Annotated in this window: 53 protein-coding genes (1 of these 53 running past the window's edge); 31 read left to right on the forward strand and 22 right to left on the reverse strand. The window is 64.2% G+C overall.

Going from position 1 to position 57,671, the window contains the following annotated elements:
• The 14 genes from G4223_RS05945 to G4223_RS06010 form a co-directional block, all read right to left on the reverse strand.
• The coding region (locus tag G4223_RS05945) for an NAD(P)/FAD-dependent oxidoreductase (RefSeq protein WP_163676444.1) at window positions 1-194 on the reverse strand (194 nt) is incomplete at its 3' end.
• 83 nt (window positions 195-277) lie between these two features.
• Entirely contained in the window at window positions 278-1,219 is a 942-nt protein-coding gene (locus tag G4223_RS05950) for an electron transfer flavoprotein subunit alpha/FixB family protein (RefSeq protein WP_163676446.1), read from the reverse strand.
• A 2-nt stretch (window positions 1,220-1,221) separates the two neighbouring features.
• Window positions 1,222-1,971, reverse strand: coding sequence for an electron transfer flavoprotein subunit beta/FixA family protein (locus G4223_RS05955; RefSeq protein ID WP_163676449.1), 750 nt, complete (start codon window positions 1,969-1,971; stop codon window positions 1,222-1,224).
• 49 nt (window positions 1,972-2,020) lie between these two features.
• The gene (locus G4223_RS05960) at window positions 2,021-3,646 is read right to left on the reverse strand and encodes a long-chain-fatty-acid--CoA ligase (RefSeq protein ID WP_163676452.1); all 1,626 of its coding nucleotides are present in this window, start codon (window positions 3,644-3,646) and stop codon (window positions 2,021-2,023) included.
• Between the two features lie 20 nt (window positions 3,647-3,666).
• Window positions 3,667-4,488 (reverse strand): SDR family oxidoreductase, encoded by an 822-nt coding sequence (locus G4223_RS05965; protein WP_163676456.1) that lies wholly within the window; start codon window positions 4,486-4,488, stop codon window positions 3,667-3,669.
• A 43-nt stretch (window positions 4,489-4,531) separates the two neighbouring features.
• Complete coding sequence (locus G4223_RS05970) at window positions 4,532-5,077, reverse strand: thioesterase family protein (protein WP_163676459.1); 546 nt, start codon at window positions 5,075-5,077, stop codon at window positions 4,532-4,534.
• Between the two features lie 60 nt (window positions 5,078-5,137).
• Entirely contained in the window at window positions 5,138-6,928 is a 1,791-nt protein-coding gene (locus tag G4223_RS05975; RefSeq protein ID WP_163676462.1) for an acyl-CoA dehydrogenase C-terminal domain-containing protein, read from the reverse strand.
• 23 nt (window positions 6,929-6,951) lie between these two features.
• The gene (locus G4223_RS05980) at window positions 6,952-9,303 is read right to left on the reverse strand and encodes a 3-hydroxyacyl-CoA dehydrogenase/enoyl-CoA hydratase family protein (RefSeq protein WP_163676465.1); all 2,352 of its coding nucleotides are present in this window, start codon (window positions 9,301-9,303) and stop codon (window positions 6,952-6,954) included.
• Window positions 9,303-10,439, reverse strand: coding sequence for a thiolase family protein (locus G4223_RS05985; protein WP_163676468.1), 1,137 nt, complete (start codon window positions 10,437-10,439; stop codon window positions 9,303-9,305). The genes G4223_RS05980 and G4223_RS05985 overlap by 1 nt, the downstream gene beginning before the upstream one ends.
• A 73-nt stretch (window positions 10,440-10,512) precedes the next feature.
• The gene (locus tag G4223_RS05990) at window positions 10,513-10,908 is read right to left on the reverse strand and encodes a MerR family transcriptional regulator (RefSeq protein ID WP_163676471.1); all 396 of its coding nucleotides are present in this window, start codon (window positions 10,906-10,908) and stop codon (window positions 10,513-10,515) included.
• 120 nt (window positions 10,909-11,028) lie between these two features.
• Window positions 11,029-12,711, reverse strand: a complete 1,683-nt coding sequence (locus G4223_RS05995; RefSeq protein ID WP_163676474.1) for an AMP-binding protein — start codon at window positions 12,709-12,711, stop codon at window positions 11,029-11,031.
• A gap of 26 nt (window positions 12,712-12,737) precedes the next feature.
• Complete coding sequence (locus tag G4223_RS06000; protein WP_163676477.1) at window positions 12,738-14,024, reverse strand: OmpP1/FadL family transporter; 1,287 nt, start codon at window positions 14,022-14,024, stop codon at window positions 12,738-12,740.
• Window positions 14,025-14,161: 137 nt separating this feature from the next.
• Window positions 14,162-14,800, reverse strand: coding sequence for a DUF6134 family protein (locus tag G4223_RS06005; RefSeq protein ID WP_163676480.1), 639 nt, complete (start codon window positions 14,798-14,800; stop codon window positions 14,162-14,164).
• 11 nt (window positions 14,801-14,811) lie between these two features.
• Window positions 14,812-15,114, reverse strand: coding sequence for an SCP2 sterol-binding domain-containing protein (locus G4223_RS06010; protein WP_163676483.1), 303 nt, complete (start codon window positions 15,112-15,114; stop codon window positions 14,812-14,814).
• A 413-nt stretch (window positions 15,115-15,527) separates the two neighbouring features.
• Here G4223_RS06010 and G4223_RS20185 point away from each other — a divergent pair, with 413 nt between their 5' ends.
• The 17 genes from G4223_RS20185 (at window position 15,528) to G4223_RS06090 (ending at window position 28,060) form a co-directional block, all read left to right on the forward strand.
• Window positions 15,528-15,653: a hypothetical protein gene (locus G4223_RS20185; protein ID WP_277395019.1), complete on the forward strand. Its 126-nt coding sequence runs from the start codon at window positions 15,528-15,530 to the stop codon at window positions 15,651-15,653.
• 66 nt (window positions 15,654-15,719) lie between these two features.
• Entirely contained in the window at window positions 15,720-16,049 is a 330-nt protein-coding gene (locus G4223_RS06015) for an ATPase inhibitor subunit zeta (protein ID WP_163676660.1), read from the forward strand.
• A 24-nt stretch (window positions 16,050-16,073) separates the two neighbouring features.
• Window positions 16,074-16,316 (forward strand): hypothetical protein, encoded by a 243-nt coding sequence (locus tag G4223_RS06020; RefSeq protein WP_163676486.1) that lies wholly within the window; start codon window positions 16,074-16,076, stop codon window positions 16,314-16,316.
• Between the two features lie 77 nt (window positions 16,317-16,393).
• Window positions 16,394-16,981, forward strand: a complete 588-nt coding sequence (locus tag G4223_RS06025) for an RNA polymerase sigma factor (protein WP_277395020.1) — start codon at window positions 16,394-16,396, stop codon at window positions 16,979-16,981.
• Complete coding sequence (locus tag G4223_RS06030; protein ID WP_163676492.1) at window positions 16,978-17,442, forward strand: hypothetical protein; 465 nt, start codon at window positions 16,978-16,980, stop codon at window positions 17,440-17,442. The genes G4223_RS06025 and G4223_RS06030 overlap by 4 nt, the downstream gene beginning before the upstream one ends.
• Window positions 17,439-17,894, forward strand: a complete 456-nt coding sequence (locus G4223_RS06035) for a periplasmic heavy metal sensor (protein WP_163676494.1) — start codon at window positions 17,439-17,441, stop codon at window positions 17,892-17,894. Before G4223_RS06030 ends, G4223_RS06035 begins: the two co-directional genes overlap by 4 nt.
• 185 nt (window positions 17,895-18,079) lie before the next feature.
• A complete protein-coding gene (locus G4223_RS06040) occupies window positions 18,080-18,748 on the forward strand; it encodes an RNA polymerase sigma factor (protein WP_241003984.1) in 669 nt (222 codons plus the stop codon).
• Window positions 18,749-18,855: 107 nt separating this feature from the next.
• Complete coding sequence (locus G4223_RS06045) at window positions 18,856-19,683, forward strand: flagellin (RefSeq protein WP_163676497.1); 828 nt, start codon at window positions 18,856-18,858, stop codon at window positions 19,681-19,683.
• Window positions 19,684-19,776: 93 nt separating this feature from the next.
• Entirely contained in the window at window positions 19,777-21,483 is a 1,707-nt protein-coding gene (gene fliD / locus G4223_RS06050) for a flagellar filament capping protein FliD (RefSeq protein WP_163676500.1), read from the forward strand.
• Between the two features lie 11 nt (window positions 21,484-21,494).
• On the forward strand, window positions 21,495-21,929 hold the full coding sequence (locus tag G4223_RS06055) for a flagellar export chaperone FliS (protein WP_163676505.1): 435 nt from the start codon (window positions 21,495-21,497) through the stop codon (window positions 21,927-21,929).
• 87 nt (window positions 21,930-22,016) lie between these two features.
• Window positions 22,017-22,271: a DUF3379 domain-containing protein gene (locus G4223_RS06060; RefSeq protein WP_163676508.1), complete on the forward strand. Its 255-nt coding sequence runs from the start codon at window positions 22,017-22,019 to the stop codon at window positions 22,269-22,271.
• Window positions 22,272-22,635: 364 nt separating this feature from the next.
• Entirely contained in the window at window positions 22,636-23,304 is a 669-nt protein-coding gene (locus G4223_RS06065) for a flagellar hook assembly protein FlgD (RefSeq protein ID WP_163676511.1), read from the forward strand.
• Between the two features lie 14 nt (window positions 23,305-23,318).
• Complete coding sequence (flgE, locus tag G4223_RS06070) at window positions 23,319-24,566, forward strand: flagellar hook protein FlgE (protein WP_163676514.1); 1,248 nt, start codon at window positions 23,319-23,321, stop codon at window positions 24,564-24,566.
• A 20-nt stretch (window positions 24,567-24,586) separates the two neighbouring features.
• On the forward strand, window positions 24,587-24,952 hold the full coding sequence (locus tag G4223_RS06075; protein WP_163676517.1) for a hypothetical protein: 366 nt from the start codon (window positions 24,587-24,589) through the stop codon (window positions 24,950-24,952).
• Window positions 24,953-24,962: 10 nt separating this feature from the next.
• Window positions 24,963-25,442, forward strand: a complete 480-nt coding sequence (locus G4223_RS06080; RefSeq protein WP_163676520.1) for a flagellar protein FlgN — start codon at window positions 24,963-24,965, stop codon at window positions 25,440-25,442.
• Window positions 25,443-25,474: 32 nt separating this feature from the next.
• Window positions 25,475-27,160 (forward strand): flagellar hook-associated protein FlgK, encoded by a 1,686-nt coding sequence (gene flgK, locus G4223_RS06085; protein ID WP_163676523.1) that lies wholly within the window; start codon window positions 25,475-25,477, stop codon window positions 27,158-27,160.
• A gap of 3 nt (window positions 27,161-27,163) precedes the next feature.
• On the forward strand, window positions 27,164-28,060 hold the full coding sequence (locus G4223_RS06090) for a flagellin (protein WP_163676526.1): 897 nt from the start codon (window positions 27,164-27,166) through the stop codon (window positions 28,058-28,060).
• A gap of 200 nt (window positions 28,061-28,260) precedes the next feature.
• On the opposite strand, the gene G4223_RS06095 is transcribed toward G4223_RS06090, so the two are convergent.
• Window positions 28,261-28,869 carry an acetate uptake transporter gene (locus G4223_RS06095; RefSeq protein WP_163676529.1) on the reverse strand — a complete coding sequence of 203 codons (609 nt, stop codon included), beginning with the start codon at window positions 28,867-28,869 and terminating at the stop codon, window positions 28,261-28,263.
• Between the two features lie 243 nt (window positions 28,870-29,112).
• Between G4223_RS06095 and G4223_RS20350 the strand changes: the two genes are divergently transcribed.
• Window positions 29,113-31,488 carry an adenylate/guanylate cyclase domain-containing protein gene (locus G4223_RS20350; protein WP_338086826.1) on the forward strand — a complete coding sequence of 792 codons (2,376 nt, stop codon included), beginning with the start codon at window positions 29,113-29,115 and terminating at the stop codon, window positions 31,486-31,488.
• Window positions 31,489-31,507: 19 nt separating this feature from the next.
• Here G4223_RS20350 and G4223_RS06105 read toward each other — a convergent pair whose 3' ends face one another.
• Window positions 31,508-32,359 (reverse strand): alpha/beta fold hydrolase, encoded by an 852-nt coding sequence (locus G4223_RS06105; RefSeq protein ID WP_163676533.1) that lies wholly within the window; start codon window positions 32,357-32,359, stop codon window positions 31,508-31,510.
• A gap of 77 nt (window positions 32,360-32,436) precedes the next feature.
• On the opposite strand from G4223_RS06105, the gene G4223_RS06110 reads away from it, so the two are divergent.
• The 7 genes from G4223_RS06110 to G4223_RS06140 all read left to right on the forward strand — a co-directional run bounded on the left by G4223_RS06110 (window position 32,437) and on the right by G4223_RS06140 (window position 40,088).
• Complete coding sequence (locus G4223_RS06110; RefSeq protein WP_163676538.1) at window positions 32,437-33,897, forward strand: succinate-semialdehyde dehydrogenase; 1,461 nt, start codon at window positions 32,437-32,439, stop codon at window positions 33,895-33,897.
• A 112-nt stretch (window positions 33,898-34,009) separates the two neighbouring features.
• Window positions 34,010-34,723 (forward strand): autoinducer binding domain-containing protein, encoded by a 714-nt coding sequence (locus G4223_RS06115; RefSeq protein WP_163676542.1) that lies wholly within the window; start codon window positions 34,010-34,012, stop codon window positions 34,721-34,723.
• Between the two features lie 81 nt (window positions 34,724-34,804).
• Complete coding sequence (locus G4223_RS06120) at window positions 34,805-36,130, forward strand: phenylacetate--CoA ligase (RefSeq protein ID WP_163676546.1); 1,326 nt, start codon at window positions 34,805-34,807, stop codon at window positions 36,128-36,130.
• A 213-nt stretch (window positions 36,131-36,343) separates the two neighbouring features.
• On the forward strand, window positions 36,344-36,814 hold the full coding sequence (locus tag G4223_RS06125; protein WP_163676549.1) for a GAF domain-containing protein: 471 nt from the start codon (window positions 36,344-36,346) through the stop codon (window positions 36,812-36,814).
• A 148-nt stretch (window positions 36,815-36,962) separates the two neighbouring features.
• Window positions 36,963-38,816, forward strand: a complete 1,854-nt coding sequence (locus tag G4223_RS06130) for a thiamine pyrophosphate-dependent enzyme (protein WP_163676552.1) — start codon at window positions 36,963-36,965, stop codon at window positions 38,814-38,816.
• 7 nt (window positions 38,817-38,823) lie between these two features.
• The gene (locus tag G4223_RS06135; RefSeq protein WP_163676556.1) at window positions 38,824-39,456 is read left to right on the forward strand and encodes an indolepyruvate oxidoreductase subunit beta; all 633 of its coding nucleotides are present in this window, start codon (window positions 38,824-38,826) and stop codon (window positions 39,454-39,456) included.
• Window positions 39,457-39,692: 236 nt separating this feature from the next.
• Window positions 39,693-40,088 (forward strand): response regulator, encoded by a 396-nt coding sequence (locus G4223_RS06140; RefSeq protein WP_163676559.1) that lies wholly within the window; start codon window positions 39,693-39,695, stop codon window positions 40,086-40,088.
• 25 nt (window positions 40,089-40,113) lie between these two features.
• Here the strand turns inward: G4223_RS06140 and G4223_RS06145 are convergent, their stop codons facing one another.
• Complete coding sequence (locus G4223_RS06145) at window positions 40,114-43,719, reverse strand: ATP-binding protein (RefSeq protein ID WP_241003985.1); 3,606 nt, start codon at window positions 43,717-43,719, stop codon at window positions 40,114-40,116.
• 145 nt (window positions 43,720-43,864) lie between these two features.
• Between G4223_RS06145 and G4223_RS06150 the strand changes: the two genes are divergently transcribed.
• Window positions 43,865-45,190: a radical SAM protein gene (locus tag G4223_RS06150; RefSeq protein ID WP_163676562.1), complete on the forward strand. Its 1,326-nt coding sequence runs from the start codon at window positions 43,865-43,867 to the stop codon at window positions 45,188-45,190.
• Window positions 45,191-45,196: 6 nt separating this feature from the next.
• Here the strand turns inward: G4223_RS06150 and G4223_RS06155 are convergent, their stop codons facing one another.
• Window positions 45,197-46,108, reverse strand: a complete 912-nt coding sequence (locus tag G4223_RS06155) for a dihydrodipicolinate synthase family protein (protein WP_163676566.1) — start codon at window positions 46,106-46,108, stop codon at window positions 45,197-45,199.
• 173 nt (window positions 46,109-46,281) lie between these two features.
• Here G4223_RS06155 and G4223_RS06160 point away from each other — a divergent pair, with 173 nt between their 5' ends.
• Entirely contained in the window at window positions 46,282-47,499 is a 1,218-nt protein-coding gene (locus tag G4223_RS06160) for a TIGR03862 family flavoprotein (RefSeq protein WP_163676568.1), read from the forward strand.
• Here the strand turns inward: G4223_RS06160 and G4223_RS06165 are convergent.
• Entirely contained in the window at window positions 47,482-49,986 is a 2,505-nt protein-coding gene (locus G4223_RS06165) for a bacteriohemerythrin (protein WP_241003986.1), read from the reverse strand. The two genes, G4223_RS06160 and G4223_RS06165, sit on opposite strands and share 18 nt — an antisense overlap.
• 453 nt (window positions 49,987-50,439) lie before the next feature.
• Between G4223_RS06165 and G4223_RS06170 the strand changes: the two genes are divergently transcribed.
• Both G4223_RS06170 and G4223_RS06175 read left to right on the forward strand, forming a co-directional pair.
• Window positions 50,440-50,628, forward strand: a complete 189-nt coding sequence (locus tag G4223_RS06170; protein ID WP_163676575.1) for a hypothetical protein — start codon at window positions 50,440-50,442, stop codon at window positions 50,626-50,628.
• A 188-nt stretch (window positions 50,629-50,816) separates the two neighbouring features.
• Window positions 50,817-52,004: an FTR1 family iron permease gene (locus G4223_RS06175; RefSeq protein ID WP_163676580.1), complete on the forward strand. Its 1,188-nt coding sequence runs from the start codon at window positions 50,817-50,819 to the stop codon at window positions 52,002-52,004.
• Between the two features lie 52 nt (window positions 52,005-52,056).
• Here G4223_RS06175 and glk read toward each other — a convergent pair whose 3' ends face one another.
• Window positions 52,057-53,007: a glucokinase gene (gene glk, locus G4223_RS06180; protein WP_205762409.1), complete on the reverse strand. Its 951-nt coding sequence runs from the start codon at window positions 53,005-53,007 to the stop codon at window positions 52,057-52,059.
• 11 nt (window positions 53,008-53,018) lie between these two features.
• Complete coding sequence (gene glgA, locus G4223_RS06185; RefSeq protein WP_163676583.1) at window positions 53,019-54,485, reverse strand: glycogen synthase GlgA; 1,467 nt, start codon at window positions 54,483-54,485, stop codon at window positions 53,019-53,021.
• A 215-nt stretch (window positions 54,486-54,700) separates the two neighbouring features.
• On the opposite strand from glgA, the gene glgC reads away from it, so the two are divergent.
• Window positions 54,701-55,987 (forward strand): glucose-1-phosphate adenylyltransferase, encoded by a 1,287-nt coding sequence (glgC, locus tag G4223_RS06190; protein WP_420844435.1) that lies wholly within the window; start codon window positions 54,701-54,703, stop codon window positions 55,985-55,987.
• Between the two features lie 55 nt (window positions 55,988-56,042).
• Here the strand turns inward: glgC and G4223_RS06195 are convergent, their stop codons facing one another.
• On the reverse strand, window positions 56,043-56,942 hold the full coding sequence (locus G4223_RS06195; protein ID WP_163676586.1) for a LysR family transcriptional regulator: 900 nt from the start codon (window positions 56,940-56,942) through the stop codon (window positions 56,043-56,045).
• A gap of 111 nt (window positions 56,943-57,053) precedes the next feature.
• On the opposite strand from G4223_RS06195, the gene G4223_RS06200 reads away from it, so the two are divergent.
• Window positions 57,054-57,671, forward strand: the 5' portion of a protein-coding gene (locus G4223_RS06200) for an SDR family NAD(P)-dependent oxidoreductase (protein ID WP_163676589.1). It continues 141 nt past the right edge of the window; 618 of the gene's 759 nt are visible here — the first part of the coding sequence; its start codon is at window positions 57,054-57,056; the stop codon falls past the right edge of the window.

A 57,671-nucleotide genomic window follows, 5' to 3' on the forward strand; every position in this document is an offset into this window, starting at 1 on the left:
AAAAGTTCGGCAAGCGCGTGCGGCTCGAAAATCGCCCCCGACAGAATGTGCGCCCCGATCTCGGACCCCTTTTCCAGGACGCAAACCGAAAGATCCGGGCAAAGCTGTTTCAGACGGATCGCCGACGACAGACCCGAAGGACCCCCGCCAACAACAACTACGTCGAATTCCATGCTTTCGCGATCATCTCTCATCACGGCACCTCTGAACGGAAAAAGAGAGGGGGCGGGCGGTGGTTGCCATCGGGATTGCCCGCCCCCTCCAAGGTGCGGCCTCGTCAGGGAGAAGGGAGGGCCGCGGAAAGTTTGGGCAACTCGACGAACAGGTCGCCCACCAGGCCATAATCGGCCACCTGGAAGATGGGGGCCTCTTCGTCCTTGTTGATGGCGACGATGACCTTGCTGTCCTTCATGCCGGCCAGATGCTGGATGGCGCCCGAGATGCCGACGGCGATGTACAGTTCCGGGGCGACGATCTTGCCGGTCTGGCCGACCTGAAGGTCGTTGGAGACGAAACCGGCGTCCACGGCGGCACGCGAGGCGCCGACGGCGGCCCCCAGCTTGTCCGCCACCTTTTCCAGCAGGTGGAAATTGTCGCCCGACTGCATGCCGCGCCCACCCGAGATGACGATGCGGGCGGCGGTCAGGTCGGGACGTTCCGACACGGCCAGTTCCTGGCCGACGAAAGCGGAAACGGCGGATGGCGCCGCTGCCGCCGACACCGTGACGATTTCCGCCGCGCCGCCGGTGGCCGGCGCCGCGTCGAAGGCGGTGGTGCGCACGGTGATGACCTTGAGCGCGTCCTTGGACTGCACCGTCGCCAGGGCGTTGCCGGCATAGATGGGGCGGACGAAGGTATCGGCCGACAAGACGGCGGTGATTTCCGAAATCTGTTGCACGTCCAAAACAGCGGCGACGCGCGGCAGCACGTTCTTGCCGGTGGTGGTGGCGGGCGCCAGGATGGCGGCGTGACCATCGGCCAGGGACACCACCAGCGGAGCCAGAACCTCGGCCAGCGGATGGGCGTAGGCCGCGTCGTCGGCCACCAGAACCTTGGCGACACCGGCGATCTGGGCCGCCGCCTCGGCCACGGCGCCGACGCCTTGGCCGACCACCAAAAGGTTGACCGGACCGCCCAGGCGGACGGCGGCGGTGGCGGTGTTGAGCGTAGCCGGCTTGAGCGCGCGGCCGTCGTGTTCGGCGAGAACGAGAACGGACATGATCAGATCACCTTGGCTTCATTCTTGAGCTTGTCCACCAAAGCGGCGACGTCGGCCACCTTGACGCCGGCGCTACGCTTGGCCGGTTCCTCGACCTTCAGCGTCGTCAGGCGCGGCGCCACGTCCACCCCGGTCTCGGCCACCGGCACCACCGTCAGCGGCTTCTTCTTGGCCTTCATGATGTTGGGCAGCGAGGCATAGCGCGGCTCGTTCAGGCGCAAGTCTGTGGTGACCACCGCCGGCAGGGTCAGGGCCACGGTTTCCAAACCGCCGTCGATCTCGCGCGTTACCAGGACCTTGCCGCCTTCGACCACCACTTTCGAGGCGAAGGTGCCCTGGGCCCAGCCCAGAAGCGCCGCCAGCATCTGGCCGGTCTGGTTGGAATCGTCGTCGATGGCCTGTTTACCCAAAATCACCAGATCGGGCGTTTCCGCCTCGGCCAGATGCTTGAGGATCTTGGCCACCGCCAGCGGCTGGACCTCGTCGTCGGTCTGGACCAGGATGGCGCGGTCGGCACCGATGGCCAAGGCTGTGCGCAGGGTTTCCTGGGCCGCCGCCGGGCCGACGGACACCGCCACCACTTCGGACACCACGCCGGCTTCCTTGAGGCGCACCGCCTCTTCCACCGCGATTTCATCGAAGGGATTGGCGGAGTACTTGACGTTGGCGGTCTCGACGCCGCTTTGGTCGGCCTTGACGCGGATCTTGACGTTGTAGTCGACCACCCGCTTGATCGCCACCAGGGCTTTCATGCTTGTTTCCTCCTCGTGCACTGATTTCGTGGGCCGATTCACCGGACCACTAGGCGTCGACCGGCACTTGCGCGTAAAGGGCGCGCAACGCGGTTTTCAAAAGTTTGCCGGTGGCGGTGTGCGGCAGTTCATCGACGATCAGGACATCGTCGGGAACGCACCACTTGCTCACCCGGCCTTCAAAGAATTCCCGCAATTCGGCGGGCGTCGCCTGGGCGCCGTCACGCAACGCCACCACCAGACGCGGCCGTTCCCCCCAACGGTCGTCGGGCCGGGCGATGGCCGCCGCCTCGCGCACCATGGGATGGGACATCATGACGTTTTCCAGTTGGATCGAACTGATCCATTCGCCCCCCGACTTGATCATGTCCTTGGTGCGGTCGACGATCTCGACGAAGCCGTCGTCGGTCATGGTGGCGACGTCGCCGGTATCGAACCAGCCGGGCTCGGCATGGGCATCGACCGGATCGAGACGGAAGTAACCGTCGCAGATCCAATGGCCGGAAATCTTGAGCGCGCCGGGGCTGTGACCGTCCTGCGGCAGGGGATTGCCATGGCTGTCGGCGACCTTGAGGTCGACGCCGAAAATGGGCCGCCCCTGCTTCAGGGCGATCTTGCGCTGCGCCTCGGCCGGCAGGGCCGCGCTCTTGCGGCTGGGGGTATTGGCCAGTCCCAGCGGGCTGGTCTCGGTCATACCCCAGGCATGGATGACCCGCACGCCCAACGCTTCGAACCCTTCCATCAGCGACGCCGAACAGGCGGCACCGCCGACCACCACCCGTTCCAGCCCGGCCAGATCGGTACCGGTGTCGCGGCAATGGGCCAACAGGTTCATCCATACCGTCGGCACGCCGGCGGTGATGGTGACGTCTTCGTCGGCGATCAGCAAACGTAGCGAGGTGCCGTCCAGATGCGGTCCGGGAAACACCAGCTTGGCCCCGACCATGGCCGCCGAATAGGGAATGCCCCAGGCGTTGACATGGAACATGGGCACCACCGGCAATACCGCGTCACGCGCCGACAAAGCGAAGCCGTCGGCCAGGTTCGAGGCCATGGCGTGCAGAACGCTGGACCGATGACTGTAAAGCACGCCGCGCGGATTACCCGTCGTGCCCGAGGTGTAGCACAGGCCCGAGGCCTCGTGCTCGTCGATCCGGGGCCAGTCGATGTCGTCGCTTTCGGCCTCGACCAGTTCCTCATAGCACAGCAGGTTGGGAATCGGGCTGTTGGCCGGCATGTGCGCGCGGTCGGTCATCAGCACGAAGGCCCGCACCTTGGGCAACCGCCCTGCCAACGTCTCGACCAACGGCAGGAAGGTCAGGTCGAAGAACAGCACCTCGTCTCCTGCATCGTCGAGGATGAACGAAATCTGGTCGGCGAACAGCCGGGGATTGGTGGTGTGGCACACCGCGCCCAAGCCGGCGATGGCGTAATACAGCTCGAAATGGCGATAGCCGTTCCAGGCGATGGTGCCGACCACGTCCCCCCGCTTGACGCCCAGACGCCTGAGCGCGTTGCCCAACCGGGCCACGCGCAGCGCGGCCTCGGCATAGGTGGTGCGGTGCACCGGGCCTTCGACGGTGCGCGACACGATCTCGGTGTCGCCGTGGAACTTGGCGGCAAACCGCAGGATCGACCCGATATCGAGCGGAAGTTGCATCATTTGGCCACGCATGGCGATCCCCCTCTTCGATCTCAATCGATGAACAGGTCGGGCAGCAACGTGCCGCCCGGCACCACCGCATAGGACGACAGGTCGCTGACGCCCTCGGCCGCCAACACTTCGTCGTCGATGAAGAAGTTGCCGGTGCAGTCCCGCGACGGCCGGGTCAGGATGGCCTGCGCGGCGTCGGCGACGATGTCAGGGGTGCGGCAATGGCTGGGTTTGATGGCGCCACCCAGCATGGCCAGGGCGGCGGTGTCGATCACCGTGCGCGGCCACAGCGCGTTGGCGGCGATGCCCACGTTCTTGAATTCCTCGGCCCAGCCCAGCACGCACAGGCTCATGCCCATCTTGCTGATGGTGTAGGCGACGTGGCCGCCAAACCACTTGGGGTCCAGGGACGGCGGCGGCGACAGGGTCAGGATGTGCGGATTGGCCGACTTCTTCAGATACGGCAGACAGGCCTGGGTGGTGGCGAAAGTGCCGCGCACGTTGACCGACATCATCAGGTCATAGCGCTTCATGGCCGTTTCCGGCGTTGCCGTCAGGTTGATGGCGCTGGCGTTGTTGACCACGATGTCGATGCCGCCGAAGGCTTCGGCCGCCTGGGCGGCGGCATCGGCCAGATTGGCCTCGTCACGCACGTCCACCACCAAAGGCAGCGCCTTGCCGCCCACCGCCTCGATCTCTTCGGCGGCGGTGTAGATGGTGCCCGGCAGCTTGGGATGGCTTTCCACCGTCTTGGCGGCAATGACGACGTTGGCGCCGTCGCGTGCCGCCCTGAGCGCGATGGCCTTGCCGATACCGCGGCTGGCGCCGGTGATGAACAGAGTCTTGCCGTTCAGCGAACGCATGTCAGGTCCTCCCCCGCCGTCTTGACGCGGCGAATGTCGTTGGTCATTGGGCGGCGCGAAGCGGCGCCGCGTCGTCGAAAGCACTCTCGTCCAGCGCCCGCCATTGTCCGGCCCAGGCCGGCGCCGGCGGCGCCTCGCCCGCGAAGCCCACCTCGGCCGCCACTTGATCCGGCGGCACGATGGCGCCCTTTTCCAGGAAGGCGGCACGGACCATGGTCACGCACGCCACCCCGCCCTCGGTCTCCACCCGGTGTTCGATGTAGATCCAGCGGTCGTCCCAGCCCAGCATGCGGCTGGCCAGGGTGAATGGCTGGAACGTCTTGAGCGGCCGGCGATACCGCACCAGCGCGCCGCCGATCACCGGTTGCCAGTGCTTGCGCAGCACCGGCCGCCACAGTCCGGCCCGCGCGATCAGGTCGAAGCGGCCCAAATCCATCAGCGCCAGATAGCGGGCGTTGTTCATGTGGACGTTGATGTCGATGTCGTTGGGCCACACCCGGAACCGCAGCCGCGACACTTCGGTCATGGCCAGGCGGGGACGAAACAGCCCGAAAATCAGTACCTTGAGCAGACGAAACCAGAGGTTCATGGTTTTCATGCTCCCACCCTGCCCTCTCCCGGCGGTGCCGGGAGAGGGAGAGGAGTTTCGTCAGAACGCGGCCTCGTCGAAGGCCATGATCGACTTGCCGCCGGCCATGATCTGGGCGAACAGGCCGTTGGTCTGGGGCAACACGCGTTCCATGTAGAAACGCGCGGTGTTGACCTTGGCGGTGTAGAAGCCGTCCGAATCGTCGGCACCGCCAACCTTGGGCAGGCTGACCTCGACCATCCGCGCCCACAGATAGGCCAGCGCCGTCAGGCCGAACAGACGCAGGTAGTCGGTGGCCGCCGCCCCCGCCTCGTCCGGGTTGGCCATGCCGGCGCGGGCCACCTGGGCGGTGGCCTGTTGCAGACGGACGAAAGCCTTGGCCAGCGGCTGCACGAACTCGCCCATGGTGTCGTCTTCCACATGGGTTTCGATGTACTCGGCCACCGGGTGGAAGAAACGCCGCAGGTTGCGCCCGGCCTTGGCCGGCAGCTTACGCCCCACCAGATCCAGCGCCTGCACGCCGTTGGTGCCTTCGTAGATCTGGGCGATACGGCAGTCGCGGACGTATTGCTCCATGCCGTGTTCACGGATGAAGCCGTGACCGCCGAACACCTGGACGCCCAGATTGGTGGCCTCGAAACCCAAATCGGTCATCAACGCCTTGATGACCGGGGTGATGAGGGCAACGAATTCCTCGTTCTCCTCTTGCACCGCCGGGTCGGTGTGATGCTTTTGCAGGTCGAGCGCACGGGCCGCCCAGGCGCCCAACGCACGGCATCCCTCGACATAGGCACGCTGGGTCAACAGCATGCGGCGCACGTCGGGATGGACGATGATCGGGTCCGCCGCTTTGTCGGGATGCTTGACCCCGGTCAGCGAGCGGCCCTGGATGCGTTCGCGGGCATAGGTGACCGCGCCCTGGTAGGACGCTTCCGCCAAACCCAGCCCCTGGATGCCCACCGACAGACGTTCGGTGTTCATCATGGCGAACATGGCCTGCATGCCCTTGTGGGGCTGACCGATCAGCCAGCCGGTGGCGTCGTCGAAGTTCATGACGCAGGTGGACGACGCCTTGATGCCCATCTTGTGTTCGATGGAGCCGCAGGCGACGCCGTTGCGCGGGCCGGGATTACCGTCGGAATCGGGCATGAACTTGGGCACCAGGAACAGGCTGATGCCCTTGACCCCCTTGGGCGCGTCGGGCAGACGGGCCAGCACCAGATGGATGATGTTCTCGGTCAGGTCGTGCTCGCCGGCCGAGATGAAGATCTTGGTGCCGGTGATCTTGTAGCTGCCGTCATCCTGCGGCACCGCCTTGGTGCGCAACAGGCCGAGATCGGTGCCGCAATGGGGTTCGGTCAGGCACATGGTGCCGGACCAGGTGCCATCCACCATCTTGGGCAGATAGGCGTCCTTGAGTTCGTCCGAACCATAGCCGTGCAGCGACACATAGGCGCCGTGGCTGAGCCCCGGATACATGCCGAACGACAGATTGGCCGAACAGATCATTTCCTCGACCAGGGTGTTGACCGACTTGGGCAACCCCTGGCCGCCATAGGCGGGATCGCAGGCGATCGAAGTCCAGCCGCCGTCACGGAAGGTCTTGTAAGCCTCGATGAAACCCTTGGGCGTACGCACCACACCGTTTTCGAAAGTGCAGCCTTCCTCGTCGCCGGAACGGTTCAGCGGGTGCAGAACCTCTTCACAGACCTTGGCGGCCTCTTCCAGCACCGGGTCGATCAGGTCGCGGGTGAATTCCTCGTAGCCGGGCAAGGACGCAAGGTCGTCGCCGCCCATCAGCTCGAAGAGAACGAAGCGCATGTCGCGCAGGGGAGCCTTGTAACTGGCCATGGTGTTGTTCCTTTTGCGCGGAATCAGTTGCGAAGCGGCTTGCCGGTCAGCAGCATGTGCTCGACACGGGCCAAGGTGCCGGGATGGCGCACCAGCCGCATGAAGGCCTCACGCTCGAGGTCGTAAAGCGCGTCCTCGTCCACCGTCTTGATCACGTCGGTATCGCCGCCCGAAAGCACGTTGGCGACCTCGCCCGACACCACGCCGTCATGGGGCGTGGCCTTGCCCAAACGCTGGAACCCGGCCACCGCCATCTCAAGCGCCACCTTGCCCGACGGACCCGGCAACGCCAACGGCACCGGCGGCTCGGGAATCTGGTAGCCATCGACCATGGACAGCGCCTTGGCCTTGGCGTCGGCCAACAGGCGGTAGCGGTTCATGGTGATGCCGTCATGCGGGCGCAGGAACAACTGTTCCTTGGCCTCGGCCGCCGACTTGGCGACAGTGGCGGTGCTGATCAGTTCGAAGGCCTTGCCGACCGCCGGCATGGGGCCCTTGGGCAACTTGCCGGACGACGCCCAGCGGGTCAGCATTTCCTTGCAGCCGCCCCAACCGGGCAGCAGGCCGACGCCCACTTCCACCAGACCCATATAGGTCTCCGCATGGGCCTGCACCGCGTCGCAATGCAGCAGGATTTCGCAACCGCCGCCCAAAGCCATGCCAGACGGCGCGCCGACCACCGGGAAGGGCGCGTATTTCAGCGCCTTGTAGGCCTGTTGACCGGCCGCCACCAAGGATTCGATCTCGGTCCAGGCGGCGATGTTGGCGGCGAAGATAGCCAGACCAAGGTTGGCGCCGACCGAGAAGTTGGAGCCTTCGTTGTAGACCACCAGCGCCTTGAAATCCTTCTTCACCCGGCGGATGGACTTGGTCAGCAAGTCCATGATGTCGGGGTCCAGGGCGTTCATCTTGCTGGTGAACTCGAAGCACGCCACGCCGTCGCCGATATCCCACAGGGCGGCCGAACCGTTCTTCAGCACCGGTTGGGATTTCAGCTTGATGTCGGCCAGCATGACCACGCCATCCGGGCGGACCAGATCGCGATAGGCGCCGTCCATGCCCAGCACCTGACGGGTGCCGTTCTCGACACGATAGAAGGTCTTGCCGCTGGCGGTCTTGAGGATCGCCGGCACGGCCATGCCGCTGGCTTCCAGCTTGGCGGCCAGCCAGTCCACGCCGATCTGGTCGATCAGCTCGAATGGGCCGAATTTCCAGTTGTAGCCAAGGCGCATGGCCTCGTCGATGGACTCGATCTCGTCGGCGGCGTCGCCCACCAGGGCGCTGGCATAGGCCAACGTCTGGCCCAGCACCCGCCAGGCATAGCGGCCGTGCTCGCTGTCGTGGTCCAAAAGCCGGGTCAGCTTGCGGCCCATGGACTTGACCGCCTCGACATTGGCCCGCTTGGTGGCGCGGTATTCGCCGGTGGCCAGATCGACGCTTTCCTTGGCCTTGTTCTTGGCGCGGTTGACGCGATAAAAACCGCCCTTGCCCTTACGGCCGGTATAGCCGTCGGCGATCATCTTCTCGACCATGGGCAACGGCCGGTTCATGGCGTGGAAGGGATCGTCCTTGGGCAGCGCCGCGGCCAGCGAGGCGTTGACGTGCGGCATCAGGTCCAGACCGACCAGATCGAGCAGACCGAACACGCCGGTCTTGGGAATGCCCATGGGCTTGCCGACGATGGCATCCACGTCCTCGATGTCGAGACCGGCGTCGAACGCCTCGACCACCGCCGCCTGAAGCCAATAGACGCCCAGACGGTTGGCGATGAAGCCGGGGCGGTCCTTGCAGCGCACCACCGACTTGCCCAGCTTGTGGTCGGCGAAGGTGGACACCGCGTCCAGCGCCTCGGCCTTGGTCTTGGCGCCGCCCACCACTTCCAGCAACCGCATGTAGCGCGGCGGGTTGAAGAAGTGGGTGATGACGAAGTCTTCGGCGAAGCTGTCGGACAGCCCTTCGACCAGGGTCGCCAGCGGAATGGTCGAGGTGTTGGACGACACCACCGAGCCCTTCTTGCGCACCGCATCGACCTTGGCGTAAAGCGACTGCTTGATGTCGAGCCGTTCGATCACCGCCTCGACGATCCAATCGCAATCGGCCAGAAGGTCCAGATTGTCCTCGATGTTGCCGGTGGTGACCAGCTTGGCCGCCGCCTTGCTCATGAACGGCGCCGGATCGGTCTTCAGCATCTTGGCCACCGCGCCCTCGGCGATGGCGTTGCGGTTAGGGTTGGAGCCGTTCGATTGCGGTCCTGCGCCCGCGGGGGCGACGATGTCGAGCAGGACGACGGGGATACCGGCGTTGGCGACATGGGCGGCGATACCCGCGCCCATGACCCCGGCGCCGATCACCGCGACTTTGTTGATTTCCGCCATCACACCGCCTCCAGGATGGTGGCGATGCCCTGGCCGCCGCCGATGCACTGGGTGGCCAGCGCGAACTTGCCGCCCTCGCGCTTCAGCAGGGACGCCGCCTTGCCGACGATACGGGCACCGGTGGCGCCCAGCGGATGGCCGAGGGCGATGGCGCCGCCGTCGATGTTGACCTTGGCTTCGTCCAGGCCCAGTTCCCGCACGCAGGCGATGGATTGCGAGGCGAAGGCTTCGTTCAGTTCGACCACGTCGAGGTCGGAGGCCTTGAGACCGGCGCGGGCCAGGGCCTTGAGGCTGGAGCCCACCGGGCCGATACCCATGATCTCGGGATCGCAGCCGCACACCGCCACCGACTTGATGGCCGCCAGGATGTCCAGGTTGTGGGTCTTGGCGTAATCCTCGGTGCACACCAGAACGGCGGCGGCGCCGTCGGTCAGCGGCGACGAGGTGCCGGCGGTGACCACGCCACTGGCGTTGAAGCAGGGCTTGAGCTCGGCCAGACCTTCCAAGGTGGTCTCACCACGGACGCAGCCGTCCACCGAGACCGTGCCCTTGCGGCCGGTGATGGCGACGATCTCGTCGGCGAACTTGCCGGCGGCCTGGGCTGCGCTGGCGCGCTGATGCGAGCGGACGGCGAACTCTTCCTGCTCGCGGCGCGAGATGTTCCACTTGGCCGCCACGTTCTCGGCGGTGTCGCCCATGCCCATGTAGGCGCCGGGCATCTCGGCGGCGAACTGGGGATGCGGCAGCGGGTTGAAGCCCATCATGGGCACGCGGGTCATGCTTTCGACGCCGGCGCAGATGAAAGCCTCGCCGGCCCCCATCTGAATGGCGCCGGCAGCGATGTGCACCGACGACATGGACGAACCGCAGAAGCGGTTGACGGTCATGGCCCCCAGCGACCGCGGCAGGCCGGCCATCAGGCTGACCAGACGCGAGACGTTGAAGCCCTGCTCGCCTTCGGGAAAGGCGCAACCGAGGATCAGATCCTCGATGTCGTCACCCGGAATGCCGGTCTTGGCCACCAGCGCGCGCACCACCTGCGCGGCCAGTTCATCGGGACGGACGGAAGCCAGTTCACCCTTCTTGGCCGGGGTAAACGGCGAACGCGCGTAACCGGCGACAACCACCTTCTTCATCGACGAATCTCCGAGTTTTCGTTTTTGGGAGAGGTCGTCGGGAAGGAAGGAAGGTCTGCGCCGCTCTCCTTCCCTAGACCGAGTTCATGTCCACGCCCTTGTGCGTGAGAGAATCGAGGCTCATCCGCTCGATCTCGCGCAATTCGTCCAGGCTGGTCTGCACCGCCTGAAGCTGGTCCTCGAGTTGGGCGATGCGCCCGCGGACCTTGGTCACCAACACCCTCAACTGCTCGACCTGAGTGGTGTCCACCACGTAGAGGTCGAGAAATTCCTTGATATCCTTGAGCGAGAAGCCCAGCCGCTTGCCGCGCAGGATGAGAATCATCCGCGCCCGGTCGCGATGGGTGTAGACCCGCGTGGTGCCCGCCCGCTGCGGCAGGATCAGCCCCTGATCCTCGTAGAAGCGGATGGTGCGCGGCGTGACCCCCAGATCCTTGGCCAGTTCGGTCACCGAGTAGATCTTTTCCATGAGCGCTGTGGTTCCCCAGGGCGAAATAATTACGTGAAGGGCTGATAACTTCCCTTTGCGTAACCTTCATACCATGGAAATCCATCCGGTTCATAGCCGTTCTCTCGGTGCGTCACTGTTTCAGGAAATGTGGCGAGCCTTGGACTCGGCTTCTTCTTCCGCCCGCGCCTGTTCTTCGGCCACCAACTCCTTCTTGGAGAGCTTGCCGATCATGGTCTTGGGCAGTTCATCGCGGATTTCGATGCTTCTTGGCATCTCGATGCGCGAAATCTGTGTGGTCAGGAACGACTTGATCTCGTCCGGGTCGGCCTCGACACCGTCGCGCAGCCGGACGAAGGCTTTGGGCGCCTGACCGCGATAGGGGTCGGGAACACCGATCACCACCGCCTCGGCCACCGCCGGATGCTGGTACAACGCTTCCTCGATGACGCGGGGATAGACGTTGAAACCGCCGGCCAGGATGACGTCCTTGATGCGGTCGACCAGGAACAGATAGCCGTCCTCGTCGCGATAGCCGACGTCGCCGGTGCGCAAGGCGCCGTCGATGAAGGCCTGTTCGGTGTCCGCCGGACGTTGCCAATAGCCGGCCATCACCTGCGGCCCCCGCACGCAGATTTCGCCGCGTTCGCCGACGCCCAGGATCTGGGTGGGATCGACGGTGGAACGCACCTCGACCACCGTTTCATCCAGCGGCATGCCGATGGAAGCGCTCTTGATCTGGCCGGCGATGGGATTGCAGGTGACCACCGGCGACGCCTCGGACAGGCCGTAACCTTCGACCAGACGGCACCCGGTCATCTCCTCGAAACGGGTCCGCACCTCGACTGGCAGCGGCGCGCCGCCGGAAATGCAATAGCGGATCGACGACAGGTCGAACGTTCCCTGGCTGGCGGCGTTGTTGAGCGCGGTGTAGATGGTCGGAACGCCGGGGAACAGGGTCGGCCGACGCTTGCCGATCAGTTTCAGCACCTGTTGCAGGTCGAAACGCGGCACCAGGATCAGCTCGGCACCGATGCTGACCCCCAGGTTCATCACCACGGTCATGGCGAAGACGTGGAAGAACGGCAGCACCCCGAGCACCCGCTCCTGCCCGGCATAGATCTCGGGCATCCAGCGCCGCAATTGTTCGGCGTTGGCCGTCAGGTTGGCGTGGGTCAGCATGGCGCCCTTGGGAACGCCGGTGGTGCCGCCGGTGTATTGCAGCACGGCGACATCGCCCTTCGGCTCGATCTCCACCGGCCGCGGCTTGCCTTCGTTGGCGATCAGCCGCTCGAACGGCACATGGCGCAGGTCGTCGGGCACCTCGGCCATCTCGGAGCGTTTGAGCACCGAGAACATCACGCTCTTGACCGCCGGCAGGATGGCGCTCATGCGGCACACCACCACCCGCTCGAGGCAGGTTTCCTCGAGCATGGCCGCGACCTTGGGATAGATCTGCTTGAGGTCCAGGGTCACCATGATGGTGGTCCCGGAATCGCCGATCTGATGCTTGAGCTCGCGTTCGACGTAAAGCGGGTTGTAGTTGACGACGATGCCGCCCGCCTTCAGCACCGCGTAATAACAGATGACGAAATAGGGAGTGTTGGGCAGGCACAGGCCCACCCGCACACCCTTGCGGACACCAAGCTGCTGGAAGCCCCGCGCCGCACGCTCCACCAATTCACCCAACTCGCCATAGGTGGTGCGCTTGCCAAGAAAGTCGATGGCGTTCTGACCGGGGAACTGGGCCACCGCCTGATCCAGGATGGTGGACACCGGCACCGCCGGAATCGGGCTGCTCGACTGCTGCACGACTGTAGTCACGACACGTTTCCTCCAGCTGCCCGGCCTTAGAACTTCACCACGAAGCTGGCGCTGATGATGTCCACGTAAGCGTCGTAGGACCCCGTCAGGACACCGCTGTTGCTCTTGTTCTGCTCGTTGATGTTGGCGCTGTCGGCAAAGATGTGGGTGTAGCCGATGTTGGTGCTGAAGTTGGGATCGACATCGTAGGTGTAGCCGAGCGACAGCCAATAACGGTTGGCGTCGGGGATACGCGCGGTACGATATTGGTCACTCATCGGCGCCTGGTCGTAGGCGACGCCGAAATGGAACTTGTGCTGCTCGTTCATGGTGTAGGTGGCACCCAGCGAGAAGAACCAAGTGTCGTCCCACTTTTCCTCGGTGACCGCGTCAGCGCGGCCATCGGCGAATTTGATGCGCACTTCCTTGAAGGTGGACCAGTTGGTCCATTGGACGTCGCCCATCACCGCCCATTCCGGCGACAGCTCGTGATACAGACTCAAGGTCATGGTATCGGGCAGGGTCAGGTCGGCAGTGGCGTCCACATCCTGCAAGCTTTGCGGATTACCGACGGCCGCCTTGGTCGCCGCCGAAGCCTGGTAGGTCGCGTCGCCCTTCAGCTTGTTCTTCATTCGCGAACGGTAGTTCACGCCGACACGGCTGGTGGGCGTGAACTCATACAACATGCCGGCCACACCGCCGAAAGAGACGTCGTCGCCTTCCACCACGGCCTTGGCCTGCCCCGCCGCGCCAAGGTTGACCGCGTTGCTTAGTCGCACCTTGGTATAAGCCACCTGGGCACCACCGCCGATGGACAGATGATCGTTGATGCGATAGGCGACGTTCGGGCTGAAATTGATGTTGGTGATCGAGCTTTCCAGGGCATGGAAGCGCCCTACCCAGTCTTCTTCGTAATCGCTGCGCAGACCGAACGGCGCGGTGACCGCCACGCCGACCTTGAAGTCGGGGCGAGCGTCCCACATGGCGTAAAACGCACCCACCGCGGCGTCGTTGATGGCGTCACCCCCCATGCTGCCCGTCGTCTGGGTGCCGGTGGTCAGGGTGTTGGACCCCTCGAACTTGGCCACCGGCATGATGACGGTGGCAGAGCCAGCGGTCTGGTTGCCCTCGAGCCGGGTCATGCCGGCCGGATTGTAGAAAATGGTCGACAGGTTGTAGGCCTTGGCCGCCGAACCGGCGAAGGCGTTGCCCAGACCTTCCGAGCTTTGCTCGCGCAATTGAAAACCTGCGGCCATCGCCTCGCTGCCCGCCCCCAGGACGGTCGCCAAAGCCAGGGCGCTGGTCAGCGCGCTACCACGAACGTTCTTCCACATGCCGTTTCCTCCCAATAGCGGACTTTTGCCGCCTTTTGCATGAACCCTAGAGTTGCCCCACAGCTACGTCAAGGGGTTTCCGTTAACGTAAACGTTATGATTATACCCAAGGATGCCCAACCTCCGCAGGGACACCTCTATTCACGCACGATCTCGATGGGATAACCCGAACGCTGGAACGTCGCCCGCAGCAAAAAGCCGTCGGACCCGTACCAGAGATCGCGCTCCACACCGCCGCTCATGCGAAAATGCTCGGCCGTCACCATCTGGCCGCCGACCGAGACCTGTTCGCTTCCCAACGCCTCCACCCTCACCTTGTAGGGCTTGGCGTCGATGATGCTGAACAACTCGCTTTTCTCGAGAATCGACCGCCCCCACAGCGTCAGGGGCAAAAGGTCTCCAGGCCGCTCGCTGGCCTGACCGTTGACGGTGAGGTTCCACCCGCCGGCCGACCGCTCAGCCTCGAGATGGAATTTGGACCCGTCGTCGTCAGTATCGGCCACCATGCGCACCATGGCGCCATTCCGCCACTCTTCGCGGCGGCTATGGTCATAGCGGAATTCCAGAAACAGAACCTTGGCCCGCGTCTTGGTCTGCACATCGACGACCGCAGTACCATCGTCGGCGCGGGCAATCCGCACCTGCTCCTTGCCGATGGATTCGCCTTCCTTGCGGATGTCGTAACCCAAGGACACCGTGTCGGCGGCCAACGCCACCGGTGCGACGGCCGCCACCAATCCGACGGCCAGGATGAAAGCCTTGACGGAAGAAATCATGCCGCCCCCCGTCAACCGATGGCGCCGACCAGCTTCATGGCCACGCCCATGGAACCGGAAACCTTGATCTTGCCCAGGGTGTAGCCAAGCATGGGATCCAACTTGCCATCCATCAGCTTGACCAGATTGTCGCTGGTGATCTTGATGGTGCAGGCGACATCAAGGTCGCCGTCGTCATCCTCGCTCAGGGTCGGAGCCGCCCCACTGGCGTCCACCACCCACATCCCGTCCTTGCCCAAATCGAAACGCACCGTCGCGCCAAGCCTACTCAGCTTGGGCAGGGCATCCCGCAAACGCTCCTCCACATCGGACATTGTTCCGTCCCTTCCTGAAGCCTCTTATAAGGGTTCAGATATACATTTACGTTTACGTCAACGTAAGCAGAAAATGTCACATCGATAATTACCCGTACTTAGGATCAATTTCCTTCGACATTTAAGGCGCACGCCAAGATTACCCAGCATATTCCGCAGTGCAGCATATTTTTTGCAGCGCCGAAAACCGGCAAAAAAACACGGAAAAACATGCACGATATAGGTGTTTTTTCCTTAACATCTATAGGTGATATAAATTACCTATACGTCATATGCCATAGACAATGATTTGCAATCAGAACAATACCAATATTGCTTACTAGGACATTTCCCCGCACCAAAGCCGGGGCCGCGTTGACAGCGCCGGCAAAAGGGTGCGAGTTTGTCGAAAAATAGCCTTCAAGGAGTTCGAAATGCCCGGTTTGCTGCAAGGAATCGTCTTGTTCCTGGTGGGGTGCGTCGTGGTTTACGGCCTGATCTCGGCCTTGCAGACCAAAGCCCCCAGCGAAGGGCATGGACACGGTCACGGACATCACTGACGTTTCGGGCCCGCCATTGCACACCGATCCATCGGCAGGCAATTGGGTGGGCACCACCTTGTGACCATGTCCATTCTCGACACCTTCGCGGCCAAGGGCACCACCTCCCAGGCTAATTTCGTCGGCGCTGCGGAACAGGCGTTCTGGGTGCGAGCCCGGCGCAACCGGCTTTTGGCCGACTGGGCCTGCGACCTGACCGACGAGAACAACCAAGCCTATCTGCGGCTGTTGCTCGACGCCGACTTCGCCAAGGTGGAAACCAGGGCGGAAGAAGGATTCCTGATGCTGAAGATCCGCAACGACCTGATGGGGTTCGGCATATTCCTGTCCCCGGACGAGCTCAAGGACGTCTACCGCCGCTTCGAACGCCAGGCGTTGCTGGAACACCAGTCCTGACCCCATTCCCTTACGGACCCGACCATGGACCCGACCACCGCCGACCGCCTGTTCCGTCACATCTATCAGGCGCTGGACCACGACAACGCCGCCGATCTGGAGACCTTTGGCAGGAACTTCCTGCAAAACGGAAAGATCTGGGACGCGCTGGCCGACCTGTTTCCCGACATCAAGCCATCGGAACTGCGGGCGGCGATGATGCGTGCCTTCGACCAATGGACCCGCGACCACGCCGCCTGCGGACACGATCACCACCATCATCATTGAGCGTCGTCACTTTTTTCGGACCTTCCGCGCAGGAAGTCGGCCAGCCGTCCGTATAAGCATTACAGTCGCAAGGAACCCTGGCCGGGAAGACGGAGACGACCGCGGACACCATGGATGATGAAAGCCTGCTCGCGGCAATCGGGCGCGGAGACCCTACGGCTTTCGCAACCCTGATGGAGCGCCACGGAGCGTTCGCCATGACCTTGGCGATCCGCATGACCGGCAACATCCAGGACGCCGAAGAGGTGGCTCAGGAGGCGTTCTTGCGCGTATGGTCGGTCGCGGCCAGATGGAATCCGGGGGGCGCACGCTTCACGACTTGGCTTTACCGGGTCGTGATGAACCTGTGCCTGGACCGCAAGCGCCGAGCCCCCATGGCCGCCCTGGACGATGTCGCGGAACCCGCCGACACCGCCCCCGACGGCCTGGAACGATGCGCCAGCGACCAGGCCCGAGAACTGGTGGCCGAAGCCTTGGCCACTCTTCCCGACCGCCAGCGTGCGGCGGTATCGTTGTGTTATTACGGCGAGGTCAGCTGTCAGGAAGCCGCCGAAGCTCTCGACATTTCGCTGTCCGCGCTGGAATCCTTGCTTGTTCGTGGCCGGCGGGGGCTTCGGGACTATTTCACCCGCCGCGGATTGGAGAAAATGGGAGACGTGTTATGACGTTGGACCAATTCACCGCCCTGCTCGACCGCCATGGTTGCCGGCGCGACCAGTGGCCCGAGGCCGAATGCGCCGCCGCACTGGCCCTGATCGACCGCGAACCCGCCGCCGCCGCCCTGCTTGCCCAGGCCGAGCGTGTCGAGACGGCCATGCGCGCCTTTGATCCCGGCCGAATGGTGGACCGGGCGGCGGTGACCCGCCTTTCCAATTCCGTCCTGGCCCAGATTCCGCGCACCCCCGCCCGCCGCCGCCCGCATTGGCGGGTCGCGTTGGACCATCTTGGCACGGCGCTTGGCGCCGGCCGGGAATGGGGACCGCGTCTGGCCGCGTCGGTGGCGGCGGCGGCGATGCTTGGACTGGTGACCGGCGGCTTTCTGCCGACCGGCACCACACAACAATCCGTGTCGGCGGTCGAACTGCTGGCGATGTCGAACGCTTATTCCTCGCTGGACGTACGATGACCAATTCGAAACCCTGGCTGTGGCTCCTGGTCGCCTCGCTGGCCTTCAACGTGTATTTCGGCGCCGTCGTCGGCACGCACTTCTTCCGCGACCCCAGGGGACCTGGGCCTGGACCCGGCCCCGGGCGCCCCGGAATGATGATTCTGGACATGGCTGAAAGCCTGCCGGAACCGGATGCGCGCATTCTGCGCCAAGCCTATGAAGCCCATAAGAGCCAGTTCCCGGACGAGCCGGGACAACCCCGCGGGTTCGAACGCATGCGAGAAATTCTCGCCGCCGACCCCTTCGACCTCGAAGCCTTCCTTAAGGAAGAAAGCGAATTTCGTGCCAACCGTGCACGTGAAGGCGCGGTGATCGGCACCATCCTGGCCGAAGCACTGCCAAAGATGTCCGCCGAAGGGCGCAAGCGTCTGGCCGATCATCGGCCGCCCCCGCCCCCGCGCCCACGCTGAGAAAACAAGGCTGTCGCCACCTGCGGCAGCCTTTCCTTTATCGCCACAACCCGGCAAAACATGCCTAGCACTGGGCATTAATTGCCGCCGACCCGGCAAAACATGCCCGGTCAACATGTTGATTTATATGATTTTTCCGCGCCTGCTTCGGCTTCCCGGCGCGTTTAAGTCTGTAACGGGCGGCCATGTTGCCCATGTCCCGCCAGACCGCAAAGATCGGAACCCGCGCGATGATGCCCCACACCTCGCCGCACAGCCGCACTTCCTCCCCGACCGACATCCCGCTCAGGGACCAGGACGACGACGCCTTGCTGGAGCGCATGAAGGCCGACGATGCCGACGCCTATCGGCTGTTGGTCGAACGTCATGTGGACCGCGCCTACGCCTTGGCCTTGCGCACGCTGCGCAACCCGGCCGATGCCGAGGACGTCGCCCAGGAAGCCCTGGTCAAGGCCTGGACCCACCGCCATTCCTGGCAACCGGGCAAGGCCAAGTTCTCGACCTGGCTTTACCGGGTGGTGTTCAACCGCTGCATCGACCTCAAGCGCATGCCGTCCAACTCCTGCCTCGACGACGTCGCCGAGCCCGAGGACGACCAGCCCGATTCGGTGGACACCATCCAGCGCCGCCAAGTCTATTCCCGGCTCGAGGACGCCATGGCCACCATGCCCGAGCAACAGCGCGCGGCCCTGACGCTGGCCTATTTCGACGACATGGGCAACGCCGAGATCGCCGCTGTCCTGGGCACCACGGTCCAGGCGGTGGAAAGCCTGCTCAAGCGCGGTCGCCAGGGCCTGCGCGAACGGCTGCGCCGTTCCGAACGCGACATCCGCCACATTTTCGCCGAGGCCTGAAAAAACACCGCCTGATCGTCTTCGCCGACCCGTTCCAACCATGAAGGCCGTCCGAAGATGGCCGGTCCCGCCAAGCGGGACTGAATGGATCAGAAGGAGACACCGTCATGCCCGTCATCGCCACTAACACCGCCGCCAATTCGTCCCTTCGCTACCTGAACGTCAATTCCGACGCGGAATCCAGCATCACCTCCAAGCTGGCCTCGGGTTCGCGCATCACCAAGGCCTCGGACGACGCTTCCGGTCTCGCCATCGGCACCCGCATCCAATCCGACGTCACCGTTCTGGAACAGGCGTCCACCAATGCCTCGCAGGCGACCGCCATCCTTCAGACCGCCGACGGCGGCCTGGCCCGCATCAGCGACATTCTTCAGCGCATGAAGGCCCTGGCCACCCAGTCCAACTCGGGCTCGGTCACCAATGACGAACGCACCTACATCCAGTCGGAATACGCCGAGCTGATGGAGGAAATCGACGGTATCGCCAGTTCGACCCGCTATAACGGCGAATCGTTGCTGAACGGCACCAGCGACTACTTCTCGGGCGTCGACTTCATGGTCGGCACCTCGATCTCGGACACCATCTCGGTCCAGATCGACGACGTCGACACCACCGCGCTGTCCATCAACTCCACCACGGTCAGCGACCAGGATGAGGCTGAAGCGGCCGTCACCGCGCTTGACGCCGCCATCTCCTCCATTTCGGCGGCCCGTGCCGAGGTCGGCGCCTCGATGTCGCGGTTCGATTTCCGGTCCCAGACCATCGACACCTCGATCGAGAACCTGAGCGCCGCGGAATCGGCGGTGATGGATGCCGACGTGGCGTCGGAAAAATCCAAACTGGCTTCCGCCGACGTCCTGGCCCAGGCGGCGATCGCCGCCCTGACCCAGGCCAACGCCATGCCCCAGAACCTCCTCAGCCTGCTGAAAAGCTAAGGCTAACCCCCATACCCTCACCGGAGGTTCATGAGGCGACGGGCGGAGCGGCGTAACACCCCACTCCGCCCGTCATTTTCGAGGAGGCGTCGCATGACCAGCGTCAGCAGCACCACATCGACCACGTCGACATCGACAACATCGACGACATCGACATCGTCCACGTCTTCGAGCAGTTCGGATTACGACGATTTCGATGTCGAATCCCTGGTCGAAGCCAAGCTGGCGTCTCGCTACGAACGCCTCGACAGCATGGAAACCGAGGTTTCCGATAACGAAACCAAGATCGCCGCCTACGAAGATCTTCAGGACCTTCTCGACACCCTGAGCGACACCCTTCAAACCCTGCGCAGCGATCCCAGCGTCAGCGGACAGTCGGACGACGTCTTCCTGGACCGTACCGCCTATCTGACGTCGTCCAGTTCGGTGGACGCCTCCACCTACATGTCGGCGACCGTCGAGGAGGGAACCGACCTCGGCACCCACAGCGTCGTCATCAGCCAGATCGCCACCACCAACATCCTGGGCAGCGAAAAACAGACGTCGCGATACGACGCCCTGGGCTGGACCGGCACGTTCTCGTTGGGAACCAAAGACGGCGACAGCGCCGACATCGAGGTCACCTCCTCCATGTCGCTGGGCGACATCGCCGACGCCATCAACACCGAGACCAGCACCACGGGCGTCGTCGCCTCGATCATGCAGGTGTCGGAAGGCAGTTATAAACTGATCCTCACCACCTCGGACACCGGCGAGACCATCACCGCCAGCGACGTCAGCGGCACCCTGCTGAGCGATTCGCTGGGACTGGTCGACAGCAACGGCGACATCGATTCCGACATGGTGCTGCAAGAGGCCCAGGACGCCATCCTGAAGGTGGACGGCGTCACCATCACCCGCAGCAGCAACGACATCGACGACGTCTTGGACGGCATCACCCTGCACCTTTATGCCGCCAACGCCGACACCACCCTGACGCTTGAGGTCGACAACGACCTGACCGGCATCCAAGACGCCGTGGAAGCGTTCGTCGAGGCCTACAACGCCGTCCGTGAATTCATCATCACCAACCAGAGCACCAACACCGACGGTACCGCCGCCGACGACGCCGTCCTTTATGGCGATTCCACCTTGCGGTCGCTCAACAATTATCTCCAGACCATCATCAGTTCGGGTATCGGCGACGCTGATTTGTCGGATTTGGGCATCACGCTGGATGAAGACAATCTTTTGGAGCTCGACACGAGCACGCTGGAGAACCTGTTGCTGGACGACCTGGACACCATCCAGTCCCTGTTCAGCTATCAGATGACCGCGTCGTCCGGCGATCTGGGCCTGGTCCGCCACCCCGATGCCGCGCTCGACTTCACCTTGGACATCACCGTCGACGACGACGGCAACATTTCCAGTGTCGGCGTCGATGGCGACACCTCGCTGTTCACCATCAGCGGCAGCACCATCCAGGGAGCCGAGGGCACTGAATACGAAGGGCTGACCCTGGTCTACACCGGCAGCACCAGCAAAAGCATCACGGTTACGACCACCCAAGGCATCGCCGACCAGCTATATAACGCGGTGGACACCATCGCCAACGAGGACGACGGGGCGTTGACCACCCTGATCGACAATCTCGAAGACACAAACGAAAGCATCGAGGACAGTATATCGACCCTGGAATCGTCCATCAGTACGTATTCCGACTATCTGTACGAACTCTATTCCACGATGGCCGCATCCATCTCGGAAGCCGAGACCACCCTTGAACTTCTGGAAGCACTGCTGAACGCCAGCAGCGATTAGGAGGCCATGCCATGACCCCACGCTATGCCCAATCCGCCTACCAGAACGCCATCCAGACCACCCCGCCCTTGCAGGCCGTGGTGCTGTTGTACGATGGCGTACTGATCCGCCTGCGCAACGCCGTCGACGCCGCCAACCGTGGCGATTACGGCGAACAGTTCAACCAGATCCTGCGGGCCACCGACATCCTGCGCGGTCTGTTGGCGGCGCTGGACATGAAGCAAGGCGGTGGTCTGTCGGAACGGCTGCGCGACACCTACGAAGCCAACATGCGTGCCATGATGAGCTCGGTCGGACGCAAGAACGCGCAGGAATGCCTGGAACGTATCGCCGACGGCCTTCGGGAATTGCGCAACGCCTGGAGCGAAATCGCCGGAATGCCGTCCCTGGAAACCCCGCAGGCCACGGTTTCCCCCCGCCATGAAAAGACGCAGACACCCGTTTGAACCTGTCTTTTTCGGCGAATTTCAGATAAAGTCATGAGACCCGGTAAAGTCCGGGGGTATCACAGCCCACGAAGAAATCGAGGCGCCATGACTGCATCCTCCCTTTCGCTGGAGGGGTTTCAGGATTTGATCGACCGCTTTGGCGGCGACATCCTTTCCTGGCCCGCGCGCGACCGCACCGCCGCCGAAATGCTGATCGCCCAATCGCCCACGGCTGCACGCCTGTTGGACGAAGCGCGAAAGCTGGACGCACAATTGGCCCAGATGCCCAAGGCGCCCGCCGATCTGGCCGACCGCATCATCGACGCGGCCTTGCACAGCCCCCCTCGCCGCAAAAGCTGACACCCGCACACCGCCCGCCGCTCCTGTTTCAGGGCGGCGGGTTTTTAGGTTCATCGCCGGATTGCGGGAAATGGCACCATGGACCCCGGCTCGCGCTCCGCTTGGCCAGGGTGACGCCTGTTGAAGGGCCGTTCCCCGCAAATCGGCGATGAGCCGTCTTTTTGCGCCCGGTTTCCCCATCCCAGCCGTATCAACCTAGAACACGCGACCAAGATCGCGCGATTTTTGCTGACTATTAAACAAGTTAACAACGGCACAGCATAAAATACTCCGACCGAATCCATACACCGGACCGTAGAAGCCAACAGAGGGGACGAGGCAAACCGCCGATCAAGTCCCAAGGGCATCAACCGGAGTATGTGCCATGGTTGACTCGGTCACTTCCTCCACTTCGTCGACCTCATCGACCACCAGCTCCTCTTCTTCGACTTCGCTGTCGGCAAGCTATGAGATGTTCCTCACGCTGCTGACCACGCAGTTGCAGACGCAGAACCCCCTGGACCCGGTCGACAGCACCGAATTCACCTCGCAGCTGGCCACCTACGCCTCCCTCGAACAGCAGATCGAGACCAACGACAAGCTGGATTCGGTCCTGAGCTCGATGGACTCGCTCTCGTTCTCCACCGGCGTCGGCTACATCGGCCTGACCGTCGAGGCCGAGGGCGACACCCTGTCCGTGGACAGCGACGGCACGGTGGACGGGTCGTGGAAATACGAACTCGATTCCGCGGCCGAAGACGTCACCCTGACCATCGTCGATTCCAGCGGCAACACCGTGTGGAGCGGCAGCGGGGAAACCAGCGCCGGCTCGCATTCCCTCACCTGGGACGGGACCGACAGCGATGGCGATGCCGTCTCGTCGGGCGAATACACCCTGGTGGTCACCGCCACCGACGCCGATGGCGACAGCATCGACACCACCACCTCCATCGTCGGAACCGTCACCGCCGTCGATTCGTCCAGCGGTTCGACGGTGCTCGAAATCGGCGACACCGAAATCGACCTGTCCGACGTCACCCGCCTGGCCGCCTGAACGGGAGAGCCACCATGACCCTTTCCAGCGCCATGACCACCGCCGTTTCGGCCCTGAAAGCGCAAAGCCAGGCCCTGTCGGCGATTTCCAACAACCTCGCCAATTCCAGCACCACCGGCTACAAGTCGGTCACCACCAGCTTCCAGTCGTTGGTCACCCAAGCGTTTTCCGGCACCGCCTATACCGGCGCCGGCGTGACGTCGTCGGTTCGCCAGAACGTGGACGCCCAGGGCAACATCGAAGCCACCAGCAACGTCACCGACATGGCCATCAGCGGCGACGGCATGTTCGTGGTCACCGACAGCTCGGGTGCCCAGTACTACACCCGCAACGGCGAGTTCGACGTCGATGACGACGGCTACCTCTATAACAACGCCAGCACCAAGGTCTATCTGATGGGCTATGCCATCAATTCCGATGGCACCACCGCCAAGACGCTGAGCCAGATCAACGTCACCGACCAGGACACGTCCTGGAAGGAAACGACCGCCGTTTCCCTCGACGCCTCGCTGGGCGCCGACACCGATGTCTCGTCCTCGACCACCTATGAAAAGACGTTCGAGGTCTACGATTCGATGGGTGGTTCGCACATCGTCACCGCCACCTTCGCCCATACCGCCGTGGACAGTAGCGCCAACACCAGCACCTGGACGGTGTCGTTCTCCAGCGACGACGGAACCACCACGCTTGACACCCTGACCTTGGAATTCGATGGCGATGGCAACCTGACCTCGGCCACCGACTCGTCGAACGTGACCGTCGACCCCTCCAGCCTGACCCTGGATTTCGACTGGAACAACGCATCCAGCGACAGCTCGATTACCCTGGACCTGTCGAGCATTTCCATGGGTGGTTCGACCGACGGCGTCACCTTGAACGACGTCACCAACGACGGTTACGAGTTGGGCAACCTGAGCGGCATCACCATCTCGTCGGACGGCACGGTCAGCGCCTCCTACGACAACGGCCAGACCATCAGCCTCTACAAGGTCGCCGTCGCCACCTTCGCCAATTACGACGGACTGGCGGCGCTGAGCGGCACGCTCTACCAACAGACCGCGGATTCGGGCGAAGCCATCATCGGCACCGCCGAGACCGGGTCGGCCGGGTCGATCAGCGCCAGCAGCCTGGAATCCTCGACCGTCGACACCGCCGACGAATTCACCCGCATGATCGTCGCCCAACAGGCTTATTCCGCAGCGTCCCAGGTCATCACCACGGCCAAGGACATGTACGACGCCCTTATCAGCGCCGTGCGCTGATCGGTGATGGGAGAAACGCCATGACCCGTAAGAACACCCCCAAAGCCGCCCGCGAGATGGCCGCCGTCGTGGAACTGGCCGAGGCCCGGACCAAACGTACCCTGGCCGCCACCCAGACCCGTCTTCTTCCCGAAGAGACCAGCCCCCTCCAGGCCGAGGAACTGGCCCGGCGCGTGGCCGTTCAGTTGCAGTCCCTGCCCGAGGACGACCGCCACCTGCTGCGCCGCAACCTCTTGGTATCGGTGCACGACCTCGAAGGTCTGATCGACGCCTTGCAAGCGCAGATGGGCGACCTGGCCCAGGAACTGCGCAAGGTGTCCTCGCACACCGCCGCCGCCACCGCCTATGGCCGCACCGCCCAGGCCCCGGCCAAGACCCGCCGCTAGGAGCAACGCCATGACCCAGGAGACTCCCATGCTCCCCGCCGCCCACCTGTCGCACGCCGGCCTTGGCTCGCACGATCTGCCGGATCGTCTGTTGTCCGTGGTCGCCGAACTGACCACCGTCATGGTCGAGGAAAACGCCGCCCTTGCCGAAGGCTTGCCGGCCTGCGTCTCGGCCAACATCGACCGGAAGCTCGAATTGTCCGACAATTACGACGAGCTTTATGCCGAACTGGCCGACAAACAGGCCGACATCCTGGCCTCCGACCCGGAATTCGCCCACAAGCTGATGAATGCCGTGGTGGAGTTGCGCCAAGCGACCGCCGAGAACCTGACCCGGCTGGACGCCGCCATGGCAGCGTCGCGGCGCCGTGTCGAAGCGGTGATGCGCGCCGTTCGCGCCGCCGCGCAAGAGAACGTGCCTTACGGCGCCAAGGGAGACATTCCCCTCAACGCCCGTCTGGCCGCGTTCGGCAAGGATTACCACGCCTGACCCATGAACCCGCGCTGTCGTGAGAGGCCGCCATGACTCTGTCCGCCTCACTTAGCACCGCCACCTCGTCGTTGCGTGCCATCCAGACTAAATTGGCGGTGGCCGCGTCCAACATCGCCAACGCGGACGACGTCAACTACACCGCCAAGACGGCCAGCCAGTCGTCGGTGGTCACCGGAACGCTGGGCACCGGCGTTCAGATCACCGGCATCGACAGCAAGGTCAGCGGCTATCTGGTCAAGAACATCGTCGAGGCGACGGCGGAAAACAGCGCGGCACAAATCCTTTATTCGTATCTGGAATCGCTCAGCAGCGGACTTGGGACCCTGTCCAGCGACGGTTCCGGGGACACGTTGGCGACCCAGTTGTCCGACTTGGAATCGGCGCTGGACGAACTGGCCACCACCCCGGAAAGCACCACCGTGAAAACCCAGGTGGTGACCGACCTGCAAGACAGCGCCGCCACCCTCCAGGACGCCTCGGCCCAGGTGCAGGACCTGCGCTCCCAGGCCGATTCCGACATCGCCTCCGCCGTCGAGACGGTCAACGACGCGCTGCATCAGATCGACGACCTGAACGAAGCCATCACCCGCGCCCAGGCGGCCGGCGAATCCACCGGCGACCTTGAGGACCAGCGCAACGCCGCCCTTCAGACCGTGGCCGAACAGATCGGCATCACCTACTACACCGGCTCCAATGGCGCGGTGACGGTCTACACCGAATCCGGGCAGCTTCTGGTGGGCTCCCAGGTCTATGAGCTGAGCTTCACCACCGCCAACGGCGTTTCGGCCAGTGATTCCTATCCCAGCACGTTGTCCGGCATCACCGTCAACGGCAAGGACATCACCACATCCATTTCGTCCGGCGCCATCTCGTCCCTGGTGACGTTGCGCGACAGCACCTTGCCGGCGGTGCAGGACGAATTGGACACCCTGGCCGTCACCTTGCGCGACACCATCAACGCCATCGCCAACGAGGGCAGCGCCTCGCCGCCGCCCAGCAGTTTGACCGGATCGGAAAGCTATTCCTCGACCGACGCGCTGTCGGCCAGCGGCACACTGACCGTGGCCATCACCGATTCCGACGGCAATCTGGTGTCGAACGAAGACATCGACTTGTCCACCTATTCCACCGTCGGCGACTTGTTGACCGCGCTCAACGGCATCAGCGGCCTTTCGGCCAGCCTGGATTCGTCGGGTCATCTGGTGCTGGAGACCACGTCTTCCGGCAACGGCGTCGCGGTCAGCGGCGGCACCATCGGCAGCGAGAATTTTTCCGGCTATTTCGGCCTCAACGACGTTCTGGTGGGCGACAGCGCCTCGAACCTTGAGGTGAAATCCGAACTGGCCGACGATTCCACGCTGTTTCCGGTGGGAACCCTGTCGTCGTCGCTGACGGTGGGCGAAGCGGCGGTCACCTCGGGATCGGGGACATTGGCGCAATCCATGGCCGACGCGCTGCGCGACGCCGAAGTGACCGACACCGCGGCGGACATCGTCAGCGCGGTGGCGACCATGCTGTCCAGCGCCGAAAGCGCCGCCACCTCGACCGAAACCAGCCTCAGCACCTTGGTTGACAGCTTTTCCTCGCAATACGGCGTCAACACCGACGAAGAGACGGCCCTGATCTCCGAGCTTCAGAACGCCTATGCGGCGTCGGCCCAGATCCTGAGCGCCGTCCAGTCCATGTTCGACGACCTCATCAACGCAGTGAGCTAAGCCATGATCGGACGTGTCTCCACCTTCGGCCTGGGCCAGACCATGCTCTCCTCGTCGTTGAGCGTGCAGAGCAAATACGCCAACACCGCGGTTCAACAATCTTCTGGCCTGGCTTCCACCACCTACGGCGGATTGGGGTCCAAGGCGTCGTCCCTGCTGTCCACCGAAGCCGCCACCGCCCAGTTGGAAACCTGGTACACCAACACCGGCACCGCGCTGGACCGCACCGAGTCCATGTATTCGGCGGTCGGCAGCATGGTCGACCTGCTACAGAACTACCGTTCGACCCTGAGCTCGGCCATATCCTCCACCGACACCGATGGATTGGACGACACCGCCGCCGATCTTCTGGACGACATGGCCGATCTGATGAACCTTCAGATGGACGGCCGTTACCTGTTCGCCGGCAGCAACACCGACACCGCGCCGGTGGACACCAGCTTGCTCTCCACGCCATCGGTGCCGTCCAGCGCCGACACCTCCTATTACACCGGCGACAGCGAGGAAGCCTCGGTCCGGGTGTCGGGCCAGCAAAGCATCAGCTATGGCGTCACCGCCGACAGCACCGGCTTCGAAAAGGCTGTGCGCGCCCTCAACGTCGTCGCCAATGCCTCGCCACTGGACCAGACAGCCCTCGAGGAAGCCTATGATCTGGCGACCGAAGCGCTGGACGCGCTGATCGCCACCCAAAGCGGCCTGTCCAACACCGCGGCACGGCTGGAAACGGCACAAAGCCGCCAGACAAACTCCATCAGCCTGTTGGAAAGCGTCGCCAGCGACCTGAAGGAAGTCGACACCGCCGAGGTGGCGGTCAAGCTGGCGCAATACGAAACCCAGCTTCAGGCATCCTATTCCGCGCTGGGCAACCTCAGCAGCCTGAGCTTGGTGAAGTATCTGTAGGCTGCCCATCGTCAAAACGAATGGCGTCTTCGGGACGGTGGCGCCTCGTCGGAAACCGGACGTGAAAACGGCGGGGTGTCACCACCCCCCAGAAGCCGGATGCGAAAACGGCGGGGTGTCGCCACCCCCCAGAAGCCGGATGCGAAAACGGCGGGGTGTCGCCACCCCGCCGTTCGGTCAACGTGCGAAAACCGCGTCGTTCACAGAACCGGCTTGCCCATGGGCAGCACCGGACGGCCCCACAGGTCGTTCAGGATGACACCCGCCATCATGTACCAGGCCAAAAAGGCGCAGGCGATCAGGTCGATCGCGGCGATGGTGGTGAACAATTCCTTGGGCGCGCCGAAATGCGCCAGATCCAGGCAGACGAAACCGACCATCAGCGTCGAGAAGGTGGCGAACATCGCCTTGTGCACCTTCATCGAGCCAACCCACAGGATCGAGCTGAACAGGGTCCACGCCACCAGGAACCAACCGACGTCGGTCTCGCTCGACTTGAACACGTCGAACTTGTTGCCGAGCAGGACGGCGCACAGCGCGATCCAGAAACAGCCGTACGAGGTGAAAGCGCAATAGCCGAAATTGTTGCCGCACTTCTGTTCCTGAAGACCGGCGATCATCTGCGCCAGACCGCCGAAGAACAGCCCGAGATAGACCACCGGGCCAATACCCGCCAGGCCCAGGTTGTGGATCTGCAACATGAAGGTGGTCAGGCCGAAACCGGCCAGTCCGACAGCGGCCGGGTTGGCCAGCTTGGGCTTGGCCGCGGCAGCAATGCTTTGAACGTCGATAGAGGCGATCTGGGACATCGTTTTCTCCCTTATGGCGCCCGCAAGCGCATGGTTATGTCCTCGCCGTGAGCAATCCCTGATTTATTTTTTGCCCGTTTTTTGATGTTTGCTTATACGGGCAAACCCCAATATCGCAATGATGTTGCTTGCGCAAGCAAATAGGCGATTTGTGCGCAACTTATCGGTGGGCATTAGCGCGGAACCTGCCGGCGTGGTACAAGGGATGGGTTTGGGGATTGGCTTTGCTGGAGGATCCGGCCCGTGGCCGACACGATGGGGAACGCCGCGACACGATCGCAGGAAGAATGGGAGCGGGCCGCCCGCGCGTTGTTGGACGAAGGCCAGAACTTCCTGGCTCACGACGTCTGCCGCGACGGGCTGAGGCTCTATCCCGCTAGCCTCAAGCTTGCCATCTTCGGTGCCATTTCCCTGTCGCAGACCGGTGCGGTGGACGAAGCGCGGCGGCTTTTGGCGCCGCTGCTGGCGGAAATCTTCATCGACGAGGGTCCGTTCCGCCGTTTGCAGAACGCCCTGCGCGGTGCCATCGCCACCTTGACCCCTGGCGCCGACAGCGGCGAAAGCGCGCTGGCCGCCATCGCCGAATTGTCGGAATCCATCGACCTTGTGCGCGGCAAACGGCTGGAAGCCACCGCCGACGCCGAAACCTACAACGCCCTGGCCCGCGTGTTCCGCGAAGCGTGGCTGTCGCTGGGCGACCGCCGCGACCTCGACCATTGCCGCGAATTGTTCCTGCGCGCCTTCCACACCGGCAACAGCCCGCGCGACGGCATCGAAGCGGCGGTGATGAGCCTGTTGCTGGGCAAGCGGGGCGAAGCCCGCACTCTGGCCGCCAAGGTCAAGGCCAGCCTTGCGGCCGAGGAGACGCCCCCCGACCTGCCCACCGACCAGCGTTACCGGCTGTTGGCGACCTTGGGCCAAGCCCATCTGATCCTGGGTGAGGCGGCCGAGGCGGTCGCCGTTTTCGAATGGGCCCGCGCGCTGGAGGGCGTGCATTACGGCCGGGTCGTGTCGGCGCTGAAGCAGTTGGAGCTTCTGCGCCACGGCGGCATCGAGGTGCCGGACGAACTGGCCGACATCGTCAAGCCGCCCACCGTGGTGGTGTTCACCGGCCACGCGCTCGACCGCCCCGGCGAGGGGCCGCATTTCCCGCCGGGGATCGAGGCCACCGTGCGGGCCGAGATCGCCCAGCAATTGGAGGACCTGAACGCCCAGGTCGGCTATTCCACCGCCGCCTGCGGTTCCGACCTCTTGTTCATCGAAGCCATGCTGGAACGCGGCGCCGAGGTCAACGTGGTGATGCCGTTCGCGCTGGACGATTTCGTCGCCAACAACGTCCGCTATGGCGGGCCGCGCTGGGAAATGCGCTTCAGGAACGCGCTCAAGCTGGCCGCCTCGGTGACCTACGCCACCGAGGAACGCTATCTCGGCCACGACATGCTGTACCGCTTCGCCAACCAATGCCTGCACGGGCTGGCGACGCTGCGCTCGGGTTTCCTTCGGACCTCGCCATATCTGCTGGCGGTATGGGACATGATGCCCGGATCGTTGGTCGGCGGCGCCGGCGACTTCATCGACCAATGGGAAGACATCACCCGCCTGCGCATCGTCGACTTGGACGGCCTGTTACAGCAACACCCGGAATTGCTCGGACCTGACGGGCCGGCCATGCCCAACCTGGATTTCGGCGATTCCGACGAGGAAGCCGGACAGGGCCGCGTCATCCGCTCCATGCTGTTTTGCGACATCGCCGGCTATTCCAAGCTGAAGGAAGAAAACACCCCCGCCTTCCTGGAATTCCTGGCCCGGCTGAAACAGGGGTTGGAGCGCGCTGGCGTCGCCCCCATCAGCATCAACACCTGGGGCGACGCCATCTTCGCGGTGATGGACAAGGCCACGCCCATGGCCGAATACGCCCTGACCATGCAAGAGGAAGTCACCCGCCTGGGCGAGGAAATGCGCGACCAATTCCCGAAGCCCCTGAACCTGCGCATCTCGCTGCATGCCGGGCCGGTGTTCGAAGCCATCGACCCCATCTGCGGCCGCAAGAATTTTTACGGCAGCCACATCAACCGCGCCGCCCGGCTGGAGCCGGTGACGGTGGTCGGGCACGTTTACGCCACCCAGCAATTCGTCGCCGTGCTGACCGCCGAACAATCGGCCCAACGCTCGGAAGCCCTCAACAACGGCGAGGCGTTCGAGGAACGCTTCGTGTGCGAATATGTAGGCGTGCTGTCGTTGGCCAAGGATTTCGGCAAACAGACCGTGTACCACCTGCGCCGCCGTACCGAGATCGAAGCCCATGTGGCCGAAATCATGGCCGTTCACGAAGAGCTTTCACCAGAGGCGGAACTCGAAACCGAGACCCAAACGGAACCGGAAGAACAGGACGAAGCCGCCAGCGGCCTTGCCGAGATCCTGCCCGACGCCGACGACCAGGGCATCACCGAGCGACTCGCGCCGGGGGTCGAAGGGGTGTTGGCCACTGTCGCGCGCATGATCGAACGGGCCGATGCCGACGACAGCGGCAAGCCACGCCGGGGCCGCAAGAAAAAGCCCAAGCCGCCGGCCCCGGAAATCGCCTTTGACGCCGACGAAACCCATTGGCCGGGGACCTGATCCCCGGCCAATGCCGTTTTCAGGCCAGGAACCCCTTGAGCATCGCGATCTGATCCACGGTGTTGAGCCCCGGCGCGTGGCCGCAACCGGGCACCGTCACCAATTGCGCACGCGGCCCGCGCCGCGTCATCTCGTCGGCGACCGCAGCGTCCAACAGGTCGGAGTTCTCGCCCCGCAACAACAAGGTCGGACAGCGGATCGCCTCGTAAAGCGACCACAGATCGACCGGACCGGACTGGCCGGCGAAAACCTCCATCACCGCCGGATCGTAATGGGGCGACAGCTTGCCGTTGTCGCGACGCCGCACCGACGTCTCCGCCATGCGCCGCCATTCGGCGTCGCTCAACTGGCCGAAGGGGGCATAGGCGATCCGCAGGAACGCCTCGAACCGCTCCATGCTGTCGTGCTCCGGCACCACGCTCACATAGGCCTTGATGCGCTCGACCGCTTCGGCGTTCAGGGAGGCGCCGACGTCGTTGAGCACCAGACGCTCGATCCGGTTTGCGGCCGCCTCGGTGGCGGCCAGGGCCATGCCGACGATGCCGCCCATGGAGGTGCCGACCCAGCGCACCCGCTCGAATCCCAGCATGTCCATCAGCGCCAGCGCATGGCTGCAATAGACCGGCACCTGATACTCTTGCGCCGGATTGGACGACCACGACGACAGGCCGCGGCCGATGGTGTCGGGACAGACGATGTGGAACAGCGGCGCCAAGGCGCGGGCCAAGGTGTCGAAATCGCGCCCGACGCGGGCCAGACCGTGCCACATGACCACCGGCGGCAATTCAGGATCGCCCCATTCGGTGACGTGGATTTCATGCGCGCCGACCGAGAAGTAGCGCGAGCGGGATTCGGCGTGGGGTGTGGGCATGCGGCCTCCGGGCCTTTCCGTTGGGGCTGTGGGCAGAGTATATCTGTCTCTTCGATTTCGCCTATGGGAAGGACGTCATGCTTCAGCTCAAGGACACCGCCCTGCTTCGGCACCACGCCTATGTGGACGGTCAATGGATACACGCCGATTCCGGCGACACCATGGCGGTGACCAATCCCGCCGATGGCGGCATCATCGCCCATGTCGCCTCGGTCGGCGCGGCGGAAACCCGGCGCGCCATCGCCGCCGCCGCCCGCGCGCTTCCGGGTTGGCGGGGCAAGACCGCCAAGGAACGCGCCACCATCCTGCGCAGATGGTACGACCTGATCCTGGCCGCCGCCGACGATCTGGCGGTGCTGATGACCGCCGAACAGGGCAAGCCGCTGGCCGAGGCCAAGGGCGAGGTGAGTTATGGCGCCTCCTTCATCGAATGGTACGCCGAAGAAGGCAAGCGGACCTATGGCGAGATCATCCCGGAAAACGCCCCTGGCCGCCGCATCCTGGCGACGCGCGAACCCATCGGCGTGGTCGCCGCCATCACGCCCTGGAACTTCCCCAACGCGATGATCACCCGCAAATGCGCGCCCGCCCTGGCCGCCGGCTGTACCGTGGTGGTCAAGCCGGGCGAGGACACGCCGTTGTCGGCGCTGGCGCTGGCCGAACTGGCGGCACGGGCCGGCATTCCGGCCGGAGTGTTCAACGTTCTGCCCACCGCTGATTATGTCGCCGTCGGCGGCGAACTCACCGCCAATCCCGTCGTGCGCAAGCTGTCCTTCACCGGCAGCACCGAAGTGGGCAAGCTTCTGATGAAGCAATGCGCCGACACCATGAAGAAGGTCAGCTTCGAATTGGGCGGCAACGCCCCCTTCATCGTCTTCGACGACGCCGATCTGGACGCGGCGGTGGCCGGGGCCATGGCCTCGAAATACCGCAACACCGGCCAGACCTGCGTGTGCGCCAACCGCATCCTGGTTCAGGACGGCGTCTACGACGCCTTCGCCGCCAAGCTGGCCGAAGCGGTCGGGAAAATGGTGGTCGGCCCCGGATTGGCTGGCGAAACCCAGCAAGGACCGCTGATCAACCGGCAAGCAGTGGAAAAGGTCGAACGCCACGTCGCAGACGCGGTGGAAAAGGGCGCCACGGTGCTGATGGGCGGCAAGCGCCATGCGCTGGGCGGCACCTTCTATGAACCGACCATCCTGACCAACGTCACCGCCGACATGGCCTGCGCCCGCGAGGAAACCTTCGGCCCCGTCGCGCCGCTGTTCCGCTTCAAGGACGAGGCCGAGGCCATCCGCATGGCCAACGACACCCAGTTCGGTCTTGCCGCCTATTTCTATTCCCGCGACGTCGGCCGCTGCTTCCGCGTTTCGGCGGCTTTGGAATACGGCATCGTCGGCGTCAACGAAGGCATCATCTCGACCGAGGTCGCCCCCTTCGGCGGCGTCAAGGAATCGGGCATCGGCCGCGAAGGTGCCCGACAGGGCATCGAGGAATATTTGGAAGTCAAATATGTCTGCATGGGCGGTCTAGGGTGAAAGCCCTACAGACCTAAGAGGTAACAAAGAGAGACCGTTCCCGCTGGAGGGAAAACCCAGGGGCAGGTACAGTAACAGGAGCTGTCGCCCTTGGGGGAGAGGGAACGGGATCGTGGATGATTGGGTAGCGGACCTTTCCACCAGGGTGTTATGGGCTGAGGATATTCCTTCCGCCCAACACGCGGTCCGCGAACTCGCCCTCCAGTGCGGGGTGGATTACTATATCTATGGTAATTCCCGCCCCGGGCTGGAACATCCCTACATCGACAGCACCTATCCGCCGCAATGGATGGCCCATTACCTGGCCAACCGTTACCAATTCATCGATCCGGTGGTGATCGAGGCCCAGCGCACGCGCCTGCCCTTTGGCTGGCGTTTCCTGATGAACCGCCCCGCCAGCCTTAGTCCCGAACAACGCAAATTGTTCGCCGAGGCCGCTGAATTCGGAATTCGCGACGGCTTCACCATCCCGTTCCATTGTGCCGACGGCTGCATCGCCATGATGTCCTATGCCTTCACCTCGGTCGAGGAACTGACGCAGGTGATGGGAAACCAGACCCGGCTGAAGCTGTTGGCGGTCAACTACCACACGGCGATCGAGCGTTTGCTGGACGTGGCCCCCGTCGCCGAGGAACTGAGCCCCATGGAACGCCAATGCCTGACCGGGGTCGCCCACGGCCAGTCCCTGTGGGAGATTTCCGGGCGTATCCACCGCCCGGAACCGGATGTGGCCGGGGCGTTGCGCTCGGCCCGCCTCAAGCTGGGAGCCTCCACCACCGCCAAGGCGGTGGACAAGGCCATCAGCCAGGGACTGATCGCACCCTGATAAAAAGTCCCTTGGAACCTTGCGGTCAAAGCGTTACACCCGCTGTTCCGTCGTCAAACGGAAACAGAGGGGAGAACGACCATGACCGCCACCGTGGCCGACGGCTTCATGTATGCGCCCGAGATCGAGCGCCTTGACCGCGCCGAACTCAAGCGTCTGCAACTGGAGCGGCTGAAGCGCACGTTGGCCCACGCCTATGCCAACGTCCCCCATACCCGCGCCGCCTTCGCCGCCAAGGGCGTCACCCCCGACGACCTGAAAAGCCTGGACGACTTGCGGCGTTTCCCGTTCACGGTGAAGACCGACCTGCGCGACAATTACCCCTTCGGCCTGTTCGCCGTGCCCCGTGAAAAGCTGGTGCGTCTGCACGCCAGTTCCGGCACCACCGGCAAGCCGACCGTGGTCGGCTACACGCGCGAGGACATCGACACCTGGGCCGAACTGATCGCCCGCTCCCTGGCCTGCGCCGGCGCGCGGCCGGGCGACGTCATGCACAATTCCCTGGGCTACGGCCTGTTCACCGGGGGCCTAGGGTTCCATTACGGCGCCGAACGGCTGGGCTGCACCGTGACCCCCATCTCGGGCGGCCAGACCGAGCGCCAGATCACGCTGATCCGCGATTTCGGCGCCACCGTGTTGAACGCCACCCCGTCCTATGCCCTCAATCTGGCGGAAGCCGCCGAGCGCATGGGCGTCGACCTGTCCTGCGGCTCGCTGCGGGTCGGCGTGTTCGGCGCCGAACCCTGGTCGGAAACCATGCGTGCCGAACTGGATCGCCGCCTGGGCCTGAAAGCCATGGATTCCTATGGCCTGTCCGAGGTGATGGGGCCGGGCGTGGCCATGGAATGCCAATACCGCCTGGGCCTGCACGGTTGGGAAGACCACTTCCTGTTCGAAGTGGTGGACCCCGAGACCCAGGAACCCTTGCCCATGGGCGAAGCCGGAGAGTTGGTCATCACCACGCTGACCAAGGTCGGCCTGCCGATGATCCGCTATCGCACCCGCGACATCACCCGCCTGACCGACGAACCTTGTTCGTGTGGCCGCACCCACCTGCGGATTCTGCGCGTCACCGGACGCAACGACGACATGCTGATCATCCGGGGCGTCAACCTGTATCCCAGCCAGATCGAATCGGTGCTGCTGGGCTTTCCCGGCCTTGCCCCCCATTATCAGCTGGTGGTGTCGCGCCAAGGCAGTCTGGACCACCTGACCGTCGAGGCCGAGGCTGCTGAAATACGCGGGGAAGAGGCTCGCGGTCTGTTGGCCCATCAGGTCCGCCACCATCTCAAGACCATGATCGGCGTCTCGGCCGAGGTCATTATCCGTCTGCCCGGTGAACTGCCGCGCAGCGAGGGCAAGGCGGTACGGGTCCGCGACCTGCGCAAGGCTCCCGCTTCCGTCTAGTGGTCCGATCCAGACAGACGGTTCATGGACATGAACCTTCTGTCTGGTGAATCGGCCCACGAAATCAACGAATTGCGCACTGATCCAGTCAAATGGTCGCTGTACCACCTGACGGCCGAAAGTCGCATTCGGCCCTCAACTTTTGAACAGTTTCCAATTTTCTCGCAAGGCGCGTATCGTCAAGAGGAAGTACCCCTTGAGCGGAATGTGGCCATGCCATCCCCGGAACTGGCACTGTTGGAGGCGAGGCTGGCCCAAGCCTCCTCGGTCGAGGAGATCGCCCGGGCCATCATCGGCGTCGGGCGACGCATGATCGGGTGCGACGGCATCACCTTCGTCATCAACGAGAACGGCTTTTGCCATTATCTCGACGAAGACGCCATCAGCCCGTTGTGGAAAGGCAACAAGTACCCGGCCGCACACTGCATTTCCGGCTGGGTCATGAGCAACCGCCGGGCCACGATGATTCCCAACATCTTCCAGGACGAACGCATCCCGCACGACGTTTACCGCCGGACCTTCGTCAAGAGCCTGGAGATGGTGCCCGTCGGCGACCGCGGAGCGGCGGCCATCGGTTCCTATTGGGCCGAGTTCCACGACCCCACCGAGCACGAAAGCACGACCCTGCACATCCTGGCCCGCGCCGCCGCCGCCGCCCTGGAACGGCTGGAATCCGTCACCTGACCCCCACCCTACCCGCATGACCGGGATCAAGGCGCATTCCGCTTGGGACAACGACCTTAATAATGTTAGGGTCTAGCCCCTTTCGCGGGGGGTTCAGCCGCGACTGAAACATAACCAACGACAGAACTTCTAGAGAGGTAGGATTTCCATGTCCGCTGCCGTCCAGGCGAAGGCCGCCAGCCGCCTGCTGCTCTCGGGCAACGAAGCCATCGCGCGTGGCGTGTGGGAGGCCGGGGTCAAGGTCGCCGCCGCCTATCCCGGTACGCCGTCCACCGAGATGCTGGAAAACATCGCCCTTTATCCCGATCTCTACGCCGAATGGTCGGTGAACGAGAAGGTGTCGCTGGAAGTCGCCATCGGCGCCTCCATGTCCGGCGCACGCGCGTTCTGCGCCATGAAGCATGTGGGCATGAACGTCGCCTCCGACGCCTTCATGACCCAGACATTGGCCGGCGTGGTCGGCGGTTTGGTGGTGGCGGTGGCCGACGATGTCGGCCTGTCGTCGTCACAGAACGAACAGGACACCCGCTTCTGGGGCCGCTTCGCCCATGTCCCGGTGCTGGAGCCGGCCGACAGCCAGGAAGCCTACGACATGGTCAAGGCCGCCTTCGACCTGTCGGAGCAATACAACACGCCGGTCATCCTGCGGCTCACCACCCGCGTCTGCCACGTCAAGGCCATGGTCACCGTGGGCGAAAAGGACGAGCGCGCGATCAAGGGCTTCGACATCACCCAAAAGCGCTGGGTGATGACCCCCAACAACGCCAAGGTGCTGTTGCCCAAGCAGATCGCCCGCGAGGACGAATTGCGCAAGGCGTCCGAAGCCTCGGGCCTCAATCTGGTGGACAACGGTTCCGACACCCGTGTCGGCTTCGTCACCTCGGGCCCGGCTTTCATGCACGTGCGCGAAAGCTTCCCCGACGCGCCGGTCCTCAAGCTGGGCTTCTCGTATCCGCTGCCGGTCGAGGCGATCAAGGCCTTCCGCGCCACCGTCGACGCGCTGGTGGTGGTCGAGGAAACCGAGCCGCTGATCGAAAACGAGCTCAAGGCCGCGGGCCTTTCCGACATCCATGGCAAGGACATCCTGCCGCGTCTGGGGGAACTGACTCCCAACGTGCTGATCCCGGCCATCTACCGCCTGCGGGGCGAGGAGCCGCCGCCGGCCACCACCTATCCCAAGTACGAACCCTTCCCGCGCCCGCCGACCATGTGCCCGGCCTGTCCGCACATGGGCGTCTATTACACCTTGTCGCGGCTCAGGAAGCGGGTGCAGATCTCGGGCGACATCGGCTGCTACACCCTGGGCGCCGGCCATCCGTGGAACGCGCTCGACACCACCATTTCCATGGGGGCGTCCATGGGCATCGCGCTGGGCATGGACAAGGCCCGGTCCGAGGAAACCAAGGACAAGGCGGTGGTGTCGGTGATCGGCGATTCCACCTTCCTGCACATGGGCATGCAGGGGTTGCTGGACATCGTCTACAACCGCGGCAACGTCACCACCCTCATTCTCGACAACCGCACCACCGGCATGACCGGCGGCCAGCATCACGCCGGCACCGGCAAGGACCTGAACGGCCAGGAGGCGCCGCGCGTCGACTTCGCCACCTTGTGTACCGCCCTGGGCGTCTCGCCCGAGCGTATCCACAAGGTCGATCCCTACAAGCTGCCGGTGCTGTTCAAGCTGATCCGTCAGGAAATCGAGATCGACGGGCCGTCGGTGATCATTACCGACCGCCCCTGCGTGCTGTCGGAATTCTATGGCAAGCTGACGCCGTACCGGGTGGTTGACGACAAGTGCACCGGCTGCGGCAACTGCATCAACGTCGGCTGCCCGGCCATTTCGGTGTCCAAGACCGAGGTGGTCAAGCGCGACGGCGCCCCCGACATCGTCAAGAAGTACACCACCATCGATACCGCCATGTGCACCGGGTGCCACATGTGCGTCGAATCGTGCGGGCCCAAGGCTATCCTGCCGGCCCAGCCGGTGGCCGTGGAGTAAGAGGACCATGAGCGACATCATCACCAACATCCTGGTGTGCGGCACCGGCGGCCAGGGCGTCATGACCGCCGCCGAAATCCTGGCCCAGACCGCCATCGCCAAGGGTTACGACGTCAAGAAGTCGGAAGTGGCCGGCATGGCCCAACGCGGCGGCGTGGTCACCAGCCATGTCCGCTTCGGAAGCAAGGTATGGTCGCCGGTGATCACGCCGGGCACCGCCGACATCCTGGTGGCCTTCGAGGTGGCCGAGGGCGCCCGCTGGGCCGACATGCTGCGCCCCGGCGGCGTGGCCATGGTCAACACCATCCGCCTGACGCCGCCGGTGGTTTCCGCCGGCTTGTTCAAGTATCCCGAGGACCCGGTGGCGACCATGCGGGCGGCGGGGGTCACCGTCTACGATTTCGACGCCGGCGCCATCGCCCGGTCGTTGGGCGACCTGCGGCTGATCAACACCGTCATGCTGGGGGCCATCGCCGACTATCTGCCCTTCCCGGCCGAAGACCTTGAGGAACAAATTCTTGGCCGTTTCCGTGCCCGCAAGCCGGCCATGGTCGAGGTCAACCAAAAGGCCTTCGAACAAGGCCGAACCGCCGCTCGCGAACGTGCCGGCGGTTCCCAGAAGCTGGCGGCCAACCAATAATACCGGTTCCGCGAATTCCCGACTCGTGGGACCGGTCTGCGGCCGTTGAGGCTGCGGCGAGCGCCCGGCGAGGGGCTATAAGAAATTTCCGGCCCCAGGTCGGAAATTTCTGAAACGAGGATAAGGTCTTCGCCTTATCATGCTTTTGGAAAGGGGGAGGCTGACGCCTCCCCCTTTTGCTTTCGCGGACGCTTCTGCTAGCATTGGACGAGTGCTGTCCAAGGGGGGAAACAGGGATGTCCGACGGAGTCGATCTCGCGTCGCTGAAGGTGCTGGTCATCGACGACCAGGAATTCGTTCGCACCATCGTCAAGAAGATGCTGAGCCAATTGGGAATCGGCACGGTGCTTGAGGCCCATGACGGCAATTCCGGCCTGGATCAGGTGGTGCGCGAAGCCCCCGATCTGGTGATCTGTGACATCCAGATGCGCCCGGTGGACGGTTTCGGCTTCGTCCGCCAGTTGCGGGCCACCCCGGCGGTGTCGCACACCCCGGTCATCATGCTGACCGCCCACACCGATGCCGCCACCCTGGCCCGTGCCAAGGAACTCAACATCAACGCCTTCCTGGCCAAGCCGGTGCTGCCGCCGGCACTCAAGGACAAGATCCTTAAGGTGATGGGCGGGGCCTGACTTCTGCCCCGACGGGCAAGCCCGCTCACAATCCCTGGATGGCCTGAACCGTTTCCTCGAACGCCGATTCCATGGGCGGCAACAGGGATTCCGCCAGTTCGCCCTCGCCTCGGGCGCAGGCGGCCTCGATCTCGGCGCACAAGCGGCCGAAACGATAGGCGCCGGCCGAATTGCCCGCCCCCTTGGCGCCGTGGGCGGCCTCGCGCGCGGTCTCGATGTCTCCGGCTTCAAGGGCCGTGCGGGTTTCCGCCACCAGAGGCCGGGTGCTGTCGACGAACAACGTCAGCAATTCGCGGGCGTCGTCGGTGATCGACCCGAAGATTTCGCGGATCGGGGTCAGGTCCAGCACCGGCAGCCGCTTATCGCCGGAAGCCGCGGGGACGGCGGCGATGGGGGCCGTGGGCTCGGGTTCCGGCCCCTCGCCCAGGCCGCGGCGGCGGCGCAAGGCCACGGCACGCGGCAACAGCTTGCGCATGGTGGCATCCAACTGCGCCAGATCGATGGGCTTGGCCAGAAAGGCGTCCATGCCGCATTCCTGGCATTTCTTGGCGGTGCCGGTCAGCGCGTCGGCGGTCAACGCCACGATGGGCATGCGGTTCAGCGTCTCCTGTTCCCAGGCGCGAACCCGTGTGGTCAGCTCGTAGCCATCCATTTCCGGCATATGGCAATCGGTCAGCAACAGGCCGTAATCGCGGATCTGCATGCGGTCCCAGGCTTCCAGGCCATTGCTGACGATCTCGATGGCGTAACCCAAACGTTCCATCAATCGGCGGATCACCACCTGGTTGGTCGGATTGTCCTCGGCCACCAGGATCAGGGCGGCGGCGGCGGCGGCTTCCTCGATGCTGGGGGGGATGTAGGTTTCGTCGATGCGGCCGTGTTCTTCCTCGATGTCGTCCAGGAAACCACGGTTAGCGGCAGCCGCCACCGTGCGCCACAAGGTGCCGCGACGCACCGGTTTGGCAACCGTGCCGAACAATCCTGCCTCGCGGGCGTCGCTGGCCGCCGCCGAATAGGCGGAATGGGGCGCCACCATGACGATGCGGGTCGGCGCCGCCGATCCCGCCGCCGCGAGCAAGGCGCGCGCCACCGACACCCGGAGCTTGAAATCCTGGGCACCGTCCATCAGCACCACGTCATAGCACCAGCCGGCCAGGGCGGCGGCCCGCACCGCCGCCAAAGCGCCATCGGTCGAGGCCACCACCGCCACCTGAGCCCCCAGATGGCCAAGGTATTGCCGCATGGCTTCGGCCGCCACCGGCCCCTCGGCCAGCACCAGGACGGCGACGCCGGCCAGATCCGGCCCCTGTTCCGGCCAGTCGGAAGCCACCTCGAGCGGCACGCTGAACCAGAAGGTCGAACCTTCACCCACCCGGCTGTCGACCCCGATCTCTCCCCCCATCATGGCCACCAGCCGGCGACAGATGGACAGGCCAAGCCCAGTGCCGCCATAGCGCCGGGCGATGGTGGCGTCGGCCTGAGTGAAGGGTTCGAACAACCGGGCCTGCTGCTCGTCGTCCAGGCCGATGCCGGTGTCGGTGACGGCGAAGCGCAGACGCAACGGACGCTGGCCGGGGTTTTCGGCCTCGATCGACAGCCGCACACAGCCTTTCTCGGTGAACTTGATGGCGTTGCCCGCCAGATTGGTGACGATCTGTCGAAGCCGTACCGGATCGCCGCGCAGACGCTCGGGCAAGGTCGGGTCCACATAGGTGATCAGGCCGACGCCCTTTTCCTGGGCGCGCGGGCTCATCAGTTCGGCCACTCCCTCGATCAGTTCGACCGGGTTCATCTCGACCGTCTCGAGATGCAGACGCCCCGATTCAATCTTCGAGAAATCGAGGATGTCGTTGATGATGGTGAGAAGGGCCGTGGCCGAATCGCGAATGACGCGGGCCATCTCCTTCTGCTCGGGCGGCAGATTCATTTCCTCGAGCAACTGCGCCATGGTCAACACGCCGTTCATCGGCGTGCGGATTTCGTGGCTCATGGTGGCGAGGAACAAGGACTTGGCCTGGCTCGCCTCTTCGGCCAGCCGCTTGGCCTCGGCCAATTGCGCCTCGCCTTCCTTGCGCTTGGTGATGTCGGTGGTGGACACGCAAATGGCAGGTGCGCCGTCCATCTCGATGGCGGTGGCCGACAACAGCGCCCAGAACTCGCCGCCGTCGCCGCGACGCATACGGCTTTCGAAATCGGCCAGATAGCCCTGGTTGCGCACCAGTTCGACCACACGCAAACGATCGTCGCCGTCGCCATAGAACAAGGCGGCGTCCATGCCCACCGCCTCGGCTTCCGACATCTGGTACAGTTCGGCCCAGCGCGGGTTGACGTATTGCAAGACATTGTCGCCCACTCGCGATATGGCCAAGGCCAAAGGCGAGGTGTCGAGGATGGTGCGCATACGCTGCTCGCTTTCCTTGAGCAGCTCGGACGATTCCTGCAAACGCGCCATGGCGTCCTGGAACACCACCAGTTCGCCAGCCATGTCGGCGATCTCGTCATTGCCCGAACGCGACACCCGCGTGGCGTAATCGCCCTGGACGATACGGTGCATGGCCGCCGCCAGCCCCGACAAACGCACCACGATGTTGCGGCCCAAATACAGCCACACGAACAGCAACGGCCCGAAGAAGGTGCCAAAGGCGATCAGGATCATGGTCCGCCGGCCGGCGGCCAAAGCTTCCTCCGCCGCGTCCTCGTTGGCGTGGGCCTCGGCCTCGGCCAGCCCGACCAGATGACCGGCGGCCGAGGCGGTGCGTGCCACCAGATCGCGGCCTTCCTCGTTGGCGGCGTCCAACCGCGCTTCGATCCCCAGGATCTGAACCCGCAACTCGAAGGCGTTATCAGGACCGGCCCCCAGGGCCACCACCTTGCGCGCCGCCTCGCGCAAGCCCTGTTCCGCCGCCCCCGAGGCTTCGGCCAGTTGGGCGACACGCCGGGTGTGTTCGTCGTAACCGTGGCGCACCCGCGCCAGGGAATCGTCGTCGGCCATGATGAACGACTGGCGCAACGCCGCCACCGCGTCCAGCAACAGCGAGATCGTCAATTCGTTGGCGCCGCGCACGTCACGCAGGGCAAGCAGACCGGCATCCAGGTCGCTGAGCGCCGACGCCATCCGCCGTTGACGTTCGAGCAATGCCAAACGGCGCTCCACCAGGACGTTGCGGCTGATCAGGTTGCCGCCGATCGCCGCCATCAGACCGCGCAATTCGTCCAACTGGCCCTGGCTCACGCCGATCCCGGCCATATTCTCGATCAACCCGCGCAAACGTTCCGATTGCTGCTGAAGGGCGATGAAATTGTTTTGCCGTTGAAGCTGGCTGCGGGACCCGTCAAGAGCCGGCGCCGCCGCCGCCAGCCGTGCCGTCGCCTCGGACAGCTTGAGCGCCGCCGACACGCTGGGCAGGTTGTCGCGTGTCACCTGAGCCAAAAGATGTTCGACGTGGGAATAGCTGAACCAAGCCAAGGCGCCGGCCAGCAAGGTCATGGCCGCCACGGTTCCCACCGCCACCAGAAGCTTGGCGCGGATACCGAAACGCCACAATCTCCCGCCGCCGCGCGGCGCGCCACCGTCGCCGCCAGCGGGCGCCGGGGGCTGCGCCTCGATCTGCGGATGCGTGGACGTGTTCAAGGTTCCGGCCTCCCCCGGCTGAGGTCCATACTATGCCCGATGCCTGTTTGTCCGACAACCGGGTGAAGACCATACCCATGGGCAGGGGAGAGCCGGAACAGGGGGGAATTGCACCCAGGCCACCGCCTGTGCTAGGCCTCTTGCCATGAGCCGCCGTCCCCACCGCCCCGCCACCGCGACGCCCCGCGCCAAGACTCCCGCCGACGCCCTGGCCCAGGCACAGCGTCTGGCCATGCTCCAACGTCTGGTCGAGGCGGAAACGCTTCTGGCGCGTTTCCCCGACCATCCCGATTGCATCTTCCATCGTGCCTGCCTGCTGTCGTTGCTCAAGCGCTGGCCCGAGGCGGAACAGGGATTCGCCCGCATCCTGTCGCTGGCCCCCAACCACTTCGACAGCATGATGGGACTGGCCGGCGCCTTGGTCGAACAGAACCGCGCCGCCGAGGCGGTGCCGTTGCTGGACGCCGCCGTGCGCGTCAAGTCGGACCAGCGCACCCGTTATTGCCGCGGCATCGCCCTGGACGAGGCGGGACGGCACGAGGAAGGGGCCCGCGACCTGATGGCCGCGCGGGCCATGATGGTCGACTGGCTGGAAAGGCGAGACCTTGCCCCGGTCGAGGTCTACGTCCAGATCGCCAGGCGCTGCAACCTGCGCTGCGCCATGTGCGGGCACGAGGTGTGGAAGTCCAATTCCGGCTTCATGGAGCCCGAATTGTTCGATCGCGTGCTGGCCGAATGCGCCGCCAACAAGGTGAAGAAGCTGCATGTCCTGTCGGGCCAGGGCGAACCGCTGTTGCATCCCCAGGTGTTCGAGATGCTGGAGAAGGCGGTGGCTCAAGGACTGGAAGTGGGCATCGTCACCAACGGCACGCCCTTGACCCCGGAACGCTGCGAACGCCTTGCCGGCATGGGGCTGTCCTATCTCCAGTTCTCGTTCGCCGGCTGGGACAAGGAAAGCTACGAAAGTACCTATGTGGGCGCCAAGTTCGAGCGGGTGGTCGAGAACTTGAAGCGCATGTCCGACCTGACCCAAGGGTCGAAGACCAATTTCATGGTCAAGGCCGTGTGCTCGGGCGACAACTGGGCGGAAGTGCGCGACCGCACCCGCGACTTCCTGGCCAAGCACGGGATCGAACGGGTGTTCACCGTGATCGCCAACAATTTCGGCGGCAACGTCCAGCACGGCACCTTCTTCGAACGCCATGGCGTGTGGTCGCTGAAGGACCTGGAACACCAGCGCCGCATGCCCTGCCGGGTGTTCCTCAAGGCGGTTGGCGTATTCTGCGACGGCACGGTGACCGCCTGCGGCTGCTACGATTCCAACGCAGAACTGAAGATCGGCCACATCGCCGAACAATCGCTGGCCGACATCCGCAAGGGCGCCGAATTCCGCCGCATCCTCGACGGCTTCCGCCGGGGCGAGTTGGCGGACGTGCCCATGTGCGGCAAGTGCGACGACCCGTTCGGCTGAACGGAACTAAACCGGGAACCCCGCCTTTTCCAAGCGGCGAACCATGGCGTCCTCGGCCTCGAGGGTCAGATCGACCAGTGGCGGCCGGGTGATACGCCAGGCCTGGTCGCCGGTAGCCCGCGCCACCAGGGCCTTCAACGCGGCGATCAGCGGGAAATCCTGCATGGCGACGCGAAAGGCGGTCAGCGCCTCTTGCAACGTCTCGGCGTCGGGATCGCGCCAGCGTCGCACCAGTTCCACCATGGCCGCGCCGTTGACGTTGGCGTTGGCCGAGATGATGCCGGCACCGCCCTGCCGCAGCATGCGCAACCCCAGCGCCTCGGTCCCGGTGAACACGTCGAAGCCGGGGAATGCCTTGCGCATGGCTTCCATGTTGGCGATCTCGCCGGAACTGTCCTTGATGCCGACCACGATGCCGGGAAACGCCTTGAGCAACCGCTCGATCAACGGCAACGACAGAGGAACCCCCGATTGCTTGGGGAAATGGTAGAGATAGATCCTGAGCCGTGAATCGGCCACCCGTTCGATCACCGAGGCATAGGCCCGGAACAATCCCTCGTCGGGAACACCCTTGTAATAGAACGGCGGCAGCATCAGGGCGCCGCCGCAACCCACCGCCACCGCGTGCTTGGTCAACCGTACCGTGTCGGGCAGCGAACAAGTGCCGGTGCCCGCCATCACCCGGCCCATGTCGATGCCGCCGGCTGCCAGCGCGTCCAAAAGCGCCATCTTTTCCTCGACCGACAGCGAGTTGCCTTCGCTGGTGGTACCGAATGGCGCCAGACCGATGCCCAATTGGGTCAGAACCCGGCTGAAAGCGACGAAACGTTTGGTGTCGGGGTTAAGATCCCGGTCGAACGGCGTCAGCACCGGGGCCAGAACGCCACGAATCCGTTCATCCTTGATCGCCGCAGCCATTGCTCAAGGTCTCCTCGTTGCCGAATGGCGCCAGGGTAACGCGGATTGCCCGTCTTGTGTAAGCACCAAGACCGCATGGCCCGGCCAAGCTTGCGATGTTGGCCGCCGCCATCGTTTCCGGGGAAACACAGACAGAGGTTGACAGTCCCCGTCCCGCTGGGCAGGGATAGGCCATGTCCAATTCCCACCCAACCGCGATCGTCATCGGTGCCGGCCCGGCCGGCCTGATGGCGGCGGAACATTTGGCCCTAGCCGGCGTGGCCGTCGAAATCTTCGATGCCATGGCGACACCGGCACGCAAGTTCCTGCGCGCCGGCATCGGCGGCCTCAACCTCACCCACTCGGAACCGCTGGTGCGTTTCGTCGCCCGCTACGGCGCCCAGGCGGAACGGTTCGGCCGCTGGCTGGCGGAATTCGGTCCCGAACAGCAACGGGACTGGGCTCGCGGTTTAGGCATCGAAACTTTCGTCGGCAGTTCGGGACGGGTGTTTCCCACCGACTTCAAGGCGGCGCCCCTGCTGCGCGCGTGGTTGCGACGGCTGGCGGAACAAGGCGTGCGGCTGCACACCCGCCATCGCTGGTTGGGCTGGGCTCCCGATGGCCGCTTGCGTTTCGCCACCCCCGAGGGCGAGGCGACCATCCAGGCGGACGCCACCGTCCTGGCGCTGGGCGGCGGATCATGGCCGCAATTGGGATCGGACGGCGGCTGGATGACGGTCTTGCAAGAGGCTGGGATCGAACTGTCCCCGCTGCGGCCGGCCAATTGCGGCTTCGACGTCGATTGGAGCGAGCATTTCCGCGCCCGCTTCGCCGGCCAGCCGGTCAAGTCGGTGGGGCTTTCCGTCGCCGGCCACAGCCTCAAGGGCGAGTTCGTGGTGACCAGGACCGGTATCGAGGGAAGCGCCGTTTACGCCCTGTCGGCACCGTTACGCGATGCGTGCCCCGACGCCAGGCTGATTGTCGACCTCAAACCCGACTGGAGCGTCGAGAAACTGGCCGCCGCCCTGGCCCGCCCGCGCGGCAGCCGGTCGCTGTCGCACCATCTGGAACGCACCGCCGGATTGAAGGGAGTGACGGCCGGATTGCTGCGCGAAGGGGGCTTGTCCCTGCCCCAGGAGCCGGCGGCGTTGGCCCGGACGATCAAGGCGCTGCCCCTGACGCTGCGACGCCCACGCCCGTTGACGGAAGCCATCAGCACCGCCGGCGGTGTCCGCTTCGACGCCCTTGACGACGACCTGATGACGAAGACCCGGCCGGGGCTGTTCATCGCCGGAGAAATGCTAGATTGGGAAGCCCCCACCGGCGGCTATTTGCTCACCGGCTGTTTCGCCACCGGCCGTGTGGCCGGTCTGGCCGCCGCCCGTTGGGTGAAATCAGTACACGCCCTTTGAATTGAGGAAATGGCTGTAGCGCCGGTCGTCGGTGCAGATGTGGTTGACCAGCCAGTCCTTGAGAAAGGCCAACACCTCGGCGCTGTCGACATCCTTCTTGTCCGCCAGAAGCTGACGCATGTCGGCAAGCTGGTCGATCAGACGGGCATGGCGGGTCCGGTGGGTTTCGGTCTCGGGATAGGCATGGCGCAACATCAACGCCTCTTCCTCGCCGAAATGATACTTGGCGTATTCCGCCATGGCATCCATCAGCGACAGCACCTCGCTCAGATCGCGCCCGGAATCGGCGGCGTCCAGGATGGCGTTGGCCTGTTCGAACAGGCGGCGGTGCTGGGTGTCGAGACGAAGCACGTCCACGCGGTATTCCTCGTGCCATTGCAGCACGACGCGGCCCATGTGCTCGCCCTCGAAGATCGAGGTCATGCGCTTGCCCGAGGCCTCGAACAGCTTCCAGCGCACCGACGGAATGCCGGCCAGCAACGACGCCGGCACCAGGAAGACGTGGGTGGGCTCCTGTGGTTTCAGGCGGAACATGCTGGGGGTCCAGAAAATGGCCAGTTCCTCGCCGAAGAAGTCGCCAGGCCCCAACACCTCGACCACGTGCTCGCCCAGGATGCGCGCCACCGAACCGGCCACCACCAAGGCCACCGCCTCGGGACCGATATCGATGGTTTCCCCCGCGTCGAAGCGGTGCAACGTCATTTCCTTGGCGATACGGTTGAGCGTGCGGGTGGATACCACCTCGCCGAACAGCCACGTGCGTTGCAGGAAGTCGCGGTTCTCGAAAATGCGGGTGATCTCGCCCGACAGGTTGTTACGGCGCACGAATTCGCCATACAGCGAACACGGAATTTCCAGCGCCTTGACGAAGCCGATGGCGCGGTAGGTTTCCGACACCGCCGACCCGAACAACGCCGACAACTCGCCGATCATGGCGCCCGCCGACAGCACCGAACGGGCGCCGCCGTTCATGTGGATGGCCTCGACGCTGCCCGACAGCAACAGGAAGATGGATTCCGCCGGCTGACGTTCCTTGACCAGGATGGTGCCAGGATTGAAGGTCACCACCGGGTTGTTCAGCAAGACCCTGATCTGGTGGTGGGCGATGTCAGGGAAATAACCCATGAGCAATTCATAGGCCGCCCGCCAGATGAAGTCGTGATTGGACGGAATGAGCACATCGACGGTGCCGAACGACGCGGTGGACCCGATGGCTTTCTGCGCGATGGTGTTGCGCAGGGCGGTATGGGCCAGGATGATCTTGCCCGAGGTGTCGTTGCGGAAGTCGTAGGCGTCGCCGTGGATCATGCCGCCGCCCACGTCCACCTTCTTGATGTCTACCGGGGTGGCGTAGTCGTCGACGATCCGGCTGTACAGCGCTTGGGTGATACCCGGCTGGCTTTCGTCGTCGGTTATGAAACCCTTGAGCACCTCGAGCCGGCAGATGTCGGCCAGATGGGCGTAAGTGCGGAACCCGCCTTCCCACAACGCGCGGAACAGGAACACCGTGGTCTCGACCGGATGGGGCGAGAACAGGGGCTTCACCTCAAGGCCTTCGATGTCGTTCCACTGGTCCTCGACCAGATCGTGGCATTCGAAATAATCGGCGAAGGCGCCCGGTTCGATGGACAGCAGTGCCGCCAACTTACGTGCCACCGAGGCGCGGACCAAGGGCGTGGCGTAGTACTTGATGCGATGGTCGGCCCGGATCAGCGTGGTCAGACCGGAAAAATGGTCGTCGTGCGAATGGGTGTGGAAGATGCCGTCGATCTCGTTGACGCCGATCCCCAAGGCATCCAGCGTGTGCAGGATGTTGGGGCCGGCGTCGATCAGGTAGACACGCCCCTGGAACATCAGTACCGCGCCCATCGAGGCGCGGTTGATGTCCCACCCGTCGCCTTCACCGGAATGCACCACCGCGAAATATTCGCGCGGCATGTGGTAGAAGCCGAGCGGATAAGGACATTCGTATTGTTCGAAGGGTTGCAGATTGAGGTCGACGGTCACCGAGGCGTCGCCATAGCTGAACTCGAACACGTTCAGGCGCAGCCGGCGCACGAACACCCCGTCGCGGATTTCGACTGCCTCGCCCTCGATGGCCTGGGTGTCGATCAGTTCCGAAGGATGGCAGATATGACCAAAAGCGAATTTCAGCTTGAGCCGCATGCGCTCGCGCGCCTGTTCCGGCGTGGCGCCGGCGTCGATCAGCTCTTCCTCGCTGATCAGACCGTAATTGCCGCGATAGATATACTGTAGTTGCGCCAGAACCTGCTCGGGCGAGCCGATGATCAACGGCCTGACACCGGTGTTGCCGGGATGGCCGGGAATGATCATACCCTGGCGATAAAGCATCTGGAGCACAGGAAACTCGCCCAGATTGGCGAAGGTTCCGTTCTGGACCATGACGTCCGACAACAAGATGACGTTGGGGCCGGTCTCGAACGACACGCCCCCGTCCTCGGTCGGGGCGATCAAGCCCCTTTTCATCAAATGCTTCACCGCGTCCGCGGGACACCCGCACAGGACGCGGATGTCAGCTCCCGGCACCTCCACCCACCAGATGCCTGTGCTGACCTCGATCTTGCGAATCGATTGCATGCTCTATCCGACCCCCCGTAACCATTCATGCTAGGGCCTCGGAGTGAAGACATCAACCGTAACAGTTGGATGGGTTCCATTTTTCCCCGCATTCTTGGAGAAAAGCACGCGCGGAAAGCAATATCGCCGTTTCCCCTTTGGCGCGACCAGACTTGTCGAGCATGCGTGTCACGCATACTTTCCTGTGCGCAACATCCTTGACCAAAGCCGGAATTTTACGTTTATCTGCGCGCCACTCCCTACCCGTCCGAAGGGGAACACCCCGCCCATGCCTGCTTGACTCGGCGGCGGACAAACCCTATACGACGGCTGGGGAGATCATGTCCTTTAGGATAGGATGGCATGAATAACTTACCGGACAACCCACCGCGCTCCACGCGCGAAAGCGTTTTGCGCGTCGTGGTCCTTGGCGCCGTCTACGCGCTTGCCCTGGGATTCGTCGTCGCCTTGTCTCCTTCGGCCGGTCTGGTGGACACCCACATTACCGGCGAAGTCGGCCGCATCGCGGAAGTCCCCCCCGCCCAGCGCTAAGCCGCCCCCCATCCGATCAAGCCCGCCTGGCCATGCCCTGGCGGGTTTTTTCATGTCCGCCGCGCCCACACTCATGAGATTAAGAACGATTAGCACTTGAAACGGCCCGCCGCTCCGTGGTTAGTGCAAGAAAGTCGCATTCTTAATAACGCCTGGAAACATGCCCCAGGCGTTTTCGAGGTGAAGCAATGTCGCGCATCCTTTTCCAGCTTCTGTTCGTCATGCTGTTGTTGGTTCCCGGACTGGCCCAGGCCCAGGACGCCCCCTTGGATCACCGGGCCGTCGCCGCCCGCATCGTCGCCCAAGGGAACACGTTGATGACGGCCTATACTCCCGCCAACGGCATCGTCACCGCCGACGGTTTCTCGGACCTTTATTTTTCCGAGTTCGAAGAAACCGGCATGGAGATCGACATCGGCGCCGCCGACCCATCGGCCAAGACGGACCTGGAATCCAAATTCGCGGCCGTGGTCGGCCTGGCCACCGCCTCGGCCCCCAAGGACAAGGTGGAACAGGCCTGGCGCGCCCTGGAAAGTCGGTTGGTCGAAGTGGCCGAGGTCCGCGCCCAGGCGGCCGGCGGCGGCTGGGCGGCGGCGTTCCTGCAATCGCTTCTGATCCTGCTGCGCGAGGGGTTCGAGGCCATGCTGGTGGTCACCGCCCTGGTCGCCTATCTCAAGCGCCTGGGTGCCGGGGACAAGGTGCGGGTGGTGTGGTGGTCGGTGGCCGCCGCCCTGGTCGCCAGCGCGGCGACGGCCTGGGCGCTCAACGTGGCGGTGGCGTTGTCGGGCGCCGGCCAGGAAGCGGTCGAAGGCATGACCATGCTGGTGGCGGCCCTGGTCCTGGCCTATGTCAGCCACTGGCTGTTCGCCCGGCGCGAGGCGCAGCGTTGGCAAGGATACATCAAGGATCAGGTGAACAAGGCCCTGTCCGACGGCCAGATGTTCTCGCTGGGCTTTGCCGCCTTCCTGTCGGTCTATCGCGAAGGCGCGGAAACCGTGCTGTTCTATCAGGCGCTGATGGGGGGCGCCCAAGGCCAGGGCTCGGCCATCGCCCTGGGCTTCGCCACCGCCACGATCGCCCTGGTGGCGATCTATTGGGTCATGCGCAACGCCTCGATGAAATTGCCGCTGGGACCGTTCTTCGCCGGCACCGCGGTGCTGCTGTACGCGCTGGCGGTGACCTTCGCCGGCAACGGCGTGCTTGAGCTTCAGGAAGCCCGGCTGATCGGCGCCACGCCGCTGGCCGGTGTGCCGTCGGTGCCGGCGCTGGGATTGTTCCCCACCGTCGAGACCATCGCGGCGCAGGCGGTGTTGTTGCTGGCCCTGGTGCCGGTGATCGGGCTGTGGGCGCTCAAGCGGGCACGGGCAGCATCCTGACGCAAGCGGGTATTCGGCCGGCGTCCCAAGGCGCCGGCCGATGCCGCCTTGATCAATCCGCTTCGTTGACCAGCCCCGCCAAGCCGGCGAAAGCCGGTTGCGGATGCACCACAAGCCATGTGGGAATCGGGCCGAGATAATCGCGGAACCGCCCCTTGTCCTCGAAACGATGGCGAAAGGCCGATTGCGCGAAAGCGTCGCGCATGCGCGGCAAGATGCCGCCGGCCACATAGACACCGCCCCGCGCCCCCACCGTCAGCGCCAGATTGCCGGCCACCGTCCCCAGGATGGCGAAGAACATCTCGAGCGCGTCGCGGCACAACGGACACGACCCGTCCAGGCCGCGCTGGGAAATCGCGTCCGGGGTCCCATAGACCGGATGTACCCCGCGCAGTCCGGCCAACGCTTGGTACAGATTGACCAATCCCGGCCCGGACAGCACACGTTCGGCCGAGACGTGATCGAAACGCCGGCGCAGCCATTCCAGCACCGCGTCTTCCTGGGCGTTGGTGGCAGCCAGGGTGACATGCCCGCCCTCGGTCGCCAGCGCCGTCCACCGGCCCTGACGGTCGGGCACCACGGCCGATACCCCCAACCCGGTCCCCGGCCCCAGCACGGCGACGGGACAGCCGGAAACCGCCACGCCGGCGCCGATCTTCAACAGATGCTCCGCCTCCAGATGGCGCACCGACAACGCCACGGCGGTAAAGTCGTTGACGACCTCGAGCCGCTCCAGTCCCAAGGTCTGGCGAACCGCCTCGATCGAGAAATGCCAGGCGGAATTGGTCAGGTCGACCACGTCGCCGGTTATGGGCGAAGCCACGGCGAAGGCGGCGCGATCCGGCCGGACGCCGCCGCCATGGGCGGCAAGGAATGCCGCCGCCGCTTCGGCCGGACCGGCATGCTCGGCACAACGCATGACCACCGGCTCACTGACAGCCGCCCCCTCCACCAGCGCGAAACGGGCATGGGTGCCACCGATGTCGGCGATCAACGCCACCATGAAACGCTCCCTTATGCCTTGCCGGGCGCAAGCGCCCGGTACAGGTCCACGTAACGGCCAGCGGAACGGCCCCAGGTGAAGTCCTGGGCCATGCCGGCCTTTTGCACCTTGCGCCATTGCTCGGGCTGGCGATAGGCGTCCAGCGCACGTTCCCCCGTCCATTGGAAGGCGCCGGCATTGGCGTGTTCGAAGGCGAAGCCGGTGGCGGTACCGGTCATCAGGCTGTCATATGTGGCGTCGACCACGGTGTCGGCCAGACCGCCGGTGACATGCACCACGGGCACGGTGCCATAACGCATGGCGTAAAGCTGGGTCAGGCCACAAGGCTCGAACCGCGACGGCATCACCAGCATGTCGCCCGCCGCCAGCAGCTTGTGCGCCAGTGTTTCGGAATAGCCGATACTGACCGCCACCTGGGACGGGTTGGCGGCGGCCACCGCCCGGAAGCCGTCCTCAAGGCCACGATCACCGGTCCCCAGAACGGCCAGTTGCGCCCCCTGGCGCAGGATCGCCGGCAGCACCGACAGCACCAGATCCATGCCCTTGAGGTCGTTGAGACGGGACACGATGACCAAAAGCGGCGCCTCGGGATCGGCTGCGAGTCCCAGTTCCGCCTGAAGCGCCGCCTTGTTGGCGGCCTTGCCGGCGACAAGACCGGCCGCGTCATAGCGATGCGCGATGTGCTGGTCGGTGGCCGGGTCCCAGACACCGGTGTCGGCACCGTTCAGGATGCCAACCAGGTCGGCGGCCCGCTCGGCCAGAATCCCTTCCATGCCGCAGCCATGCGGAGAGGATTGAATTTCCTTGGCGTAACGCGGACTGACGGTGGTCAGCTTGTCGCTATAGACCAATCCGGCCTTGAGGAAGGACATGGCGTTCCAATATTCCATCCCGGCCAGGGAATAGAAATCCCACGGCAGCCCCAGGCGCGGCACGGTTTCCGGCGGGAACTGGCCCTGATAGGCGATGTTGTGGATGGTGAACACCGTCGCCGGCCGCTCGGCCACGTTCCACGCCTTGAGATAGGCCGGCGCCAGACCGGTCTGCCAGTCGTGGCAATGCAGCACGTCGGGTCGCCAGTTGGAAGGACTGCCGGCAGTGCACAAATGCGCCGCCGCCCACGACAAAAGCCCGAAACGCAGGGAATTGTCGGCGTAATCGGCACCGTCCACATCCAGATAGGGACCGCCGGCACGATGATAGAGCGCCGGGCAATCCAACAGCCACACCGGGACCGCCGTGCCGGGCAAGGTGCCCTCGACCAACACGGTCTCGGCGCCCACGCCCAGCGGGTCGCCCAGGTTTCCCACTTCGCGCTTGCCCTCGGCCTTGTCCATGGCGGCGGCGTAGCCGGGCATCAGCACGCGCACATCCTGCCCCGCCTCGATCAGCGCGGCCGGAAGCGCTCCCGACACGTCGGCAAGCCCCCCAGTCTTAACCAGAGGGAAAACTTCGGACGCAGCGAACAGCACGCGCATGGGGGGCCCCCGTCGGAGATCGTCTTGTTGACTGCCAAGCCTATCGCAGGATGCTCTCAGGCGAAAGCCGCTTCCCGGCAGTATTACCCAAAGATGAAGTAGGGCTCCTCTGCTAGAGGCGGTGTTGTCCCAGGGCGGGAAGTGTGGCACGGTCCCTGGATGGTTCCGGGAGGGACGGCGCCAAAACTCGCAAGACATCTTGGAGAGACGGACTGATGATGGAGCCTCAGGATCGGGTGATCAACGACATCGAAGTTAACCTGCGGTTGCGCCGCACCTTGGCCTTGGTGCTGGCTGGTGGACGCGGCTCACGTCTCAAGGCGTTGACCGACTGGCACGCCAAACCGGGCATCCCGTTCGCAGGCAAGTTCCGCATCATCGACTTCACCCTGTCCAACTGCATCAATTCCGGCATCCGCCGCATCGGCGTGCTGACCCAATACAAGGCGCATTCCCTGTTGCAGCACATCCAGCGCGGCTGGGGCTTCCTGCGCGGCGAGTTCAACGAGTTCATCGAATTGCTGCCGGCGCAACAACGCACCGAGGGCGAGGCCTGGTACAAGGGCACCGCCGACGCGGTATACCAGAACCTGGACATCATCCGCGAACACGGCCCCGAATACGTGCTGGTTCTGGCCGGCGACCACATCTACAAGATGGATTACGGCAAGATGCTGGCGCACCATCTGGCGTGCGGCGCCGACGTCAGCGTGGCCTGCCTCGAAGTCCCGCTCGAGGATGCCCGTGGTTTCGGCGTCATGGCGGTGGACGACCACGACAACGTCATCCGCTTCGACGAAAAGCCGGCCAATCCCCAGCATGCCCCCGGCAAGCCCGACAAGGCGCTGGCCAGCATGGGAATCTACATCTTCAACGCCCAGTTCCTGTACGACCGCCTGCAAGAGGAAGCCAGCGAGCCGGGCACCGAACACGATTTCGGCAAGAACATCATTCCAAAGCTGATCGGCACCCACAAGGTCATCGCCCATCCGTTCCAGGATTCGTGCGTCATGCACGAAGGCGCGACCGAACATTACTGGCGCGACGTCGGCACCATCGACGCCTATTGGGAAGCCAACATCGACCTGACCACGGTGACGCCGTCGCTGAACCTCTATGACACCAACTGGCCGATCTGGACCTATCAGGCCCAGTTGCCGCCGGCCAAGTTCGTGTTCGACAACGACACCCGCCGTGGCATGGCCGTGGATTCCCTGGTGTCGGGCGGCTGTATCATCTCGGGCGCGGTGGTACGGCGTTCCATGCTGTTCTCGAACGTCCGGGTGAACTCCTATTCCCTGGTCGAGGACACGGTGGTCCTGCCCGATTGCGACATCGGCCGCCATGCCAAGCTCAAGAAGTGCATCGTCGACCAGGGCTGCGTCATTCCCCCCGGCCTGGTGGTCGGCGAAGACCCCAAGCTGGACGCCAAGCGCTTCGACCGCACCGACAAGGGGGTCACCCTGATCACCGCCGACATGTTGCGGAAACTGGAGGGCTGAAGCCGCTTCGCCCCACCAAGCCCCGGTCCCTGGACCGGGGCTTTTTCGTTTGAACTCAACGCAGGTGGGGACGCAGGACGTCCGCCAGCCAATCCATGAAAATCCTGGTGCGTTTGGGCAGATGGCGGCGACCGGCATACATCAGCACCACCGGCATGGGCGCCGCGCGGCAAGCCGGCAGCACCTCGACCAGCCGGCCGGCCGTCAAATGCGGCAACAACGACACCTCCGGCGCCTGGATGATGCCAAGCCCGGCGATACAGGCCGCTTCATAGGTCTGGGAATTGTTGACCGTCAGCAATCCCCCCACCGGCACCATGCGCACGCCGTCCTCGGACGCGATCTCGAAACCGTCCGGGCGCCGCCCCAGCACCGAGGCGTAATAAACCAGCCGATGGCCGCGTAAATCGTCGGGGTCAGTCGGTATGCCGTGGGTCGCCACATAGGATGGACTGGCGCAATTGATCTGGGACAGCACCCCCAGATGCCGGACCATCAGGCCGGAATCCGCTGTTCCGCCCACCCGCAGCACGCAATCGTAGCCTTCGCGCACCAGATCGACCAAGCGGTCGGTGCTGCCCAGTTCCACTTCCAAACGGGGATGGGCGGCCAGGAATTCCGGCAAGCGGGGAACAACCAGCGCGGTCGCCAGCCCAAGCGGCAAATCCACCCGCAAGCGGCCGGAAATTTCGCTGCCGCCATGCTGGAACATGGTTTGGATCTCGTCCAGATCGGCCAACAGGTCGCGGCCGCGTTCATAGAACACCATGCCGTCATGAGTCAGGCTGACCTTGCGGGTGGTCCGCTGCAACAGACGAACCCCCAGCCGCGATTCCAGCCCTTGCACCGCCTCGGATACCGTCGAGCGGGGCAACCCCAGAGTGTCGGCCGCCTGGGTGAAACTGTTCAGTTCCGCCACCCTCAGGAAGATGCGGATCGCCTCGGCACGGTCCATGCGGCACCCATCTGTTCGATTTTTCCGAACAATTTAGTCGCCGATGACTGATTTATCCAGACATCCCCCTCCCCTACCGTGTTTTCCAACATTCCATCGGGAGAGAGAGACATGAAAGACAAGATCGCCATCATCACCGGCGGCAGCCGGGGCTTGGGACGCAACGCGGCGCTGCACCTGACCCGTCGCGGCGTGGGGGTGGTCCTCACCTATCGCAGCGGCAGGGACGAAGCCCAATCCGTGGTCGCCGAGATCGCGGCCGGTGGCGGCAAGGCGGTGGCCCTGGAACTGTCGGTGGGCGACACCAAAAGCTATCCCGCCTTTATCGGAACGCTCGCCGCGACATTACAGGAAACCTGGGGCCGTGGTGACTTTGACTTTCTGGTCAACAACGCCGGCATCGGCATCTCCACCGCCTTTTCCGACACCAGTGAAGAGCAGTTCGACCAATTGCTGGACGTCCATTTCCGGGGGATGTTCTTCCTGACCCAACATTTGTTGCCGTTGCTGGCCAATGGCGGGCGCATTCTTAACGTGTCCACCGGACTGGCCCGCTTCACCCTGCCCGGCTTTGCCGCCTACGCGGCCATGAAGGGCGCGGTCGAGGTGCTGACCCGTTACCTGGCCAAGGAACTGGGGCCGCGCCGCATCACCGTCAACGTGCTGGCCCCCGGCGCCATCGAAACGGATTTCGGCGGCGCCGTGGTCCGCGACAACGCCGAAATCAAC

It is taken from the genome of Magnetospirillum aberrantis SpK, from assembly GCF_011022235.1.
GTDB lineage: Bacteria > Pseudomonadota > Alphaproteobacteria > Rhodospirillales > Magnetospirillaceae > Magnetospirillum > Magnetospirillum aberrantis.

Excerpts from the sequence above, each read along its gene's own strand:
- flgE (WP_163676514.1), top strand. The coding sequence starts at position 23,319 with ATGACCCTTTCCAGCGCCATGACCACCGCCGTTTCGGCCCTGAAAGCG.
- G4223_RS06045 (WP_163676497.1), top strand. The coding sequence starts at position 18,856 with ATGCCCGTCATCGCCACTAACACCGCCGCCAATTCGTCCCTTCGCTAC.
- G4223_RS06165 (WP_241003986.1), bottom strand. The coding sequence starts at position 49,986 with ATGAAAAGGGGCTTGATCGCCCCGACCGAGGACGGGGGCGTGTCGTTC.
- G4223_RS06105 (WP_163676533.1), bottom strand. The coding sequence starts at position 32,359 with ATGCCCACACCCCACGCCGAATCCCGCTCGCGCTACTTCTCGGTCGGC.
- G4223_RS06155 (WP_163676566.1), bottom strand. The coding sequence starts at position 46,108 with ATGGCTGCGGCGATCAAGGATGAACGGATTCGTGGCGTTCTGGCCCCG.
- G4223_RS20185 (WP_277395019.1), top strand. The coding sequence starts at position 15,528 with ATGCCCGGTTTGCTGCAAGGAATCGTCTTGTTCCTGGTGGGGTGCGTC.
- G4223_RS05980 (WP_163676465.1), bottom strand. The coding sequence starts at position 9,303 with ATGGCGGAAATCAACAAAGTCGCGGTGATCGGCGCCGGGGTCATGGGC.
- G4223_RS06005 (WP_163676480.1), bottom strand. The coding sequence starts at position 14,800 with ATGATTTCTTCCGTCAAGGCTTTCATCCTGGCCGTCGGATTGGTGGCG.
- G4223_RS06015 (WP_163676660.1), top strand. The coding sequence starts at position 15,720 with ATGTCCATTCTCGACACCTTCGCGGCCAAGGGCACCACCTCCCAGGCT.
- G4223_RS05970 (WP_163676459.1), bottom strand. The coding sequence starts at position 5,077 with ATGAACCTCTGGTTTCGTCTGCTCAAGGTACTGATTTTCGGGCTGTTT.
- G4223_RS06150 (WP_163676562.1), top strand. The coding sequence starts at position 43,865 with ATGAGCCGCCGTCCCCACCGCCCCGCCACCGCGACGCCCCGCGCCAAG.
- glk (WP_205762409.1), bottom strand. The coding sequence starts at position 53,007 with ATGGTGGCGTTGATCGCCGACATCGGTGGCACCCATGCCCGTTTCGCG.
- G4223_RS05990 (WP_163676471.1), bottom strand. The coding sequence starts at position 10,908 with ATGGAAAAGATCTACTCGGTGACCGAACTGGCCAAGGATCTGGGGGTC.
- G4223_RS06030 (WP_163676492.1), top strand. The coding sequence starts at position 16,978 with ATGACGTTGGACCAATTCACCGCCCTGCTCGACCGCCATGGTTGCCGG.
- G4223_RS06010 (WP_163676483.1), bottom strand. The coding sequence starts at position 15,114 with ATGTCCGATGTGGAGGAGCGTTTGCGGGATGCCCTGCCCAAGCTGAGT.
- fliD (WP_163676500.1), top strand. The coding sequence starts at position 19,777 with ATGACCAGCGTCAGCAGCACCACATCGACCACGTCGACATCGACAACA.
- G4223_RS05955 (WP_163676449.1), bottom strand. The coding sequence starts at position 1,971 with ATGAAAGCCCTGGTGGCGATCAAGCGGGTGGTCGACTACAACGTCAAG.
- G4223_RS05985 (WP_163676468.1), bottom strand. The coding sequence starts at position 10,439 with ATGAAGAAGGTGGTTGTCGCCGGTTACGCGCGTTCGCCGTTTACCCCG.
- G4223_RS06060 (WP_163676508.1), top strand. The coding sequence starts at position 22,017 with ATGACTGCATCCTCCCTTTCGCTGGAGGGGTTTCAGGATTTGATCGAC.
- glgC (WP_420844435.1), top strand. The coding sequence starts at position 54,701 with ATGATGGAGCCTCAGGATCGGGTGATCAACGACATCGAAGTTAACCTG.
- flgK (WP_163676523.1), top strand. The coding sequence starts at position 25,475 with ATGACTCTGTCCGCCTCACTTAGCACCGCCACCTCGTCGTTGCGTGCC.
- G4223_RS06095 (WP_163676529.1), bottom strand. The coding sequence starts at position 28,869 with ATGTCCCAGATCGCCTCTATCGACGTTCAAAGCATTGCTGCCGCGGCC.
- G4223_RS05950 (WP_163676446.1), bottom strand. The coding sequence starts at position 1,219 with ATGTCCGTTCTCGTTCTCGCCGAACACGACGGCCGCGCGCTCAAGCCG.
- G4223_RS06130 (WP_163676552.1), top strand. The coding sequence starts at position 36,963 with ATGTCCGCTGCCGTCCAGGCGAAGGCCGCCAGCCGCCTGCTGCTCTCG.
- G4223_RS06175 (WP_163676580.1), top strand. The coding sequence starts at position 50,817 with ATGTCGCGCATCCTTTTCCAGCTTCTGTTCGTCATGCTGTTGTTGGTT.
- G4223_RS05960 (WP_163676452.1), bottom strand. The coding sequence starts at position 3,646 with ATGCGTGGCCAAATGATGCAACTTCCGCTCGATATCGGGTCGATCCTG.
- G4223_RS06195 (WP_163676586.1), bottom strand. The coding sequence starts at position 56,942 with ATGGACCGTGCCGAGGCGATCCGCATCTTCCTGAGGGTGGCGGAACTG.
- G4223_RS06170 (WP_163676575.1), top strand. The coding sequence starts at position 50,440 with ATGAATAACTTACCGGACAACCCACCGCGCTCCACGCGCGAAAGCGTT.
- G4223_RS06140 (WP_163676559.1), top strand. The coding sequence starts at position 39,693 with ATGTCCGACGGAGTCGATCTCGCGTCGCTGAAGGTGCTGGTCATCGAC.
- G4223_RS06110 (WP_163676538.1), top strand. The coding sequence starts at position 32,437 with ATGCTTCAGCTCAAGGACACCGCCCTGCTTCGGCACCACGCCTATGTG.
- G4223_RS06055 (WP_163676505.1), top strand. The coding sequence starts at position 21,495 with ATGACCCCACGCTATGCCCAATCCGCCTACCAGAACGCCATCCAGACC.
- G4223_RS06020 (WP_163676486.1), top strand. The coding sequence starts at position 16,074 with ATGGACCCGACCACCGCCGACCGCCTGTTCCGTCACATCTATCAGGCG.
- G4223_RS06120 (WP_163676546.1), top strand. The coding sequence starts at position 34,805 with ATGACCGCCACCGTGGCCGACGGCTTCATGTATGCGCCCGAGATCGAG.
- G4223_RS05965 (WP_163676456.1), bottom strand. The coding sequence starts at position 4,488 with ATGCGTTCGCTGAACGGCAAGACTCTGTTCATCACCGGCGCCAGCCGC.
- G4223_RS06040 (WP_241003984.1), top strand. The coding sequence starts at position 18,080 with ATGTTGCCCATGTCCCGCCAGACCGCAAAGATCGGAACCCGCGCGATG.
- G4223_RS06160 (WP_163676568.1), top strand. The coding sequence starts at position 46,282 with ATGTCCAATTCCCACCCAACCGCGATCGTCATCGGTGCCGGCCCGGCC.
- G4223_RS06090 (WP_163676526.1), top strand. The coding sequence starts at position 27,164 with ATGATCGGACGTGTCTCCACCTTCGGCCTGGGCCAGACCATGCTCTCC.
- G4223_RS06125 (WP_163676549.1), top strand. The coding sequence starts at position 36,344 with ATGCCATCCCCGGAACTGGCACTGTTGGAGGCGAGGCTGGCCCAAGCC.
- G4223_RS06065 (WP_163676511.1), top strand. The coding sequence starts at position 22,636 with ATGGTTGACTCGGTCACTTCCTCCACTTCGTCGACCTCATCGACCACC.
- G4223_RS06135 (WP_163676556.1), top strand. The coding sequence starts at position 38,824 with ATGAGCGACATCATCACCAACATCCTGGTGTGCGGCACCGGCGGCCAG.
- G4223_RS05975 (WP_163676462.1), bottom strand. The coding sequence starts at position 6,928 with ATGGCCAGTTACAAGGCTCCCCTGCGCGACATGCGCTTCGTTCTCTTC.
- G4223_RS06035 (WP_163676494.1), top strand. The coding sequence starts at position 17,439 with ATGACCAATTCGAAACCCTGGCTGTGGCTCCTGGTCGCCTCGCTGGCC.
- glgA (WP_163676583.1), bottom strand. The coding sequence starts at position 54,485 with ATGCGCGTGCTGTTCGCTGCGTCCGAAGTTTTCCCTCTGGTTAAGACT.
- G4223_RS06075 (WP_163676517.1), top strand. The coding sequence starts at position 24,587 with ATGACCCGTAAGAACACCCCCAAAGCCGCCCGCGAGATGGCCGCCGTC.
- G4223_RS06080 (WP_163676520.1), top strand. The coding sequence starts at position 24,963 with ATGACCCAGGAGACTCCCATGCTCCCCGCCGCCCACCTGTCGCACGCC.
- G4223_RS06000 (WP_163676477.1), bottom strand. The coding sequence starts at position 14,024 with ATGTGGAAGAACGTTCGTGGTAGCGCGCTGACCAGCGCCCTGGCTTTG.